Source organism: Brucella sp. JSBI001, from assembly GCF_026014005.1.
Classification (GTDB): domain Bacteria; phylum Pseudomonadota; class Alphaproteobacteria; order Rhizobiales; family Rhizobiaceae; genus Brucella; species Brucella anthropi.
The window spans coordinates 4,155,118-4,208,879 of the sequence record NZ_CP110339.1 but is presented as its reverse complement, the minus strand read 5'-3'; the positions used below and the strand labels follow the sequence as shown (position 1 = coordinate 4,208,879).

The following is a 53,762-nucleotide window of genomic DNA, read 5'->3' as shown; positions in this document are numbered from 1 at the left end:
ACTGCTCCAATGCCGACCTATCCGGCGGAATGGGCCTCTCCGGTCAATGATCCGCAACGTCCGTTCGAGCACATCGCCTTCACCGTTGCGATGAACATGTCGGAACAACCCGCGATCTCGATCAATTGCGGTTACACGTCGACAGGACTACCCATCGGCCTGCAGATTTTCGGCCAGCGCTTCGACGATCTCGGCGTGCTGCGGTTGGCAAAGGCTTATGAAGAGATGCGGCCCGTGCAGAAGCCATGGCCAGTCCTCTAGATTCCGCCTCTGGCTACCTGCAAATGGTGTCGCTCTACGCTTCCGGTGCTCATGTACGTTAAGTACACTCCGCTCCGGTTCTCGAGTGCCACCATTTTCGGCTACCCATAGACGGAATCAGTCGCGCCGTAACAAAAAGGCCGTATCTGCGGCCTTTTTATTTCTTCGGGCGAAGCGGAGCACGTTCCTTGTAACGGTCCACGGCGGTCAGCTTCTGGATCAGCGGTTCGGCATCGCGCCAGTTGTAAATCTCGGTGCGCAGATATTCGAGCTCGGCTCCGAGTTCCTCTTCTCCGATTTCCGTCCACCATGATTTCGGACGTCCATCCGTGCCATCCGACCAGCGATAGCCGCGCGCCTTCAGGTGGTCTTTCATTTCGAACGGGCTGTTTTCTGCATAGATGCGCATCCGCGCGCGCTGGCTTGCTTTCAGCAATTCGGCAAAGGGCGTGGTGTCGCCAGACTGTTCTTTCAGTACCGCGAGCAGGGCCTGACAGTCATCTTCGGCTCGGTGTCCGTTGTGGAAATAGCCGCTCTGGCCGATCAGGTAGCCAAGCTTGGTGCCTTCAAAACCGCGTGCGGTCCAGTCGATCTCCTTGACCGAGCAGGCCCAAGGCTTGTTGGCGAAAGCGATTGAGAAACGCTCGAGAAACGGACGGTCAAAACCGGCATTATGCGCGATGATGATATCGGCTTCGGCGATGAGCGCATCCAGCTTCTCACGCGGGATCGTCTGGCCTTTCACCATATCGTCGGTAATGCCGGTGATACGGGTAATGTCAGCGGGTATTGGCTTGGATGGCTGCTGCAGCGCGCCGAACGTGACGCAGACATCACCAATGGAGCCGTCATCCGCATAGCGGAAAGCAACTGCACCGATCTCGATGATTTCTTCCTGCGCGGGATTGAGGCCGGTCGTTTCCGTGTCGACAACGACGCCCAGTCGCGGAAAGGCGATCCGGTCGGCATCCGGTACCGTCGGTGGCGGATCAAGCCGCTGCAGGATGCGGTAACGCCCGCTGTCTTTCAGGCGCTGCACCATTTCCGCTTCATCGATGCCGGTCGTCTTGCCGGGCTTGGCGCGGGCAGGGCGCAGTTCTGCCCGTTCCTCTCCTTCCGCTGGGGAAAGAGCAAAAAGGTCGAACTGATGGCGCATGGAACTTCTCCGCATGGGGGAACGGGTTTGGCAAAGAATGCCATTTTGCGGTGCTGCAACCAAGGCCGCAATCGTATAAGTAACAGGTAATCATCCTGTCGAGCGGTAGCAAGGCAGGGCGCTTGCGCCGGGAAAGGGTATGAGGAGGGGACTTCGTGGCAGATTATGATTATTGCGTTATCGGCGGCGGCATTGTCGGGCTTGCGACAGCAAAAGCCATGCAGGAAGCGGAGCCGGGCGCAAGGATCATCCTGCTGGAGAAGGAAAGCGATTTCGCGCGCCACCAGACAGGACACAATAGTGGCGTCATCCATGCCGGTATCTATTACCAGCCAGGTTCGTTGAAGGCGCAATTGTGCCGGGCGGGTGCGGAAGCCACGAAAGCCTTTTGCAGGCAATATTCCATTCCTTTTGAAACATGCGGCAAGCTTCTGGTCGCAACCTCTTCGCAAGAAGTCGAACGCATGGAGTCGCTCGCCAAGCGCGCGGTCCAGAACGACATCACCTTCCAGCATGTGGACCAGCAGGCTCTGCGCAAGGTCGAGCCTGCGGTTGCAGGCCTCGGGGCACTGCTCGTTCCGGCGACGGGCATTGTTGATTATGCGAAAATATCGCGGGCGATGGCTGCGGAAATCATTGAGCGCGGCGGTATCGTGCGGCTCAAGGCGCCGGTTACGGCAATCCGGGAGGATGGCAAAGGCGTTGCGGTAACGGCAAATGGCGAGACCTTGCGTGCTTCCAAGCTGGTCGCTTGCGCCGGGTTGCAGTCAGACCGCATTGCGCGGCTTGCCGGATTGGATATCAGCCATCGCATCGTGCCGTTTCGCGGTGAATACTACACCTTGCCGAAATCGAAGGCGAATATCGTCAAGCATTTGATCTATCCGATCCCTGATCCCGACCTGCCATTTCTCGGCATTCACCTGACGCGTACGATTGACGGCGGTGTCACGGTCGGCCCGAACGCAGTTCTGGGTTTTTCGCGAGAAGGCTACGACAAAGGCAGTTTCCGTGCAGGTGATGTCGCAGATATGTCGACGTTTCCCGGCTTCTGGAAGATGGCGATGAAGAACTGGCGCTCGGCTTTAGCCGAGTTCAGCAATTCCGCGTCTCGCACACGCTATCTGAAAGAGTGCCGCAAATATTGCCCGACGCTGGAGCTTGCCGATCTTGGCGCGCCGGGCGCCGGAATACGGGCGCAAGCCGTTCTTGATGACGGCACGCTGGTGCATGATTTTCTCTTCAAGGAAACGGAGAGAATGCTGCATGTGTGTAATGCGCCGTCACCGGCCGCGACGTCTTCCATACCCATCGGCCGCATGATCGCCGAAAAGCTTCTGGGGATAAATCTGAAGGTAAAAACTGCGTGAAAAGAGTTTTTCGCTGAATGATGTTGTTTTCAATTTATTTTAGCAATCGCTTATTCTCAGTGTTGCTCTTTTAGGTTTTAGTGTTCATCAATATTGCAAGCTTACAACTTGACTTTGATGCTGGTTTGTAATTGCACATTGGGTTCAATTTGAAATAGCGTTTTAGCATTCTCATTTTCAACCGATTTAGGGCCTGTTCGTGAAGTTTGTGCCGCCGCTGGTAGTATTGCTGTTTGCTGCGACGATGTTAGGCATTTGGATGCTCGACACGAAGCGCAGGCATCTTTTGCTTTTCGGCCTGAGCTTCGCCAGTTTTGCTTTCGGGCTTCTGGTTCCTATCTCGCTGATCTCGAACAACTTGACCCTGACCTCGCCGGTTGCCACGACTTTCCATTTTCTGGGCGGTTGGCTGCTTTGCGAGGGTGTCATGATACGCATGGGCGGACGTTATTCCCGCCTTGCATCGGGACTGATCGGGCTCGGTCTTCTTGGAGCCATGGCCTATTTCATTGCGAATGATACGAGCTATTCGCGAATTGCGCCTACTGTCCAACTGACTCTGGGCAGTCTGGTGGCCGTGCTTTGCATTCAGGCGCGCAATCTTGCACGCCGAAGCTGGATTGAGCGCGTGCTGTTTGGTGCATTGCTGTTGTTGATGGTGCATTTCTTTGTACAGGCTGGAATGGCGCTTGGGCTCCCCGCCGACATCACGCGGCCGTCGGAACTCATTCATTCGCGCTATTGGCAGGGCATCATGATATTCGGTGCCTTTGCGGGTGTCTTTGCCGGTCTGGTTCTTCTGGTGGTGACAACTTCGGATGTGGTCAAGGAATTGCAGGCAGAGCGTGACTCCGATCCGCTGACCGGTGTTCTCAATCGTCGCGGCCTTGAGCGTCATGCGACTATGCGTTTGGCCGAGGCCCAGCGTGGTGATCATGGGGTCATTATCGCGGATATAGATCACTTCAAGTCGATCAATGACGAGCTGGGTCATGCAACCGGCGATCAGGTGCTGGTTGAGTTTGCCTGCATTCTGCAAACAGTGGCAGCAAATACAACGATTGTCGGTCGCGTCGGTGGCGAAGAATTTGTTCTTCTGGTCCGGGGGGATGCCGAAACATGTGAGCGACTGGGCGATAGGCTTTGCGGGCGCGTGGCCCGACACAGTTTTCCCATGTTGCCTGCAGACCGCCGCATGACATGCAGTTTCGGCATCGCCATGGTGCGCGGCGCTGAAACATTATGGGAAACGGCCGCACGTGCCGATCTTGCCCTGATGCGGGTAAAGCACCGTGGACGCAATCGCGTTGCGGTGGAGGGGCTGGAATTCCCGAGCGCCAAACAGGGCGCCTATCTGCTGACCGCTTGAGTTGGTTTCCGAAGCCAGCTGAACCGGATTTTTTCATTCCGTAAAGGATTTGGTTACCATAATTGACGATGCTGGAGATGACCTTCCAGTCACCGCTTTGCCATGTCTTGTTCGTCTTTTTGCCGAACTGACATGCAAAGCGGTGCCGCGAAAGTTGATTTCCATTCGGATTTTGTATCATGGCGTGTGTAACAGAAGTGTATGGCTACGCAGCTCCGCGCAGCAACGGCATCAGACTTCCGCTCGGTTTCAAAGGTTTTACGCGCGTTGCGATTTTCGCCGCGACGGGACTTGTGGCCGGAAGCTGGATGATGACTGCGCTCGGCACGCTGGAAACGGTCGTGCCGGCCTTTGCGCCTGTTGCCCCGATCATGCGCCGTGTTTCCCTGACCGCGCCGCAGGCACTTGCCGTCGTTGATCACAAGATCGCGCCATCGCGGCGGATCAGGCAGAGCTTCATCAATGCCTACACTGCTGATGCGGCCTATTCCAACCTCGACTGGCACCGGGCCAAAAACGTAAACGATCAGCCGATCATTGCTGATATCGGTCCCGATTCCGTGATCGAGGACAAGCCAGTCGATACGGCATCCCTCATCGAATTGCGCGCTGATCGCGTCAGGCGCGACGAGCCTGTTGTGGCGAGTGTCGAGCAAAAGCAACCTGCCGCGACGGCTGGCGTGACTGTGGCTGCCTATGCGCCAGTGCCGACCGCACCGAACGCAGCGGCGGCCTTCAACAAGATTGATCCGCTTTCGCAAGCTGAAGAAATGGACGCCGTTGAAAGGCGGGCACATCTTCCTACCGGCAATGCCGTTCCTGTTCCGCAGCTTGCTCCGGATCAGAAAACCGACATGGCCGCAGAGGATGAAGCCAGCCGGGATGCATTCCTGCCCGATGATGTGCCGCTGCCGGGCGCCAAGCCTTCGCTGCGCCGCTCCCGCATGCATGAGAAGACCGAGCTCGCTTATGCGCCGGAAAGCGGTGCAACCGAAGAACCGCGTCCCGGCCTGTTCAGCCCGCTTCTCAATCAGGCTGCACGCAGCAAGGTTGCCATCTACGATATTTCTGCAGCCACTGTTTACCTGCCGAGCGGTGAGCGCCTTGAAGCCCATTCCGGCCTCGGTCCGATGCGCGACAATCCGCGTTATGTGAACCAGAAAAACCGCGGGCCAACGCCGCCACATACCTATGATCTGCGCATGCGCGAGGCCTTGTTCCATGGCGTCGAGGCGATCCGCCTCACGCCTGTCGACGGCAACAACCGCTATAATCGCGATGGCCTTCTGGCGCATACTTTCATGCTGGGGCGCCGTGGCGATTCCAATGGTTGTGTCGTGTTCAAGGACTATCCGCGCTTCCTGCGCGCCTTCAAGCGCGGCGAGTTCAACAAGATGGTTGTGGTGACACGAATGCAGTCTTCGAAGCCTGCGCGGATCGCATCGCTTTTCTGATAAATTGCTCGTCAAAACAAACCGCTAGAGCGCCGATCTGATTCAGTCTGATCGAAAAACGCTCCAATGCAATTACACAAGGAATTGTGATCCCCAATTCCTTGCGGGGCGCACCAGAATTGATAGAGGTCTTTCATCGAAACTGATGGGAGATTTTTATGAAGCTTTACTACAAGGTCGGCGCTTGTTCGCTCGCACCCCACATCATTCTGAGCGAGGCGGGCCTGCCTTATGAGCTGGAGGCCGTGGATCTCAAGGCCAAGAAGACAGCGGACGGTGGCGATTATTTCGCAGTCAATCCGCGCGGTGCGGTCCCGGCGCTGGAAGTGAAGCCCGGCACTGTCATCACGCAGAATGCGGCAATTCTCCAATATATCGGTGATCATTCCGATGTTGCAGCATTCAAGCCCGCCTATGGTTCAATCGAACGCGCACGCCTGCAGGAAGCGTTGGGCTTCTGTTCGGATTTGCATGCGGCCTTTAGCGGCCTGTTCGCGCCCAACCTGAGCGAGGAAGCGAGGGCTGGCGTCATCGCCAACATCAATCGTCGTCTGGGTCAGCTCGAAGCCATGCTGTCGGACAAGAACGCCTACTGGCTTGGCGATGACTTCACTCAACCAGATGCCTATGCGTCGGTGATCATCGGTTGGGGCGTTGGTCAAAAGCTCGATTTGAGCGCCTATCCCAAGGCGCTGAAACTGCGCGAACGTGTGCTGGCCCGCCCGAACGTGCAGAAGGCATTCAAGGAAGAAGGCCTGAACTAAAAATCACAGCCGGAGGTCCAAACCTCCGGCTGTTTTATTGCCTGAGTTGCGGATGCCGTAACCGGTTTACCGTCTTGAAAGAGGTAACTCGCGTCTGTTGTGGGGAAAATAAAATGGCGGGCCGAGAACGACGAAACGGAGAACTACGTCTACGCTATAGCCCTCTGAGCAAGTGGCATCGGCCCATTTTCGCAAGCCTGCCTCCAGGGCCTTATCTGCAAAGACCGCTTTGGCGCTGCTCGCTCGGATGCGCTACAGGTAGCTCGTCACTTGTGGCGGATGCTCGTAGTCGTCTTCCGCCCCATTCTGATATGTGACCGGCAACGCCGCCAATTGCTCCGGCGACATTCCTAAGGTCGGGACGCTCACCGCAACCAGCGCACCGCCGTCCATCGACACATCGCCGTGTAGCTTCTCCCCGCAGCGCATGCAGTAATGGTGCTTGATCGTCCGGCGTCCGAACTCGTAAGTCCCCAACGCGTCCGCGCCGCTGTCGAGTGTGAAAGCTTCGGCGGGGACTAACGCCTTCCAGAAACGGGTGGGTTGGCAGATCGAACAGTTGCAGCGGCTAGTCTCGATAGCCTCGTCGAATCGCACGGTGAAGGTCACCGCGCCACAGTGACATTTGCCGTTGAAGGTCTCAGCCATTGCGGACCTCCAGATAATCGCCGAGCCGCGCCAGGCATTCCTCCCAACCGCTCTGCTCGTTGTCTCGATCCTCTTTCGACGCATAAGGGGTGTTGCTGAATGTCAGCATTGTTCCCGCGCCGTCGGGCATCAGTTTCACCGTGATCGTCCGCTCCTGGTCGTCTTCGCCGTCCTCCCAATTGAAGGTGAACTGAAGCCGCCGGTCCGGTTCGATGTTCAAATACCTTCCTGACTGACCGAGCGACTCGCCGTCGTTGGTTATCACCGCTTGCCAAACGCCGCCTTCGCGCACGTCGGCTTCGTAGATCGTGGCCGTGAAATCCTTCGGGCCCCACCAACGCCGGGTTTCGTCAGGGTTGCTCCACGCGGCGAAGACCTCGCTCGGCGAGGCGTCGTAGCTCTTGGTCACGGATACTGACAGGGCGGTCATATCGGCTCCTAGTTTGCTCCACTTAACACCTTGCCCAGCGACCGCGTTCCCCGCCGGCGATTAATCGCTGGCCATCGAAGATCGCATCCTCGCCCGCCGCAGGTTGAATGCGCGGATCGGATGTCGCCTTTTGCAAGCCGGCGTCGCGGGTCTTGCGGTCCGACCACCAGACCTAGGACACGATCACTGTCTCGTCCGCCGCCGCGTTCGCAGCCTTGCGGAAGTCCGGCAGGACGACGTTCTCATAATCCGGCCGCGCACCCTCGGCATGGAAGTCCGTCGCGTCGTCCTGGTCGGCCGCCTGCCAGCAATCCACGACACGCAGAGCGCCGTGCTCGCAATAGACGGCTGCGACCTTTGCCGAGAAGGCGATATAGGCTGCCTTGCGTTCGGTCTTGACCGGCGTGATGGTGATCCGTGAATGGCATGTCGTTCGATTTCCTCAGAAACCCTGCTCCCTGAACAGCGCTTCGATGTTGTTACCGTCCGGATCAAGTATGAAGGCGGCATAATAGCCGGGCGGGTTGCCTTCGGAGGTCGGCCGGATACCCGGCGCGCCGTTATCGGTCCCGCCCGCCGCCAGCGCGGCCGTGTGAAAGGCGTCGACTTCCGCCCGGCTGCCGGCGCGGAAGGCAGTGTGGTTCCGCTGGCCGTGCGGATGGGCGATGTCAATCCAGAAGACCGGAAATACAGAGCCATAGCCGATCCCGCCAAGGGCCTCGCCCGGCGCTGCGAACGCGCCCTCCGGCGACACCTGCATGAGGCGTCGCATTCCGAGCGCGCCGAGCGCGGCGTCGTAGAAGCGCGCAGAGCGATTGAGATCGGCGACGCCGATCCCGGTGTGGTCGATGCCGAAACCTTCGCCGCTCACGGCGTCAGGTCCGTCGCGGCGCGGCCGCTTCCGTCCATCATCAGCGGGAAGGAGGGGTGTTCGTGGACGATGCGCCAGCCGTCGTCCGTCCGGCCCAGAACGGTGGTGATGCGCGACCACTGGTCGAGCGGCCCTTCGCCCTTCTTTTCGCCGCGCATGTTCTCGAAACCGTAGACGACCGCGAGATCGCCTTCGATGACCATTGTTTCGTGATGAAGCCGCACCTCCACCGGCCCGTCCCATGTGTCGAACCAGGCGCGGAGGCCCGCCGCGTCGTGCGCCTCGGTGCCCCGATAGGCGAGCGGCGGCGGGAAGTCGTAGAGGACGACGTCCTCCGCAAGCGCCGCGAGCGCGGCTACCGCATCCCCACGCAGGACCGCTTCCTCACGGGCCTTGAGAAGGGTAAGGACCGCCTGCCTATCGTCTGTGGTCATCGTCCGTCCTCCTCAATCTCCACGTCCCGCGCATAGATAGAGTCTTTCAGCTGGTTGTTGCAGCGGTGAAAACCGCCAACTGAGCGTCGAAGGCACGTTTGTAGGCGGGCCGCCCTGCTGCGCGAGCGATGTAAGCGGAGAGATTGGGATACTCATCGACAATGCCCGTTCCATCCAGCCGGCGCAGTACCAACACCATCAGCAGGTCGGCTGCGCTAAATTCACCATCAAGCCAGTCGGCATCACCAAGGCGGTTGGAGAGCTGGCGCAGCCGCTCACGGACGCGATCTTCGATCATTGCAAGATGCTCTTCGTACCAGATCTTGTCCCTCTCCGTGTATGCTGCCTGTTCCCGCTCGACGATTATCGGCTCCACGGTGTTGAGCGCGGCAAACATCCAGGTGATCGCGCGCGCCCGTGCATTCGCTTCGTCCGGCACCAGGCCCGCATGGCGCTCAGCGATATGGAATATGATCGCGCCGGACTCGAAGAGCGCGAGATCGCCTTCTTCATAAGTCGGAATCTGCCCGAAAGGATGAAGCGCCAAGTGAGCGGGCTCCTTCATCTCCTCGAACGAAAGCAGACGAACGTCATAGGGCTGTCTCACCTCTTCAAGCGCCCAGCGCACCCGCATGTCCCGCGCGAGCCCCCGGCCCTTGTCGGGCGACTGTTCGAAGGCGGTGATCACAGGGGTCATGGGACGGCTCCGATGGTGGTGCATGGGCGCGTTGCAGGTCTCAATCGTCGAGCCTAGGATACCAGTCGGTGCCGCGCCCTTCCGGCGTGGTGTCAAGCAGCACCCAGAGCGGGTTCATGTCAGGCGCGCTGTGCGGGTCCTGGCCCGCATCGGCGATCTCCATGCCGCCTTCACCCGAATAGAAATGGCGCACCGTGCCGTCCGATCCCTTGCGGAAGACGATGTAAGCCGGTTCGTCGGCATCGCGGTCGCTGTTGTAGTCAGCCCAAAAATCGCCGGACGGATCGCTGTAGAATTTCATACCCGTCCAGCCGCGATCGCGCGCATAGTCGAGAATGCGCGCGATCGGCGAGCGGGCGACAACCGCGAGGGCAACGCGCTTCTCGATATGGCGAGCCTCGCCATCCCAAGCATCGAGCATAGCCGAGCACATCGGACAGCCGGCCCCGCGCCCGGGTCCGTACATCATGCCGTAAACGATCAGCGTGTCGTGGTCGCCGAACATCTGCGACAGCGTCACCGGCCCGTCCGCGCCATCGAAGCGATAATCCTGCGGAACCTCGCCGCCCGGCGGCAAGGCACGGCGCTGGGCGGCGACGCGCTGGATGTGCCGGCGAAGCTCGATCTCCTCGGCCAGGAGTGCGGTACGCGCCTTGCGGTATTCGGCGCTCTCGTTCGGCCAAGCCGCTGGCTTCAGCGCGGCCAGGTCATGAGCGGGTTTTAGGTTTTCGATCATCATCCAATCCTCTCGTCATCGTTTGCATGTCAACCCTGTGCCTCACGATACCATTGGCGACGACAGCCAGCAGATCAGCGGGTGACGTCCGGTCCGACAAGAACCTCGTCGGTGGTTGGCATCGAATGATGCTCATGGACGATGATCCAGCGACCGCCCATCCGCTCGAAGCACGTCGTGAGGCGGAAATCGAGAGGGCCAGCGGTTGTCCCGTCGCAATGGATCTCGCAGCTCGCAAAGGCGGCCTCGGTTCCTGCGGTCACCCGGATTTCGCCCGGCCGAAACGTGACCGCCCCGCGGCGAGAGGCATCGAAAAAGTCCCAGGTTCTTCCATAGGCTTCGATGCCCTTTACCGTGTTCGGGAAGTCGAACATCAGCAGGTCCTCGGCATGGTCGGCCAAGATGCCGGCGCGGTCTCCCTTGGCGACAGCCTCCGTCCAGGCAAGATGACATCCCTGATCGCATCCGTATCGTTCATCCGTTCGACCTCATTGCGATAATTGCGCCGGGGACGAGTTAGCCAGCGGCTGGCGAGTCGATCACCCATGTGACGCCGAAGCGGTCCGTCGTCATGCCGAAGCCTTGCGACCACGGCTGCGGCGCGAAGGGCATGAGCACCTCACCACCTTCGGATAACGCCTCGAAGATGCGGCGGGCGTCCTCGACAGAGTCGGCGGAAACGGTGACGCTGTAGCCCTTGCGTCCGGAAAAATCCTGCATGTCCTGGCACATCAGCGCCTGGTCGCCGATATCGATCCAGGCATGGACGATGCGGTCGAGGCGGTCTTCGGGGACGCCTTCGGAAGCCTCGGGCATGTCGCGATGGCTGATCATGCCGCGGATCTCGCCACCCAGAATGCTGGCATAGGCGGTGAACGCGTCGCGGCAATCGCCGTCGAAATCGATGTTGGCAACGACTTTCATGAAAACCTCCATACGCACGCTGTGCAACGGTTGTAGAGGGGAGTTATTCGAGAATGTGACCGGTGATATCTCCCATGTCGGACTCACATTTCGTGGCCGCGACCGCACCGGCCATCACGCCTGCATGGCTTTCGGCGGCTCGGCCAGCGTCAGGCGGTTGCCGTCAGGATCGTCGATCTGCGCGATAATCCCGAAATCGCCCTGGATGTCCTCGCCAAGCGTGAGGCCCGCATCCGCCAGCGCCCTTCGCGCCGCCGCCATGTCCGGCGTCACGAGGGTGACCTCGCTCGATCCGGCCTTGCCGGCATCGTGCGCGACCTGGAGGCCAGCGCCGGCAAGATTACGCCATTCGATGAGGCCATCCATCGGCCGGTCGTCGGGAGCGCGGCCGATCAGCGCGGTGTAGAAAGCTTCGGATGCGTCCATGTCGGCCGTCGAAACGACGGCGAAGAGTCCCTGGATGTTCATGACGCCATGTCTTTCCTGGTTTCGTCGCCTTTGGCGAAATGGGCGATCTGGTCATTACGGGCTTTTTCGAAGGCGGGGCGAGCGCAGACGCGCTCCACATAGGCCGCCGTTGCCGGGCGGTCGCCAAGCTTGCGCAGCTCGGGCAGACGCAAGACGTCCGCCATCAGGATGTCGTCGACCGTGAAGCGCGATGCGGCTAGCCATTCGCGGTCCGCCAGAACCGTTTCGATCTGATCGAGCCGCTTGGAAGCCCAGTCCTTGAGGCCGTTCTCGGGGTCGCCCGAAACCGAAAGGAACCACCATGGGACCGTGACGATCTCGATCGAGTTGAGCCCGGCGATTACCCATTCGAGCGTCTCCGCCCCACCCTGCGCATCGCGTGGCATCAGCGCCTCGCTCTTGCGCGCAAGGTGCAGGAGGCACGCGCCGCTTTCGAAGATGGTGACACCGTCGTCTTCGAGGAACGGCACCTGCGCAAAGGGTTGTCGGGCGATGTGATCGGGCCCGCGCTCTTCGAAGGAGACGCTCCTGACAGCGTAGTCGAGCCCGGCCTCTTCGAGCGCCCAGCGCAGCCTGAGGTCGCGCACATAGCCGCGTGGGCCGTCCTCGCCGCCGGGCACCCAGTCATAGGTCCAGACGATCATCGGCGTTTGCTCGCGATGCTCGCTCGTCGGCATGGCTGGCCTCCGTATTGCTTGGTTAATACTTTCTGACCGGTAGGGTTGCCGGCCTTTGACTATGCTCCCTCCAACAGTCCCACCTTATTGCCCTCCGGGTCCTCAAACTGCGAAAAGCGAAGGGATTCGAAGCCTTCGACGTAAACCGGGTCGGACACGTCTATTCCCTCCCGCCGCAGTCGCGCGATATGTGCATCGAGATCAGTGATATGCAGCGTTACCGTAGCCGCTCCCGATTCTTCGGCGTTGTCGAGCACTTGAAAGAGGGCGCTATCGGTCAAATCCCATTCGTGGCAGCTCGTCATCGGTTCGCGGTCCCATTTTCGCTCGAGCAGGGTGCTCCACCATTGGGACTGAGCTGAGAAATCTCTTGCATTGACGCTTATGAATACAGTCTCGATCTTCATGAGGGCCCGTCTCCTCCACAAGGCTTGAACATTACAGTTGATATCAACACATAACCCTTCATGCCGACTTCGGTTCCCTCCAAAAACGCCGCTCCCCACGAGACCACGCTGTTCGTGCGCGATCATTGCCTGTGTCTGCACACGCAGCGCGCCGCCCGCGCCCTCGCGCGACGGTTCGACGAGGCTCTACGCCCGCTGGGGCTGAAAAGCGGCCAGTTCTCGCTGCTGATCTCGCTCAACCGGCCCGAGCCGCCGACGCTGGGATCGGTGGCGCGGCTTCTGGCGATGGACCGCACGACGCTGACCGCGAACCTCAAACCCTTGGAACGCGACGGGCTGTTGCAGGTCCGCCCTGACGAAAAGGACAGGCGCGCGCGCCGTCTGGTGCTGACAGATAAAGGCCGCGAGCTTCTGGTGCTCGCCGTGCCGGTCTGGGATGAAACCCACCGGGACATCGAAGCCGCGATTGGCGGCGTGGACGCCGACCGCCTGCGCGGCGATCTGAACAGGATCGTATGGGAAAGGTAAAGGTGACGGATCGTGCAGCCCCCGATGGCAATGGTCCTCGAAAGTGCGGGCGCGATGGGCGAAATCGAGGCCACGCTTGCAAGCGTCGAAAACAATGGCAGCAGGTGCGTCGTGCAGCCTTGGGAGTTGACGGGCTATGGGCGAATGGCGTTTTTCACCAACCCGGACGGCAACCGCATCGAGAACAAGGCGGCGATGATCATCAGGAAGCCAAGGCCGACGAGGATGATGCGCATAGCGCCTGCTCCGATCAGGATGTCGACGCTGTGGCGTCGAACGGCAGATCAACGCGCGGATGCCGCCTCTGGTTGTTCATTTCCTGACAGGCATATGCCTGCAAGCGATGAACCGCGTCCTTCGGCGCCTCAACCTTATGGCGTGGACAGACCCGAGAAGAACGCTCGGATGTCCTTCGCCAGAGCTTCCGGCGCCTCGAGCGCCAGGAAATGCCCGCCGCGTTCGAACTCGGTCCAGTGGACGATGTTGTTTTCGTGCTCGGCCCATTTGCGGATGGTGACGTCCTGCGTGCTGGACAGGGCCACGCCGGTCGGAACCGGATTCTTCTCCTTGTCCGTGCCGGCCGGGTCGTGCTTGGTCTCATAGTAGAGATTGGCCGAAGACCCCGCCGTGCCGGTGAACCAGTAGAGGCTGGCATTGGTCAGCAACAGGTCGCGGTCGATCGCGTCCTCGGGCGACTCGGCGGAAGGATCGGACCATTCCTTGAACTTCTCGATGATCCAGGCGAGTTGGCCGACCGGCGAGTCCGTCAGGCCAAAGGCGAGGGTCTTGGGTCGGGTGCCCTGGATGTGGTCATAGCCGCGCATCTCGTCGTTGAAATGCTTGAAGCGGTCGAGCCGCTCGCGTTCGTCCGACGACAGAGTAACGAGCCCGACGCCGATCTGAACCATGGACGGAATCTGCACCATCGCGTTGGCGTGAACGCCGATAACGTTGTCGGGCGCGACCCGGCCGATTTCCGGCCCGACGAACGCCCCGACATCGCCGCCCTGGACGCCGTATCGATCGTAGCCGAGCCGGCGCATCAACTCGACACAGGTTTGGGCGATCCGGCGATAGGTCCAGCCTTCCCCGACCAAAGGGTGCGAGAATCCGAAGCCCGGCAGCGATGGGATGACCAGATCGAAGGCGGGCGCGCCAGCCGCGCCATGACCCGCCGGATCGACCAGCGGGCCGATCAGATCGATGAACTCGACAAACGATCCCGGCCAGCCGTGCACCAGCATCAGGGGCGTCGCTGTTTCGTCCCCAGATTTCACATGTAGAAAGTGCACGGTCTGACCGTCGATTTGTGTGATGAACTGCGGAAAGACGTTCAGCCGGGCTTCCTGCGCGCGCCAGTCGAAACCCTCCCGCCAGTATGCGCTGAGCGCCTTGAGATAATCGATCGGGACGCCCCGGCTCCATCCCTCGCCAGGCGCCTCCTCCGGCCAGCGCGTCCGGTCGAGCCGCTCATGAAAGTCGTCGATTGCAGTTTGCGCGATATCGATCCTGAACGGGGCGATCGTCATGAAGCGGCCTCCTGAAGTCACTACCTTGGCAAAGAAACGGAATATATCGTTCCGTTTTGATGACGCCATTCAATGTCGGTTTGATGACCGCCCTGTATGAGAACGTCATCGGATGCTTGTGGCCCCCGCGGTCGCCCCAAGAGGTGCAGATGAGTGAACGGTCGCCTCCGTCGGGCGGAACGCGAAGACAAAGGAACGACGCCCGCATTCTGGAGGCTGCGAGGAGGGTCTTCGCGCGCGATCCCAGGGCGCCCATGGCGGCCGTCGCCGATGAGGCTGGCATGGGGATGAGCGCGCTCTACCGCCGATATGAAAGCAAGGACCGTCTGCTAGAGGCCCTGTGTCGCGGCGGGCTTGAACGCTATGTCGCGGAGGCGAGGCAGGCCTTGGCCGATGAGGGTGATCCCTGGGACGCCCTGGCCGGGTTCATGAGGCGGGTGATAGAGGCCGAAACGCACACGCTCGTTCTTCTCCTGGCCGGCGCGTTCCCGCCCAGCCCGGACTTGTTCGATCTCGCCGCCGAGGCGCAGGCGCTGAACGAGCGCATCTTCTTGCGCGCGAGAAACGCGGGCCGGTTGCGCCCGGACGCCGACGTCAACGACCTCAACGTCATCGGCGAACTCGTGGCGACGGTGTCGATCGGTGATGGACCGCGCAACAAGCTTCTCAGGCAGCGTTATCTAAGCATTCTCCTCGATGGCCTGAGCCAAAAGGAGACAGATCCATTGCCTGAACCAGGGCCAAGCTGGGACGAAATGCAATCGCGCTGGCGATAAGTCGACAATGATCCGATCACGTTTCGATGGGCTGAGCCAGCGCCTCTCGCCCTCGGAACGGCACAATGCCTTACTTGTCACAGTGTCGACAAGCGCACGCGCATCGGGCGATCCTGATGAAACCGGTATGCTTAAGCAACCGTCGCTTCCATTCGCCGTTCTATTTGCAACCGATCGATTCTATCGCAAGAAGAGAGATCGATGAAATGAACCGTCGTGAAACATCGTCTCGATCGCCTCTGGTTGTTGCCGTCGCAGCCTGCATGCTTATGCTGGGATGCGCCCCCACCGAGGCGACGGTGAAGCACGTCGGCCAAGACGGCACCGTGAGTGTGGAGCAAGGAACGCTGCAAGGCCGACGCCAGGGCGATGCCTGGCTGTTCCAGGGCGTCCCCTATGCCGCGCCGCCGGTTGAGGACAATCGCTTCGCTCCGCCACGTCCGCTCGAGCCCTGGCAGGGGGTGCGCGCCGCCACCGAACCCGGCCCTTCATGCCCACAAGGCGAGGCGCCCGACGAAAACTGCCTTCATCTCGATGTCACGGCGCCCGTAACCGACTCCGGTGCGCCGCGCCCCGTGATGGTCTGGCTGCATGGCGGCGGCCTGCATGTCGGCTCGCCCAACGAATACGACGCGACGCGCCTGGTGACGACCGGCGACGTGATCGTGGTCAAGGTTGCCTCGCGCCTCAACGTCTTCGGTTATCTCGCCCTGCCCGGCCTGGAAGGCGGGGGGCAGTTCGGCCTTCTGGACGAGCAGGCGGCCTTGCGTTGGGTGCGCGACAATATCGCTGCCTTTGGTGGCGATCCCGGCAATGTCACCCTGTTCGGGGAGTCAGGCGGCGCCGTGCGGACCTGCGCGCACATGGTCTCACCGGGATCTGCCGGCCTGTTCCACAAGGCGATCCTCCAGAGCGGCGGCTGCAATATGCGCTGGCCGACGAATGTCACGCCGCTGGGCTCGTTCTGGATCGACCGGACCGAGGCGGAACGGCTCGGCGTCGAGATCGCAAACGCCGTGGGCTGTGACCGCGCCGATGACGACGAACGGCTGCAATGCCTGCGCGCCGTTCCCGCCGCGAAGCTGGTCGAGGCCGGCGGCGCAAGCGGCCAGGCCGCCTTCGGCACCCCGACGCTGCCGCTGGAGCCAGGTGTCGCTATGGCGCAGGGCCGGTTCAACCCCGTGCCGGTCCTGATCGGCACCAACCGCGACGAGGGCCGCGCCATGGTGGGACTGTCGCGACTGATGGGGACGCCGATCACCGAGCCCGGCTATGCCGAATTGTTGGTCGAGGGCTATGGCGAGGATGCCGCGGCGATTGCGGAGCGTTATCCGGTGTCGCGTTTCGCTGGCGAGGCGGAAGCGCCGGCCCTGACCTGGGCCGAGACCATCACCTCGCGCATGTTCGCCTGTCCGGCCGATCAGGACCGGCGCGCCATTGCCGGCCTCGCGCCTGTCTATGGCTACCTGTTCGACGACCAAAACGCGGTCGGCCTGGTGCCGATCGCCGCAGATTTTCCGCCCGGCGCGTCGCATTCGGGCGAACTCCCGCTGCTCTTCGACCTGACCAGCGGCATGCCGGTGGTGGTGGAAACGGGCGAGAAGCGTCCGATCAGCGACCAGCAGCGGGCGCTCGGCGCCGCCATGATCCGCTACTGGACCGCCTTTGCGCGAAACGGCGATCCTCATGTCGAGGGATTGCCCGCCTGGCCCCGTTATGATCCGCAACGGCCCGCCTCGCTGCTCCGTCTTGTTCCCGGCATGGACCGGGCCGAACTCGCCGATGCACGAACGATTCATGAGTGCGATTTCTGGGATGGCATCGACCGCCGATAACGAGCTGGGCTGCTGTGGTGACGGTCGACGATCGCGCGACACGCGGCCCGCAAGTCTGGCGCCAGGGTTTTGTTCAGTCGTGGGCTACGGCCTCCGAAACGATAAATCGTTAGAAACAGGTCATTCGGAGAGGAAGCGTTTTTATGCCCGGCCTCCGCTTCGCTCTGGCCGGGCGAGGTGCTTAGGGCTCCGCCCTCCGCGCACTTCGGAGTGGCTTCCGCCCAGCTTCCTCCGCGCTTCGCGCTCCGTGCAGCCGGTTCCCCGCGAAGCCACTCGCTCCGTTTGCACACCCGGTCTCGCCGACGGGCAGGGTTTCAGCGCGGCGCTTCCGCTGCGCTGGAACCCAAGCCCATAGGAGAAAGACCATGACCACGAATGCGAGCACCGCCACCGCCATCGAGAATGGCGCAACGGTTTTCATCCCGCTCAACAAGCTCAAGAAGCATCCGAAGAACGCCCGGAAGACCCCGCACAGCGAGGCGTCCATCCAGGGGAAGGCCGCGAGCATCGCCGCCAAGGGCATCCTGCAAAACCTCGTGGTGGAGCCGGAGCTTGATGGCGAAGGCGAGCCGACCGGCTTCTATCTGGTCAGCATCGGCGAGGGCCGCAGGCTGGCGCAGCTTCTGCGCGTGAAGCGCAAGGAGATCAAGAAGACCGAGCCGATCCGCTGTGTCATCGACACGGCGAACGATCCCGCCGAGATCAGCCTTGACGAGAACGTCAACCGTGAGAACCTGCACCCCGCCGACGAGTTCGAGCGCTTCCGCGAACTTTCGGACAATCGCGGATGGGGCGCGGAGGAAATCGCGGCCCGGTTCGGCGTCACCGCGCATGTGGTGAAGCAGCGGCTTCGCCTTGGAGCCGTCAGCCCCAAGCTGATCGAGGTTTATCGCGACGGCGGCCTGACCATGGACCAGTTGCAGGCGTTCGCCATCACCGACGACCACGCCCGGCAGGAACAGGTTTACGAGAACCTGTCCTACACAAGGAGCCGTGGATCATCCGCCGCGACCTGACCGCCAGCAACGTGGCGGCTTCGGATCGGCGCGCGTGTTCGTCGGGCCGAAAGCCTATGCCGAGGCGGGAGGGCACATTATCCGCGACCTGTTCACCGAGGATCGCGGCGGCTTCTACGAGGACGCCGCGCTGCTGGACCGGCTTGCCATCGACAAGCTGGAAAGGCTCGCCGCAGAGACGCGGGAGGCCGAGGGGTGGAAATGGGCTTCGGCTCATATCGACTATCCCCACGCCCACGGCATGCGCCGCACCTATCCGCGTCCGGTGGAGCTTTCGGAGGAAGACGCCGCAGCCTACGACGCCGCGCAGGACGAGCTTGAGCGCCTGTCGGCGCAATGGCAGGACGCTGACAAAGACCTGCCGCCCGAAGTGGATCAGCGGTTCGCGGAGCTTGAAGCGGAGATCGAGCGCATCGACGGGCTGCGCCATGCCTACGATGCCGACGACATCGCGCGCGGCGGCGCTTTCGTGGTGCTGAACCATGAGGGCACGGCCCGCATCGAACGCGGGTTCATCCGCGCCGAGGACGAGGCCCCGGAGCCGGAAGAAGCCGAGGACAGCGAAACCGTCATCGACGGCGTGCGCGTCAACGGCGATGGGGAGGTCTTGGACGATGGCGACCATGACGAGCACGGCAACCATGTTTCCGCGCTCGAGGCCGAGGACGAGGAAGCGGAGGAAGACGGCAAGCCGCTGTCGGACTCGCTCATCCGCGACCTGACCGCCCATCGCACCCTTGCCCTGCGTCTCGCCCTTGGCGAGCAGCCGGACATGGCCTTGATCGCCGTCACCCATACGCTGGCCGCGCAGACCTTCTATCGTGCCACGGAGGCCCATTGCCTCGAAATCCGTCCGACGAGCAGCTACCTTGCCAGCGATGCGGACGGCATCGAGGACACGGCGGCGGCGAAGGCGCTGGCGGATCGTCATGCCGGATGGGCGGCGGACATGCCGCGCGACGTGTCGGAGCTTTGGGGCTTCGTCGCCGGGCTGGACCATGCGAGCGTCATGGCGCTGCTGGCGCATTGCGCCGCGCAGACCGTCAATGCGGTCAAGATGCCGTGGGAACGCAAGCCGCTCGCCCACCAGACGGCGGACAGGCTGGCGACGGCGGTCGCCCTCGACATGACGGCGCACTGGACGCCCACGGTTCGGGCCTATCTCGGGCGCGTGACCAAGGCGCATATCCTCGCCGCCGTGCGCGATGCGCTTGGCGAGGAGGCCGCCGAGCGGATCGCGGACAAGAAGAAGCAGGAGATGGCCGAAGCCGCCGAGCAGCTTCTTGCCGGAACCGGCTGGCTTCCGCCCGTGCTGCGCACCGAGCGGGCCGCATGGCTGGTCGACGAACAGTCGGAGGCCACCGTCACGGAACCCGACAGCGCCGAGGCCGTGGAGGCCGAGCCCTTCGCCGTCGCGGCGGAATGAAGGAGGGGCCGGGATCGCGCGAGCGGTCCCGGCCTTCCGCCCGGAAAATTCCGGCCGCGCGGCTTCCCCGCGCGGCCGGATGACCTCGACAGATCAACAATGGTCAGGCCCACCAGGCTCGACAGGACAGGCAAGCATTGGCACCATGCCGACAATGCAGCCGTCAGACGGATGACGGCACGAAAGGCGGTGCGGCAAGTAGAGGTGAAGGGTCATGGTCGCGGTGATGTTCATGAGCGTTGCGTTGATCGCGCTTCTCTGCGTTCTCGCCTACACGCTTGCCATATATGCGCTGCCCTTCATGCTCGGGCTGACCGCAGCGCAGTTCGCCTATCAGACCGGCTCGGGCCTGATCGGCGCAGGACTGGTCGGCCTGTTCTCCGCCGGCGTCGCCTTCGGCGTCCTGGCCGGCCTGTTCGAGATGATCCGCTCGCCCGTCATCCGCCTGATCGTGGCGCTGGTCTTCGCCGTGCCCGCCGCCGTGGCGGGCTATGCGCTGGTCTCGGGCATCACCAAGGAGGCCGTGCCGTCCGAAATTTGGCGGCAAATCTTCTGCATCGTCGGCGGCGCGTTCGTCGGCGTCTCTGCATGGATGCGGCTGGCGCAGGGTGTCGGCCAACCCGCCAGATAGATGCCGGTGGGGAGCGAAGCGACATGCTGTTCAAGAAGGCGGTTCTCGACGGGATAAAGGCCGGGCGGGTAACGGTCGCATTCCGGTGCTGGACCAAGCCCACGGTGCGAGCCGGAGGCGCGTTGCGGACGCCTGTCGGCGTTCTCGCTATCGAGCAGGTCGAGCCCGTCGAGCCGGACGACATCTTGGAAGAGGATGCCGGGCGCGCGGGGTTCGACAGCCGCGAAGCGCTGCTTGTCGAACTCCGAAAAGGGCGCGCCGGGACATTGTATCGGATCGGCTTCCATCTGGCGGGACCGGACCCGCGCGAGGCCCTGCGTCGGAACGACCGTCTCGACGCCGACGATTTCGCCGCGCTGCGCGAGCGGCTGGCCGCGCTCGATACGAGCAGCCGCTCAGGGCCTTGGACCGCCGACACGCTCCGGCGGATCGGCGAGCGTGACGGCAGGACCGCCGGGGAGATCGCCGATAGCCTCGGGATCGACAAGCCGACCGTGAAGCGCAAAATCCGCCTGCTCAAGGAGCTTGGCCTGACGGAGAGCCTGCCGAGCGGCTATCGGCTTTCCGAGCGCGGGCGCGTGGTCCATGAAAGACTGTCGCGAAAATCCTAGAACGCGCACCAGACAAAGGCCCCGCCTTGCATTTTGATGGCAGTTTCTATATGTTGATGGCATTGCTATCAATTAACTGGGTATGCTGTCAGATGCCCGCCGTCACGATCCGCAATCTGTCCGATGAGACACATCGTGCCCTCAAGGTGCGCGCGGCCCATCATGGCCGCAGCACCGAGGCCGAGATGCGCGATATTCTGGAAGCAGCGGTTCGCCCCACGGACCGCCTTCGGATCGGCTCGGCCCTGTCGGCATTGAGCCGCGAAGCCGGGCTCACCAACGCCGATGTCGAGGCGTTGGAAAAGGGCCGCGACCGGACACCCGCCACGCCCATGAGCTTTGAATGATCCTTCTGGACACGAATGTCGTCTCGGAGGCGATGAAGCCGGAACAAGCTCCGGCCGTGCGCGACTGGCTGGACGAACAGGCGGCCGAAACGCTCTACCTTTCCAGTGTGACCGTGGCGGAACTCCTGTTCGGCATCGGCGCGATGCCTGACGGGCGGCGCAAGCAGCGTCTCGCGACCACGCTCGACGGGCTTCTGCCGCTGTTCGAGGGCAGAATCCTTCCTTTCGACACGAACGCCGCCCGCCACTATGCCGACTTGGCCGTCGCGGCTCGCAAGGCCGGCAAGGGATTCCCCACACCTGACGGATATATCGCCGCCATCGCCGCCGATCAGGGCTTTGCGGTCGCCACGCGTGACGCCAGCGCCTTCAACGCCGCCGGTGTTCCGGTCATCGACCCCTGGACAGCCGGACACTGAGCTGCGGGTTCACGCCCGATTCCGAAATAGGGTTCTGGATCGCGTTGCCCTTAGGGCCGGGCTTTCGGCTGCGCCGGAACCGCGCCCAGAGCGCGTTTCCGCCATTCGGCTTCAATCCCATAACGCAAGGAGCGACAGCGGCCATTTCGCGACAAGCCCCGCTTGGCCGAGCGAGGCCGTCTCGGGGGCAGGCCACGGTCGCCACGGCAGGACCATGAGGTTAGGTATTTCGTTCGCTTCAACCGGCAAGCGGATCAGCCTCGGCAGGCTCGCAATCGTCCGCTTGGCCATGGCATGACGCCACGCCCGCGCGCGATCTTCCTTCCACACCGGATAAGGCGGCGCCCGCGAAGGTCAGACGAAGGCGCGCCCGCTGCCCCGCTGGCGAAATCTGAACGGCCTTGGCGGTCGGGACAGGGAAAACCGCAGTGAGGGGCGCACCGCGTTTTCCGATCCCGGTGCGGCGTGGGATAGCCGCCATTGCCGTATTCACCCTGATTCCTGTTTGGGGCGCTCCATCCGCGTCCTCGATTGGCAAGGTCTGACCGAAGACCGCCGCCGCCAAGGCGGCGTCTCGCTCGTCTTCCCGCAACGTCCGTCATCAGCTTTTTTCCGCCGCCTTCGGCTTTGCATCGCGAGGCAAAAAAGCTGCCACCGGCCGCCTTCCACGATGTTCCAGCCCTGACGGGTGCGGGGCCGATCGTCCCCGGTCGAATGACCGCCATCGAGGTCGCACTGGAGCGGCCCGACAGGAAAAGGAACACGACAATGGCGACCATCGGCACCTTCACCAAGAACGAGAACGGCGCGGGCTTCACCGGCGCGGTCAAGACCCTGACCCTCAACGTCAAGGCCAAGTTCACCGCCACCGAGGGCGACAGCGAGCGCGGCCCCGACTTCCGCATCTTCGTCGGAGCCACCGAGTTCGGCGCGGCCTGGAAGAAGACCGCCCGCGAGACGCAGCGCGAATATCTCAGCGTCAAGCTGGACGATCCGAGCTTCCCGGCCCCGATCTACGCCAGCCTGATCGAAGTCGAGGACGGCAGCGGTCACAACCTCATCTGGTCCCGCCGCAACGGCGACTGAGGCCGGCCCCCGAGAGCGCCCCGCTCGAAAGAGCGGGGCTTTGTCCATGCTCATGGCCGCTACCCGTCAAACAATATGGAGATCGGGAGAAGCGGCCTTCTGCTGTCTGGTTTGCACCCGATCAGATCTTCTCCCCGTCCTCCGCTCCGCTCTGGCCGGGCGGCGTGCTTAGGGCCAGCCCTCGGCGCACTTCGGAGTGGCTTCCGCCCAGCTTCCTGCGCGCGTTCCGCGCTCCGTGCAGCCGGTTCCCCGCGAAGCCACCCACTCCGTTTGCACACCCGGTCTCGGCGACGGCCAGGGTTGCAGCGCAGCGCTGCGCTCCAACCCAAGCCAATAGGAGACAGGATCATGTATCATCAGCTTGCCACCCGGTTCGGCCGCAACGCCCATCAGATCAGCGGGCGCGAAGCCCTCGACAACGAGGCGCTTTACCGGCACGTCCCGTCCATCTTCGCCCGCGAGGCGCATGACAGCCGTTCGGAACGCTACGTCTATGTCCCCACCATCGACATCGTGGAGGGGCTGCGCCGGGAAGGATGGTTCCCGTTCTTCGCCGTCCAGTCCGTTCCGCGCGACGGCAGCCGTCACGGCCACGCCAAGCACATGCTGCGCTTGCGCCGGGAGGGCGGCATCGGCCAGCGCGAAGCCGCCGAAGTCATCATCGTGAACAGCCATGACGGGACCAGCGCCTATCAGATGTTCGCGGGGATGCTCCGTTTCGTCTGCACCAACAGCATGATTGCGGGCGAGCGGTTCGAGGAAGTCCGCGTGCCGCACAAGGGCAATATCCAGCATGACATCATCGAAGGCGTTTACACTGTCGCCGAGGACTTCCCCCGGTTGATCGACGCCAGCGAGAGCATGAAGGAGGTTCAGCTTTCCGAGGACGAGCGCCGCGTGCTGGCCGAGGCGAGCCTTGTCGCCCGCTATGGCGAGGACGAAAGCCCCATCCGGCCTGACCAGATCATCGAGCCGCGTCGGCGCGAGGATGCAGGGCGAAGCCTCTGGACCACGTTCAACGTCATTCAGGAGAACGTCGTTCGCGGCGGACTGCATGGCCGCAAGCGCAACGCCGAAGGCCGCATCCGGCGCAGCCAGACCCGCGCCATCAACGGCATCGACCAGAACGTGACGCTCAATCGCGCGCTCTGGACGCTGGCCGAGGGGATGCAGCGCTTGAAGGGATAGCGATGGCGCGTGAAATGGGGCCGCCACCACCGGGCGGCCCCACACGTTTCGCCCGGTTTTCGGCACATGATTTTTTCGCCGATCCGCGATGGCGGATCGGCGGCGCGGCCACGCGCAATTCCATGGCCGCCGCTCGCCGGGCTACGCCCGGCTCGCAAAATCAAAACCGCAATGTTAAGAAATAATCAACTATAAACGATCGCGTTCGACGCTCAACGTTTCTCGGTTCAGCGACTTCTATTACTTATAGTTGCACCGAAATCTCTCTAGCCGGGCTTTGCTCTTGAACCCGGCTTAGAGAGGTGACGCCATGCTTAGCATCGACTGGCGATCACCGGCGGCATACAGACACGCCAAGAAGATCGTGGCCGCCGGCTTTGCCTGGGAATATCTTCGTCGTTACGACGAGTATCGCCATGACTTCCAGACCATCGCCCGCGCCCGGCGGCCCGCAGCCGACCGGCTGGAAGCCTTCGCGCAGCGCTGGGGCTTACGATTTCCCGTGCGATCCCGATGCGCCGCCTGACGGCCAGCCGCTGTTCTGGTCGCCACGACTCCAGCCGCACGCCGTCATCCTGTCGCCGGTCGAGAACGAGACGGACGAAACCGAACCCGTCCTCACGCTCGCCCATCTCCATGGCCTCGATCTGCGCCGCGCCGCCGATGGCTGGCACGGCATCTGGCAGGTCGACGGCGTGGCGCATCAATTCTGGCTGCCCGAGGCCGTGCCCGATGCCGCCACCTTCTACGTCGCGCGCGTGCCGTTCGATTCCTTCATGGAGCTTCGCTCCCATGCCGCGCGCCGCCTCTGGCGTTCGACACGGCAGCGTCCGCCTGGACCGCCCTTCGGCGCGCTGCCCGCCCAACTCCGGCAATGGCATATCCTGTCCCTGCGCGCTCTCGACGCCAGACTGCGCGGCGAGAGCTACCGCGCCATTGCCGATGTCCTGCTTGGCTTTCGCGGCACGAAAGAGGACTTCGAGAGCGATCCGCGCAAGAGCAAGGCCCGCCGCCTGGTTGCCCATGGCCTCATGATGATGCGCGGCGGCTATCGGCTGCTGCTCAGTTATCCGCTCAAGCCGGGCAAGCTTTAATTCGGTTGCGTCTCGATCCGCAGGTAACGCCGCTAATGAAGAGAGAGCCGCTTGCAGTTACTCGCTGGCCGCCTCGAACTTCGCCTTGTAGGCGGCCGCCTGCGTGATCGACTCGATGCCGAACGCGACTGCGCCGACCGCAGCGCGACCATCGACCGCGCGGGATACGACCGCGCCGGCATCGAGACCGAAGCCGCCGCATAGCTCGATGAGTTCCGCTCCGTCCTCGACAAGCTCGGACGCGACCGTCGCGGCGGCCTCGACTGTTGGGACAAAGGCGATCGTCAGTTTCTCCTGAGCCGTTTCCCTGACGGTCCGATCTGTTTTCGGATCGGCATCTTCCCACAGAATAATCGTTGCCCAGACATTCATGGCTTAAACCTCTCACCTCGCAAGGTTTGAGCGTATGCCAAGTTCATGACGATCCCGCAGACATCGGTGTCGTTACCTTTCGTTCGCGCCCGATTGCACCAAGATCTTCCGATAGCCCTCGCGCGACAGCCATTGCGCGCGTTCGAGATGGCTTTGCCAGCATCGATAGGTCATGGCTTCCTCGGCGGCCGGATCGCGATGGAGGACGATCCGCGCGACTTCCTTCCAGTCCGCGCCTTCCGCCCTGGCGTCGAGCAGCCGCAGATAGGTCACGAAATGCCGCTCGTCATAGAGGGTGATGTCGGTGCCGAAAGGTGCGATGTCGTCAACGTCGGGATCGAGTTCGACTGGCACGCGCATAACCGTTCCCCGTGTTCGAGAAGGTTTGTCTGCGGTGCGCCCCCGCAAACGATTCTCTCTGACTCTTGGTGATCGGGGAGTTCGAAACCGTGGTTAGACGGCCCTGTGGCCTTTAGCTCGGAGAACCTGTTGTATACGCCACAGGCTCCCCGACCATAAGGTCAAGGAGTGGTGGTGCCGTCACGGCCGGCACCAACCGCTAACCAGGGGTTTCGACGCCCCGGAGCAGTGCGTCTGCTCCGTCTCTAAGTCTAGCCCACGCGCGAAGAAATGTCTCCGCCTATTCGGCCCGTTAGTGACCTGCCGGACCCCAAACGCGATCCTATCGCCGGTTCTCGCTGCCTTCGTGAGCCGTTCGCGGTTCTAAAGGGGGTGCCGCCAGCGCATAGGCGCGAATGCGGCACGCTACGCGCCGCCGATGCCTCGCCATGGTTCGCCGCAGTCCGCTGTCGCCACCGACAGCCGCCTTCACGACGAACCGGAGGTATCTATGTCAAACCCGCTGGCGGGCCTGCCGCCACGCCTGTTGCGCACCAAGGAGGCCGCGCGCTTCCTCGGCATTTCGCTGCGCACCCTTGAGAAGCATCGCACCTACGGGACCGGCCCGACCTATCGCAAGATCGGCGGCCGCGTCCTCTATGCTGTCGACGACCTGCAAGCCTGGAGCGAGATCGGCGCGCGCCGATCGACGCGCGAAGAGACAGCCGGCCGCGTGTTTCCGGCCCGGCCGCTGACGCCGGACGAGCGAGGCGAGCGATGAGCCGCCGTGCGCCCCGCGCACACGGCCGGCCGCTGCCGGACGGACCCGCGCCCTTCACCACGCTTGTCGAGCTGACGTTCCAGAAGCAGCAGGTCGAGCACTGGATACGCTTCGGCCGCAAGAGCTACGAACAGATCATCGACCGTCGCCGCAGCGTCGTCGGCTTCGCGCCGAACAGCATCTTCGCCTTCGTCCGATGGGCGAAGGGCGAGCACGGCACGGTCATGTCGCGCATCGACATCGTGCGCGCCATCGGCCGCGGCGAGCCGTTCCAGACGTTGCCCTTCGTGCGGCCCGGCGGCGACATCCTGCTGCGCCTCGAAAGCTGGCCGAAGGTGGAGCGCGCGCTTGCCGCCATCGACGCCGTGGACGCGCTCGGCCTCGATCCCGCCGACATATCGCCGGAGCATTGGCGGAACGTCCATAACCGTCTGACCGCCGGCCTGAAGCCCCGCGCCTACACGCCCGATCGCCACGCCGCCTGGCTCGGCCGCCAGAGGATCGACCCGTGACGCGCCGCCGCATCCTCACGGTGACGGCGCTGGCGGTGCTCGGCATCGCCGCCGCCAGCGCGGTCGGGACTCCGACGAAACTCATCTGGAACGCGACCGCGAGCACGCCCATCGGCTTCTACACCGTCGAGCCGGCCGACCGGATCGACGTGCCCGAGTTGGTCGCCGTCCTGCCGCCCGAACCGCTCGCCGCCTTCATGATCGAGCGCGGCTATGTCGCGCGCGGAGTGCCGCTGCTCAAGCGCGTCCTGGGCCGGCCTGGACAGCGCGTTTGCCGAACCGGCCGCACGATCACGGTGAACGGGATCGACATGGGCGAGGCGCTGGAGCGCGACAGCCTCGGCCGCGATCTGCCCGTCTGGCAGGGCTGCCGCATTATCGGCGACGGCGAACTCTTCCTCATGAACTGGCAAGTCCGCGACAGCCTCGACGGCCGTTACTTCGGACCCATCCCCGCAAGCTCCGTCATCGGCCGGGCGGTCCCGCTCTGGACCGATGAGGACGGCGCGGGCCGCTACGAATGGCGCGCCCGGACTCAATGACAGTCGCACTGACTTCGCTTCCCAACCCCAACCACAGGAGACTTTCCATGCCTCAGATCGGTCAATTCAAACGCGAGGAATCCGGCTTCGTCGGCCGTGTCCAAACGCTGACCCTGTTCCGCGAAATCACCATCGTTCCGGCCGAAGGTTCGGGCGCGGAGAACGCGCCGGATTACCGCGTCCACCACGGCGCGGAGGACGGGCCGGAAGTCGGCGCGGCGTGGAAACGCACCGGCGAGAAGGCCGGCGAATACCTTTCCGTGCTGCTCGACGATCCCGCCTTGCCGCAGCCGATCCGCGCCAACCTGTTCCGCGACGACGAGGCCGGCGCGTCATGGTCGCTGCACTGGAGCCGCCCCAAACCGCGCGACGAGCGGGACTGAGGCCATGCGGTATCGCGTCAGCCTCGCGCTCAAAGGTCTCATCCCTTTGTTCGCGGAGAAGCCGGCTCATCCCTTCGTCCCGCTCGACCGCAGGATGGCCGGCGCGCGCAGCGAAGGTCAAGGGCGGCGTTTCGCCGGCGCTTGCGCCTTGCCCTTGACCGCAGCGAGCACGCAGGCAGGCTGGCGTCGCGGCGGAGACAGGGCGGCATGGCGTTGCGTCGTTCTCGCAGCGATCGGCGCGCTCTTGCTCGGCGGCGGATCGGTGTCGGCGGTCGCGCAGCCGATGCCGATCGTGCGCCCCGCCGCCGTCGATCTTCATGCCGCCCACATCGCCGAGGCGTCGCGACGGTTCGGCATTCCCGAGCACTGGATTCGCGCCGTGCTGCGCGCCGAGAGCGCGGGCGACGTGCGCGCGATCTCGTCGGCCGGTGCGATGGGATTGATGCAGGTCATGCCCGATACATGGGCGGAGCTGCGCGCCCGCCATGGCCTCGGCCGCGATCCCTATCACCCGCGCGACAATATCATGGCGGGCACGGCCTATCTGCGCGAGATGTTCGACCGCTACGGCAATGTCGCGGCGATGCTGGCCGCCTACAATGCCGGCCCCGGCCGCTACGACGAGTATCTTGCGACCCGCCGCAGATTGCCCGCCGAGACCCGCGCCTATGTCGCCGCTCTCGTGCCGTTGCTCGGCGGCGCGGCTGCATCCGAAGCGCCGATCGCGGCGCCGCCACCCCCGCCCGATTGGCGTGCGGCGCCGTTGTTCGTCATGCGCTCGACCGACACGGGCGCTGCCGCAGCGTCGCCGTCCGACGTGCAATCCGGCGACGGCCGCGCAGCCGTTCCGGTGCGCCATGCCGTCGATGCGGAGCCGCAGGAGGGCGGCATCTTCATCGCCCGCGCCAATGATGGAGGAACGCCGTGAGGAACGCGTTCCCACGCTCGGCAGCGGTCATTGCGGTGTCCAGTCAGGCAGGTTCGCGCCTGGCTGGATTCTTGGCAGGAGAAGCGGAAAGGGCAGGAAAAGCGGAGGGCAAGATAAAGGAAACCGGCACTAAGTCTGCCGGATTTCTAAAATTATTGTTGTCTGCACACTGGTTAGATGAGCCGCGAGCGGCACCATGGGTTTTGATCCGGCGTGCCGCGATCTTGCGCAAAGCCTTGGCTTTGCTGGGTTTCGACCGGCACCATGGCCGCCGAATGCCCGATTTCCTTGAGTTTTGGCCGGAGGCGCATCCTTGAGCGCCGACGACGAAAACCGCTTCCGGCCGAAGCCCGGCTGCATTCGATCCGACACGCGGCCCGGCAAGACCAAGAGCTTTTTTAGCCAGGCTAAGACGATCGCCCGGCAGCACAGCGCCAGCCCGTCCAGATCATCACCCCGCCCAGGCAAAAGCCTGACCGGCAAGGGCGGCAAAGCCGCGCGTTCGACCAACGGGCCGGGCCTGCAACGCGGGCGCGGGGCGGCCTTCGTTCGCGCGCGCACCTTAGCGGGCGGCTGGCGGCACAGTGCGCCCGGAATGCGCCGCGTCATCGTCAAGACCCGCTACGTTCAGAACGCCGGCAGGAACGGCAAGTCCGCCGCCCATCTGCGCTATATCCAGCGTGACGGCACATCGCGCGATGGCGAGCGCGGTCAGCTCTATTCCGCGACCGAGGACCGCGCCGATGGTAACGCCTTCGTTGAACGCGGCAACGATGATGAGCGCCAGTTCCGATTCATCATCTCGCCGGAGGACGGCGCGGACCTGACCGACCTGACCGCGCACACTCGCGACCTCATGAAGCAGATCGAGGCCGACCTTGGCACGAAACTCGATTGGGTCGCGGTCAACCACTACAACACCGGCCATCCGCATGTGCATGTCATTGTCCGGGGCAAGGACGACCTGGGCGAGAATCTTGTCATCAACGGCGACTATCTCGCCAACGGAATCCGCGAGCGCGCCAGCGAGCTAACCACGCTGGAGCTTGGACCCGTGACCGAGATCGAGCAGAGCCGCAAGCTGTCGGCCGAGATCGACCAGGACCGTTTCACTCGCATCGACCGGGCAATGACGGAGGAAGCCAACGAACGGTTCATCGACCTTCGCTATGAGCCGGCCGAGCGGAGATGGCAATTTAATCGCACGCTACGCCTGCGCCGTCTCGCCAAGCTGGAGAAGATGGGCTTGGCGACCGAGCACGCGCCGGGCGTATGGGAGTTGAGCGAGCGGATGGAGCCGACCTTGCGGGAGCTGGGCGAGCACGGCGACATCGTCCGCAACATGCACAAGGCGCTAAAGGCCGATGGCCTGGAACGCGACCCGCTGACCTTCCAAATCCATGACGGGCCGCCCGAAAAGCCCATCGTCGGCCGCGTCGTCGATAAGTATCTGTCCGACGAGTTGGGCGAGAACCTGACCGTTGTGGTGGACGGGATCGACGGTCGGACGCACCATGTCGCCGGCATCGACCCGGCCCGCGTCGAGGATGCGCGGATCGGCAGCGTCGTCGAGATCGGCCCGGCCGACGCCGCGCAGCGGCCATCCGACCGGACCATTGCTGCCGTTGCCGAAGACGGCATCTATCGGCCGACCCGCCATCTGGAACGGGCCAAGTTCGAGGGCCGCGTTCCAGGCGGCGATTACGAAGGCTATGTCGATGCTCATGTGCGCCGGCTGGAGGCATTGCGCCGCGCCGGCATAGTCAAGCGGATCGACGCCGACCAATGGCGCATCCCCGAAGATTTCGAGAGCAAGACGGCCGCCTACGATGCCGGCCGCAACCGGCAGGCCAGCGTTCGCGTCCTTTCGGTGCTCGACCTTGAAAAGCAGATCGGCGCGGATGGTGCGACGTGGCTCGACCGGCGATTGGTCATGCCCGACGCATCCGACCTTGCGCCGGCCGGGTTCGGCCAGCAGGTGCGCGAGGCGATGGACCAGCGCCGCGAGCATCACATCGAACAGGGCGACGCCACGCGCCGGCAGGACGGTCGAACCTTCTACCGGCGCAATCTTCTCGCCACGCTGCGCGAGCGCGAGATTGCCAGCTTCGGCGCGGAGATGGCGGCGAACAAGTCGCTCCCGTTCCGCACGGTCGCCGATGGTGAAACCGTCAGCGGCAAGTTCACCGGCACCGTGCAGCTAACCAGCGGAAAGTTCGCCATCTTGGAGAAGAGCCACGAGTTCACTCTTGTCCCTTGGCGACCCGTCATCAACCGCCAACTCGGCCGCGATGTGGCGGGCGTCGTGCAGGGCGGTTCGGTATCGTGGCAAGTGGGGCGTCAGAGGGGACTAGGGCTATAAGCCCACTAGCCTGCCTCGCACGCGCCGATCGATCTGGTGGATTGGCCGCTGCGATTCGTTTCGTGCGGCCTTGCAGCAGTATCATCGCAACTGTTCACATAGTCGCAACCCGACCTATTCGCCGCCGATAGTATCCGGTAGCCCTCCCGCATCCTCTTTCCTGTTGCCTGTCCCGATTTTGCCTACTCTCTGATCGGCTCCGTCTCTTTTGCCAATTGGAGCCCGTATGCGCGGAAGCCGAATCCTATGGGGTCAGATCGCCGTCGTCTTCACCATCATTCTGGTGATGACCTGGGCGGCGACGCAATGGACGGCTTGGCGCCTCGGCTTTCAGGCGCAGCTTGGCAACCCGTGGTTCGAGCTGGCCGGCTCACCGATCTACTATCCGCCCGCTCTGTTCTGGTGGTGGTATGCGTTCGACGCCTACGCGCCCTCGATCTTCTTCGAAGGCGGCATTATCGCCGCGTCCGGCGGCCTTATGGCCATCGCCGCCGCCATCATGATGTCCATCATTCGCGCGCGGGAGGCGCGCAACGTCGCGACATACGGCTCGGCGCGATGGGCGGAGGACAAGGAAATCCGCGCCGCCGGACTGCTCGGCCCCGATGGCGTCGTGCTCGGCCGCTACGACCGAGAGTACCTGCGCCACGACGGGCCGGAGCACGTCCTATGTTTCGCGCCCACGCGGTCGGGCAAAGGTGTCGGCCTCGTGGTGCCCACGCTGCTGACCTGGCCGGGAAGCTGCATCGTCCACGATATCAAAGGCGAGAACTGGACCCTGACGGCGGGCTTCCGGGCGAAGCATGGCCGCGTCCTGCTGTTCGATCCGACCAACGCGAAGTCGTCGGCTTACAATCCACTACTGGAAGTGCGGCAGGGCGAATGGGAAGTCCGCGACGTGCAGAATATCGCGGATATTCTGGTCGATCCCGAAGGCAGCCTCGACAAACGCAATCACTGGGAAAAGACCAGCCATTCGCTGCTTGTAGGCGCGATCCTGCATGTTCTCTACGCCGAAAAGAACAAGACGCTGGCCGGCGTCGCCAACTTCCTCTCCGATCCACGCCGACCGGTTGAGGCGACCTTGCGCGCGATGATGGGCACGCCGCACCTGGGCGAAGTCGGCGTTCATCCCGTTGTCGCCTCGTCGGCCCGCGAGCTGCTGAACAAGAGTGAGAACGAACGTAGCGGCGTGCTCAGCACCGCCATGTCGTTCCTGGGCCTCTATCGCGATCCCGTAGTGGCGCGTGTGACGGCGCTTTGCGACTGGCGCATTGCTGATCTTGTCGGAAGCAAGGAGCCCGTGAGCCTCTACCTCGTTGTGCCGCCGTCCGACATCAACCGGACGAAACCCTTGATCCGGCTAATTCTCAATCAGATTGGGCGCAGGCTGACCGAGGAATTGAACACATCGGGGAAACACCATCGCCTGCTGTTGATGCTCGACGAGTTTCCGGCGCTCGGCCGTCTTGACTTCTTCGAGAGCGCCCTAGCGTTCATGGCGGGTTACGGCCTCAAATCCTTCCTGATCGCGCAATCGCTCAACCAGATCGAGCGCGCCTATGGGCCGAACAACGCGATTCTGGATAATTGCCACGTTCGCGTGGCGTTCGCCACGAACGACGAGAGGACGGCGAAACGCATCAGCGACGCGCTCGGCACCGCGACCGAGATGCGCGACTCCACCAACTATGCCGGCCATCGCCTCGCGCCGTGGCTGGGGCATCTCATGGTGTCACGGCAGGAGACCGCGCGGCCTTTGCTCACGCCGGGCGAGATCATGCAGCTTCCGCCGACCGAGGAAATCGTCATGGTCGCCGGCACGCCTCCGATCCGGGCCGCAAAGGCTCGCTATTATGAGGACGGGCGTTTTCAGGAACGCATATTGCCGCCGCCCGATCTGGCATCCGTTCCGTCCGCGCCGAACCCATCATCCGACGACTGGTTGAGCCGCGTAGTGACGGAAGCAAAGGCCACGCCCACGACGGCGACCAGCGGAAGCGAGGGCGATCATGACAATGCCGGCATCCGCCGAGAGCCGGAATTGCCCGAGCATGAGGAAATCGTCACGCCGCCGCGTCCGCCCGAACAGGAGTTCGATATGCTGGACGACGAGCCGGACGTTGACGCCGCCAAGGCCCGCGCCCTGCGCCAGCGCATGCGGGTGGTCGCGCGGCAAGCGTCGCTGGACCCCGGCGACGGCATCGAGCTTTGAGGACGCGCCGATGACCAGCCGAACCCGCATGAACGTCTATTTCGACCCAGATTTGCTCGCCCAGGTCGAGGCGCTGGCCCTGCGTCGGCAAGTGTCGAAATCCGCCGTCGTCGAGGCGGCGGTCGCGTCTTTCCTATCCGGCGACACGTCGGATCGACTGGAAGCGGCCATGTCGCGCCGCCTGGACAAGCTCGGTCGCCAGATCGACACGCTCGACGAAGATCTCGCCGTGCTCGGCGAGACTGTCTCGCTGTTCATCCGCTTCTGGCTGACCGTCACGCCGCCGCTGCCGGAGAATGCGCAGGCTGCCGCCCGCGCGAAGGGGGCCGAACGGTTCGAGGGCTTCATGCAGTCGCTCGGCCGGCGCCTGGCGACCGGAGACAAGTTTCTCAAGGAGCTGTCGCGTGATGTCGATCCTGCACGGTCAGAAGGCGCACCCGAGGACAGATGAGGAATCGGCGTGAGTGAAGGGCAGGAGTTGCCTATAGTATGTTGCAATCATGGCTACGCTTCATCTCATCTGCGGATTACCCGGATCAGGAAAGACCACTCTCGCGCACCAACTTGAAAAGGATGGCGAGGGCGTAAGGCTGTCTCCTGACGAATGGATGACTGCACTTGGTTTTCGCCTCTATGATGAGGTAGCCCGCACTCGTGTTGAACAACTCCAATGGAAGTTGGCGCAGCGTTTGCTCGCGAACCAGACGAGTGTGATCCTGGAAAATGGCTTCTGGTCAAGGCAGGAGCGTGATGCCTATCGATCGGTCGCCATTTCCCTCCGCGCTAAGACCCGTCTGCACTATCTCTCCGTGCCAATTGAGGAACTGCGGCGAAGAATCATTGCTCGCAATCAAGATAGTCCCCCTGAAGCGACGGTGAACCCGGACGACCTTCTAAGTTGGGGGAATCTGTTTGAGCCGCCTACGAAGGAAGAACTCGCCACATGGGCGTCAATCAAATGACTACTTTTCTGGGCAGCGCTCGGAACTGAGAACTATACCCGTCCTATTCGCCGCCGATCGCCGCCGATGCCCGCACGCGCTTAGATACTTGTTGAATCGGCCCGATTTCAGGCTCTTTTAATCGACCCCGTTGCGGGGACCATCTGTCGAGCCCCGTCAGGAAACGGGGCCGAGATGACCGCCACTCACCACAAACCGGAAGCGATCCAGCGCGGTGCGCGGATGCTGCGCACCGCGCTCGGCGCGGCCATTGCGCGGTATCTCGAAGACCCCGCCGTGGTCGAGGTCATGCTGAATCCCGATGGCCGGATTTGGGTGGACTGGCTGTCCGAAGGGTTGGCTGACACGGGTGAAATCATGTCGCCCGCCGATGGCGAACGCATCGTGCGCCTGGTCGCCCACCATGTCGGCGCGGAGGTTCATGCCAGCGCACCGCGCGTCTCGGCCGAGTTGCCCGAGAGCGGCGAGCGGTTCGAGGGGCTATTGCCGCCCGTGGTCGCCGCCCCGACCTTCGCTATCCGCAAGCCCGCCGTCGCGGTGTTCACGCTCGACGACTATGTGGCCGCCGGCACTATGACCGCCAACCAGGCGGATACGCTGCGCGCGGCCGTCGCATCCCGTGCCAACATCCTCGTGGCTGGGGGCACTTCGACCGGCAAGACCACGCTGACCAACGCGCTGCTCGCTGAGGTGGCGAAGGGCACGGATCGCGTCGTCATCATCGAGGACACGCGCGAACTGCAATGCCGCGCGCAAAATCTCGTTTCCATGCGGACGAAAGACGGCGTGGCGACGCTATCCGACCTTGTGCGGTCTTCGCTGCGCCTGCGTCCCGACCGCATCCCCATTGGCGAGGTGCGCGGCGCGGAAGCCCTCGACCTGCTCAAAGCCTGGGGCACCGGCCATCCGGGCGGGCTTGGCACCATTCACGCCGGCTCCGGCATCGGTGCGCTCCGTCGCCTTGAACAGCTCATTCAAGAGGCTGTCGTCACCGTTCCGCGCGCCCTGATCGCTGAGACCATCGACCTTGTTGCTGTCCTTTCCGGGCGCGGTTCCGCGCGCCGGCTGGCCGAACTCGCCTGCGTCGAAGGACTCGGCCCGGACGGCGACTACCGCATCACCCCCGCAACCCCCACCAGCACAGGAGAACCAACATGATCCGCACGCTTTCGCGCGGCTATCGCTTCATTGCGACCGCCGCTACCACGCTCGCGATCAGCGCCATGCTCGCACCGGCCGCCCACGCTTCAGGCTCGTCCATGCCGTGGGAAGCGCCGCTGCAATCCATCCTCGAATCCATCGAGGGGCCAGTTGCCAAGATCATCGCCGTGATCGTCATTATCGCCACCGGCCTTGCGCTGGCCTTCGGCGATACCTCGGGCGGCTTTCGCCGCCTGATCCAGATCGTTTTCGGCCTGTCGATCGCCTTCGCCGCGTCGAGCTTCTTTCTGTCGTTCTTCTCGTTCGGCGGCGGGGCGCTCGTTTGATGGCGGCCGTCCTCGAACAACTCGACGCGGTGCCGGGCTTCACTGTCCCGGTTCACCGGGCGCTGACCGAGCATATTTTGCTCGGCGGCGCTCCGCGCTCCATCGCCATCATGAACGGGACGCTCGCCGGGGCCGTGGGCCTCGGCCTGCGCCTCTGGCTGGTTGGCCTCGCCATATGGGCCATCGGCCATTTCGCGGCCGTATGGGCGGCGAAGCGCGACCCGCTCTTTGTCGAGGTCGGGCGGCGGCACCTGCGCATCCCCGGTCATCTGGCGGTGTGAGGGCGCTGCCATGATGAATCTTGCCGAATATCGCCGCACCGCCAGCCGGCTTGCCGACTATCTGCCCTGGGTGGCGCTCGTCGCCGAAGGCGTCGTTCTCAACAAGGACGGCAGCTTTCAGCGCAGCGCACGCTTTCGCGGTCCCGATCTGGATTCAGCCGTCGCGGCCGAACTGGTCGCTGTCGCCAGCCGCATCAACAACGCCTTCCGTCGCCTCGGATCGGGCTGGAGCATCTTCGTCGAGGCACAGCGCAGCGAAGCCGCGACCTATCCCGACAGCAGCTTTCCCGATCCGGCGTCGGCCGTGCTCGACGCCGAGCGCAAGGCGGGTTTCGAGGAAGCCGGCACGCATTTCGTGTCGGGCTACTTCCTCACCTTCCTCTACCTGCCGCCGGCCGAGGACGCCGCACGCGCCGAGACATGGCTTTACGAGGGCCGCGAGCAATCCGGCGTCGATCCGCATGAAGTGCTGCGCGCCTTCATCGACCGCACCGACCGCGTGCTGGCGCTGCTCGACGGTTTCATGCCGGAATGCCGCTGGCTCGATGACAGCGAGACGCTGACCTATCTGCATTCTACCGCCTCGACCAACCGGCATCGCGTCCGCGTTCCCGAGACGCCGATCTATCTCGACGCGCTGCTCGCCGACCAACCGCTGACCGGCGGGCTGGAGCCGCGCCTTGGCGACCAGCACCTCCGCGTCCTGACCATCATCGGCTTTCCGACCGCGACGACGCCCGGACTGCTCGACGACCTCAACAGGCTGGCCTTTCCGTATCGCTGGAGCACGCGTGCGATCCTGCTCGACAAGACCGACGCCACCAAGCTGCTCACCCGCATCCGCCGCCAATGGTTCGCGAAGCGGAAAAGCATCGCGGCGATCCTGAAAGAGGTGATGACGAACGAGGCGTCCGTTCTCGTGGACACGGACGCGGACAACAAGGCGGCCGACGCCGACATGGCCCTGCAGGAGCTTGGGGCCGATGTCGCCGGCATGGCCTATGTCACGGCGACCATCACCGTATGGGATGCCGACCCGCGCCTTGCCGACGAGAAATTGCGGTTGGCCGAGAAGGTCATCCAGGGCCGCGATTTCACGGCCATGGTGGAGACGGTGAATGCGGTTGACGCATGGCTCGGCAGCCTGCCCGGACACGCCTACGCGAACGTCCGGCAGCCGCCCATCAGCACTTTGAATCTCGCCCACATGATTCCGCTTTCGGCGGTGTGGGCGGGGCCGGAACGGGACGAGCATTTCGGTGCGCCCCCTTTGCTCTTTGGAAAGACCGAAGGCTCAACCCCGTTCCGGTTTTCTTTGCATGTCGGCGACGTGGGCCACACTCTCGTCGTCGGCCCGACCGGCGCGGGCAAATCCGTCCTGCTGGCGCTCATGGCCTTGCAGTTCCGGCGCTACGCCGGCAGCCAGGTCTTCGCCTTCGACTTCGGCGGCAGCATCCGCGCCGCGTCGCTCGCCATGGGCGGCGACTGGCACGACCTGGGCGGCGGCCTCACCGAAGGTTCGGACGCCTCCGTTTCGCTCCAGCCGCTCGCCCGCATCCACGACACCTATGAACGCGCCTGGGCCGCCGACTGGATCGCCGCCATCCTCATGCGCGAAGGCATCGCCATCACGCCCGAGGTGAAGGAGCACCTTTGGACCGCGCTGACCTCGCTCGCCTCCGCGCCCGCCGAGGAACGCACCATCACCGGCCTCGCGGTCCTGCTGCAATCCAACGATCTGAAACAGGCACTCCGGCCGTATTGCGTCGGCGGTCCCTATGGCCGGCTGCTCGACGCGGAGACCGAGCATCTTGGCAGTTCACGTTGCCAAGCGTTCGAGATCGAGGGCCTTGTCGGCACGGGCGCAGCGCCGGCCGTGCTCGCCTACCTGTTTCACCGCATCGGCGACAGGCTGGACGGCTCACCCACGCTGCTCATCATCGACGAGGGCTGGCTTGCGCTGGACGACGAGGGTTTTGCCAGCCAGCTCCGCGAATGGCTGAAAACGCTCCGCAAGAAGAACGCCAGCGTCATCTTCGCCACGCAAAGCCTGTCCGACATCGACGGCAGCAACATCGCGCCCGCGATCATCGAGAGCTGCCCGACGCGGCTTCTGCTCCCCAACGAGAGGGCCATCGAGCCGCAGATCACGGCGATCTATCGCCGCTTCGGCCTCAATGACCGGCAGATCGAAATCCTCGCGCGGGCGACACCGAAACGGGACTACTACTGCCAGAGCCGCAGGGGAAACCGCCTGTTCGAGCTGGGCTTGTCCGAAGTCGGCCTCGCGCTCTGCGCCGCATCCGCCAAATCCGACCAGACCTTGATTGCGCAGATCGTCGCCGATCACGGCCGCGACGGCTTCCTCGCCGCTTGGCTCACAGCCCGCGATGTCGGCTGGGCCGTCGATCTTCTCCCGGGCTTCCCGACCCTCATTCCCCACATCGAAAAGGAGTCCCAACCATGACCATTCGTCGTTTCCGCCCGCGCGCCGTTCTCCTGGTCGCGACCGTGCTCGCCGTGCCGGTCGCGGTGTCGCCCATGTTCATCACGCCCGCGTCGGCACAATGGGTCGTGTTCGATCCGAGGAACTACGTCGAAAACGTCCTGTCGGCGGCGCGATCCCTGGAGCAGATCAACAACCAGATCACCTCGCTCCAGAACGAGGCGACCATGTTGATGAATCAGGCCCGCAATCTGGCGAGCCTGCCGTTCTCGTCGCTCCAGCAGCTCCAGCAATCCGTTCAGCGCACACAGCAGCTTTTGAGCCAGGCGCAAAACATCGCCTTCGATGTGCAGCGCATCGACCAGGCGTTCCAGCAGCAATATGGCAACGTGTCGATGTCGGCGACGGACCAGCAGCTCGTCGCCAACGCCCGCACGCGCTGGCAGAACACCGTAGGCGGCTTGCAGGACGCGATGCGCGTCCAGGCCGGCGTCGTCGGCAATATCGACACCAACCGCACGCAGATGTCGGAGCTTGTCGGCCAGAGCCAGGGGGCGTCGGGCGCGTTACAGGCGGCGCAGGCGGGCAACCAGCTTCTCGCCCTGCAATCGCAGCAGCTTTCTGACTTGATCGCGTTGCTCGCCGCCAACGGCCGGGCTGGTGCTCTGACCGAGGCCGAACGCGCCGCCGCCGCCGAACAGGGACGCGAACAACGCCGCCGCTTCCTGACGCCCGGCTCGGGCTACCAGCCCGGCAACGCACAGATGTTCAACAACGGCAACTGAGGACGCGGCCATGGACGGCAAGATGCTGGCCCGGCTGGGCGCTATCGTATTCGTCGCAGTCGCCATTACCGCGACGGCTGTCGAGATGACCCGCAAAGAAGACGCACCGGCAGAGACGCCGGCGCGGCTTCTCCAGCCCGAACGCGATCCGCTACGCGAGGGGCAGCGGCGGTGCCAGCAGCTTGGAGAGCAGGCCGCGAACGACGCCGAATGCCTGCGCGTCTGGGCCGAAACCCGTGACCGTTTTCTCGGCCGGACGCCTGCGCCCGCATCGCCATCCTCCAGCGAACGGCGGTGACGCATGGGCGGCGCGGGCGTCATCGACAACTTTCTCGGCACCTTCACCCGCTACATCGACAGCGGGTTCGGGCTTCTCGGCGGCGAGGTGGCGTTCATCGCCACCACGCTCATTGTCATCGACGTGACGCTTGCCGCCCTGTTCTGGAGCTGGAGCGCGGATGACGACATCATTGCGAGGTTGGTGAAGAAGACGCTGTTCGTCGGTGTCTTCGCCTACCTGATCGGCAATTGGAACAGCCTCGCGAAGATCGTCTTCGACAGCTTCGCGGGGCTCGGCCTCAAAGCCTCCGGCACAGGCTTCACCGCGCAGGATTTGATGCGGCCGGGAAAGGTGGCGCAGACCGGATTGGACGCCGCCCGGCCGCTGCTCGATTCCATTTCCGACCTCATGGGCTGGATCGCGTTCTTCGAGAACTTCATCCAGATCGCATGTCTGCTGTTCGCCTGGGCACTGGTCATCCTCGCCTTCTTCATTTTGGCCGTGCAGCTTTTTGTGACGCTGATCGAGTTCAAGCTGTCCACGCTCGCCGGCTTTGTCTTGATCCCGTTCGGCCTGTTCGGGAAGACCGCCTTCATGGCCGAGCGCGTGCTTGGCAACGTCATCTCGTCGGGCATCAAAGTGTTGGTGCTCGCTGTCATTGTCGGCATCGGCTCAACGCTGTTCTCGCAATTCACGCAAGGCTTCGGCAGCCAGACCCCGAGCATCGACGACGCCATGGCCATCGTGCTCGCGGCGCTGTCGCTCGTCGGTCTCGGCATATTCGGTCCCGGCATCGCGTCCGGGCTTGTCAGCGGCGGTCCCCAACTCGGCGCGGGCGCAGCGGCCGGCACGGGCCTCGCCGTTGGCGGCGCTGCCCTGGCCGCAGGCGGCGCGGCCGGACTCGCCGTGAAGGGAGGCGCTGCCGCGTTGTCGGGCGGAGCCGCCGCCGTGCGTGGTGGCGCGACGGCGGCCGGCGCAGCTTCCGCCGCTTACAGCCTCGGCTCGCTCGGACAGTCCGGCGCGGCTGGCGTCGCTTCCGGCGTGGGCGGTGTGGCGCGTGCAGCAGGCTCCGCCGCTATCTCGCCGCTCAAGCGCGCCGTCGCGCGGGCCTCCGAAAGCGTCAAATCCAGCTTCTCCGATGGCGTGAAGGCCGGCTTCGGCGCGACTGGCGGAACGTCCTCCATGGAATCGGCCGGCGACGCGGCCGAAGCCGCGTCCGCGCCATCGCAGACTTCCGGCACGCCGCCCGCCTGGGCGCAGCGAATGCGCCGTGGCGGGCACATGGGCCATGCCGTCCAGACCGCCGCGCACGCCGTCCGCTCGGGCGACAGCCACGCCTCCGGTTCTTCCGTCAACCTCTCTGAAAGCGACCGCTCATGAGCATTTTCAAGCGACCAGCCGTGCATTTCGGCAAGACCCCGCAACCCGAAACACCATACCAGCGCGCCGCGCAGGTTTGGGACGAGCGGATCGGCTCGGCCCGCGTGCAGGCGAAGAACTGGCGCTACATGGCCTTCGGATCGCTGATCCTTTCGGCCGGCTTCGCCTCCGCGCTTGTCTGGCAGTCTGCGCGCGGGACCGTCGTGCCCTGGGTCGTGCAGGTTGATCGGCTCGGCCAGGCGCAAGCCGTCGCGCCGGCCACGGCCGACTATCGCCCGACCGACCCACAGGTGGCATGGCATCTCGGCCGCTTCATCGAGCAGGTCAGGAGCATCCCTGCCGATCCCATCATAGTCCGGCAGAATTGGCTTCGCGCTTACGAATGGACGACGGATAGGGGCGCGGCAGCGCTCAATGACTATGCCCGCGCCAACGACCCGTTCACCAAGGTCGGCAAGGAGCAAATCGCCGTCGAGGTATCGAGTGTCATCCGCGCCTCGCCGGATTCCTTCCGCGTGGCCTGGACCGAACGCCGCTACGAGAACGGCCAGCTCTCCACCACGGAGCGATGGACCGCGATCCTGACCATCGTGATCCAGCCGCCGCGCGACGCCGAACGGCTGCGCGCCAATCCGCTCGGCATCTACGTCAACGCCATCAACTGGTCGCGGGAGATGAGCCAATGAGCACGGCTTTCTATAAACCCGCGATTGCGGCAGTCCTGCTTTCCGCGACCACGCTTGCGGGCTGCGCGACCTACAAGCCGCCGCAGATCGGCTATGATGCCGACGTGCCGCCATTGCCGGCGGTCCCCGCGGCTGTTGCGGATGATCGGCCGCGGCCGTTGCATGTCCCGCCAGCATGGACGGTCGCACGGGGCGGCACGGCTGCCGGCACGCCGACCGCGCGCGTCGAGAACGCCAACGCCGCCGCCCGCGTGCAGCCGCGACGCGAGGGCTACTACAACGCCATCCAGATTTATCCGTGGAGCGAAGGCGCGCTCTATCAGGTCTACGCCGCCGTTGGGCAGATCACCGACATCGCTCTGGAGCCCGGTGAGAGCCTGACCGGCGCGGGACCGATAGCGGCAGGCGACACCGCCCGCTGGATCATCGGCGACACGGAATCCGGTTCGGGCGTTACGCGCCGCGTCCATATCCTTGTCAAGCCGACCCGCGCCGACATCGTGACCAACCTCGTCGTCACGACCGACCGCCGCGTTTACATGCTCGAGCTGCGTTCCGGCGAGAATCCCTATATGCCCGCCGTCGCCTGGGCCTATCCGCAGCCGCCAGCCGGCCAGCGCCAGAGCGTGCCCGCCACGCCGGTCATCCCGGCCGTGGCCGCGCGCAATTACCGCTATGGCCTGACCGGCGACAATCCGCCGTGGAAGCCGGTCGCCGTCTATGACGACGGCAGGCGCGTCTATGTCGAGTTCCCGCGCGGCATCGTGCAGGGCGAGATGCCGCCCATCTTCGTTCTCGGCGCGGACGGCGAGGCGCAGATCGTCAACAGCCGCATCCACCAACATATCCTGATCGTGGATCGCCTGTTCGGCGCGGCCGAGCTGCGCCTTGGCAGCGGCGACCGCCAGCAGACCGTCAGGATTGTCCGCACGGACGGGAGGCCATCGTCATGACCGATACCGAAGCCAATGCCGCGCCGATGCGGCTTCGCGCCGAGCCGCCGCGCGTCACCCGGCTTTCGCGCAAAGTGCTTGCCAGCGTGGCGGCCGTCGCTTTGGTTGGCATAGGCGGTGCGCTCATCTATGCGCTCCAGACCCGCGACGGCGGCACGGGCGGCGAAGAACTCTACTCGACCAGCAACCGGCAAACCGCTGATGGTCTTGCGGGCCTGCCGCGCGACTATACCGGCCCGGTGCTCGGCCCACCGCTGCCCGGCGACCTCGGCCGCCCTATCTTGGGCGCGCAGAATCGAGGCCAGCCCGTCGCGCCGACGATGACGACGCCCACGGTGGACGCTGCGGAGCAGCGCCGCTTGGCGGAAGAGGAAGCCGCGCGCGTCAGCCGCGTGTTCTTCCAGATCGAGGCGCGCACCGGCAGCCCGGCCGGAGCGCCGGGAGGCTCGACCATGCCCGGCCTCGACCTTGCGGGCCTGACAGGGCAACCCGGCCAGCAGACCGCGCAGGATCGGCAAGCCGCCTTTCTCAACGCGCCCGTGGATCGGCGCACCACGGCGTCGGATCGCGTCATGCCGCCAGCCTCGCCCTATGTGCTCCAAGCCGGAGCCGTCATCCCGGCCGCGCTCATCACCGGCATCCGCTCCGATCTTCCGGGGCAGATCACGGCGCAGGTAACGGAAAGCATCTATGACAGCCCGACCGGCAGCTTGCTCCTGATCCCGCAGGGCACGCGCATCATCGGCCAGTATGACAACAACGTGCAGTTCGGCCAGCGCCGCGTCCTGCTCGTCTGGAATCGCCTCATTCTGCCGAATGGGGGTTCCATCGTTCTGGAGCGGCAGCCTGGCGCGGATGCCGCCGGCTATGCGGGCCTTGAGGATGGCGTCGATTATCATTGGTGGGATTTGGCGAAGGCCGCCGGCCTCTCGACGCTGCTCTCGATAGGGGCCGAACTTGCCGTCGATGACGATGACCGGCTGTTGAGCGCCATCCGCAACGGCGGCCAGGACACCATCAACGACGCCGGCCAGCAGATCATCCGCCGCCAGCTCAATGTCTCGCCGACGCTGACCATCCGGCCGGGTTTCCCGGTCAGGATTGTGGTTACACGCGATCTTGTCCTCGAACCCTACGGAGGTTGACCATGGCAAAGCTGAAACTCGGCCCAATCCCCGACGACAAGCCCGTCAAGGTCTCGCTGGAGCTACCCGCGTCGCTTCACCGCGATCTTGCCGCTTATGCCGAGGCACTGGCTCAAGAGACCGGCCAGCCTATCACCGATCCAGTGAAGCTGATCGTGCCGATGTTGGAGCGCTTCATCGCCACCGATCGGGGGTTTGCAAAGACCCAGCGGCAGGGCGGAAGTGTTGAAAAATAGATGCTGGAAATGCGCAGCAAGCGGCCGCCCCAACGAGATGGAATGCGCTGAGGTTCAGCGCATTCCATTTCCACGATATGTTTTTTGTATCGTAGAGCCATTGATATTATATTTGAAGTATCGCCTTCGACTCTCCATCTTTATGGTGAGAAGGAGAGCGTTAGGTGCATTTCGAAAACAGAGTGCTGCTTGTCACTGGTGCCGGGCGTGGTCTGGGCTTTGCGTATGCGCGCACCCTTGCCGAACTTGGCGCAACAGTCGTCATTCATGATGTGGGAGCGGACACCAGCGGTTCAGGCGAAGACCCGCAAGTAGCGGAGGACGCAGCCGCTACACTGCGCACGCACGGCTACCACGCCGTAGCAACTAGCAATCCGCTGGGATCACGGAACGGCTGCCGCCAGCTTATCGACCAAATCATTGCAGCTCATGGACGCTTCGACGGATTCATTCACAACGCCGGTTGGGTCGCCTATCAGGCTGTCGAAGATATTGAAGAGAGGGCCTTCGATCACATGATGGCGATCGGCGCCAAGGCGCCGCTCTGGCTCGCGCAAGCCGCGTGGCCCGTGATGAAGGAAGCCGGCTACGGACGCATCGTGCTCACGACATCATGCCGGGCGATCTATCCGCAATATGTGCATAAGGGTCTGACCTCCTATGCCGCTGCAAAGATGGCGGCCGTGGGTATCGTCAATGTTCTGGCGATGGAGGGTGATTCCCATGGAATAGTCGTCAACGCCATCTCGCCTGTTGCGAAGACACGCATGTGGGGAGTCGAGGGTGAACCGGATGAGCTTCGGCCTTCGGAAGTCGCGCCGGGTGCGGCGTTCCTTGCTTCGGATGCCTGTACCGAAAGCGGCTGGATACTTCGGGCAGCGAACGGTCAATTCCACGCCACACGAGCCGTCGAGGCTGCCGATGTGGACTATCCGCGTGACCTTCGCGGGATCAGGGCGAAGACGGTAGACGACGTCGCGGCGCAATGGTCGCAGATCGCTGTCCCATCCTTGGAGCCGCGATCATGAGCGAAGCATCGGTTGTCCTCACTAGCCAAGCCATTCTCGGAGAATGCCCGCTTTGGAGCCGGTCGCGAGATAGGCTGCTGTGGGTGGATACGCTCGCGCCCACACTCAACCTGTTCGATCCTGTTACGGGTGAGAATGAAGCGATTGCCGCTACTGCGCCCTTGGGCTTCGTTGCCGAGCGCGATGGTGATCTATTTCTTGGCCTCGGTTGCGACGTTGCGAAACTCGATTCAAGCGGCGCAATGCGCACAATCACGTCCGCGCCCCATGCCGCACAAGGCTTTCGCCTCAATGATGCGCGCTTCGACGTTCGTGGCCGCCTTTGGATCGGTCTTATGGACGAGGCGCTCACCGAGGGCTCGGGCTGGCTTTTTCGGTTCGACCCTGATGGCTCGTGGCACGAATGCGATAGTGGTTTCACGCTGATCAACGGGCTGGACTGGTCGCCGGATAATCGCACGCTCTTTGTCACCGATTCTCGGCGCGGCACTATCTACGCATACGATTTCAACGCGGAGGCTGGAACAATCGCCAATCGGCGCGTGTGGTTTCAGATGGAAATTGCCGACGGCAAACCTGACGGCTTGTTCGTTGATCCGCTTGGCTACGTCCTGTCAGTCTTGTTCGATGGTGCAGCGATTCTTCGGCTTGCACCCGATGGCAGTCTCGCAGGACGCGCCGATCTTCCGGTCCCCCGTCCGACGAGTTGTGCCTTGTCCCTGGATGGCAGCCGCTTGTATGTGACCACCGCACGGCTGGGACTTTCCGCCGACGAGCTTGCGGCCGCGCCTTGGTCGGGCGCTCTGCTGGCCTTGCCTTATCCCGACGGGATCAGGGATGCGCGCGATGGTTGACCTGCGCCAACTACGCCAATTCATCGCAGTCGCAGAGGAACTTCATTTCCATCGTGCCGCCGCGCGACTCAGCATGTCACAGCCGCCTTTGACGACGGCAATCCGCAAGCTGGAAGAAGAAATCGGCGTCGAGCTGATCGAGCGCGGGAATCGAACCCTCGGGTTGACGGCGGCCGGCCGGGTATTCCTTGACGAAGCGCGACAAACGCTCCTGCAAGCAGAGCGCTCAGTCGCTGCCGCGCAAGAAACTGCTGCTGGCCGAACGGGCTTCGTGCGTCTCGGCTACGTCGGCAGCGCCCTCTATGGTCGCTTGCCGGATGCCATCCGAGCGTTTCGCGAAAGCCATCCCGAAGTCCGGCTCGAATTGCTGGAAGCCACCACGGCTCAACAAGTGGAACGCATCCGCGAAGGCGGAATGGACGCAGGCCTGCTCATTCCCTCGGTCCCCGATGCCGGTGATCTTTCCTTTCAGCCTTTCGACACCGACCGCTTATGCATCGCGTTGCCCCACTCACATGCGCTGGCGACCACTCGGAGCATATCGGTGGGCGATCTGGCCAACGAGAACTTCGTCTTATGGCCTGCGGCCGAAGGGCGTAGTTTCCACGTCAAGGTGATCCGCCTGTGCGCCGATGCCGGCTTCGTCCCGATGGTCGTTCAGGAAGCCCATGGCATGCATGCGGTCTTGTCCCTGGTCGCAGTCGAAGCTGGCATCTCGATAGTGCCACAGAGCATGATGGGATTCCGGAATGACCGGATCATCTATCGTCCCATCAAAGATGGCCACGCTGCCTTCGAGCTATCATTCTGCTTTCGCGACCCCGTCCCCAATCCCGCGCTCAAACAATTCCTGAAAACCACAGCGCAGCCGCTACGTCGTTCCAGATCAAGCGTAGAGCGAAGCGGCGGGAAGTGACGATGCGACGGAGGCTTCATTCGAAGAAAAACCTCGAACCGTCACGACTTCCGCTACTCGGGGCGCGCATCCCTATGGCATCATTGATCCAGACACTCGCCGTCGCTGAATATCTGAACTTCCGCCACGCGGCCAATGCCCTTGGTGTCAGCCTGTCGAGCGTCAGCTTCCGGGTGAAGACGCTGGAGCAAGACCTTGGCGTCCTCCTGTTCGAACGTCATGCGCGGGGCGTTCGACTGACAGAGGCCGGCCGCCTTTTTGTAAAGCAGGTATCGGCCGGCGTCGATCAGCTCGACCATGCCGTGAACACCGCTGGCATGGCGGCGTCAGGCGAATGTGGCCGCCTTCGCATTGGCGTCCATGCCCTGATCCCTCGCAGCTTTCTCGCCGATCTGATCCAAAAATATCGAGAGGACCATCCCCGCATCGAGATTGATGTGACGGAAAGCACGGCGCGCGAAGCGGTTATGCAGCTTCGCGCAGACCGGCTTGACATCGTGTTCGTGGCCGGCACGCCTGAGCCACCCGACTGCCATTCGCGACTTATATGGACCGAAGCGCTCATGGCCGCGCTGCCGGATCGGCATCGGTTGGCCGAGCAGCCCGCCGTCATCTGGGCCGACCTAACAGGGGAGACATTTCTTGTCCGGCATGGCGGCACTGGGCCGCAGGCTCACGAGCACATCATCCTGCGTCTTGCCGGACGCTGGCCCGCTTCTTCGATTCACCGCTTCGATGTTGGGCGCGGCACCTTGCTTTCCATGATTGGACAGGGCTTCGGCATCACCATCGTCGGATCGGCGACATCGCTGCTGCCGACGTCCGGCGTTACCTTCCTTCCTATCGCGGACGAGCCGGAGCCGGTTCCTTTCTCGGCAATATGGTCGCCGTCAAATCGCGGCACCGCGCTCCGAAACCTGCTCACTCTTGCAAGCGAAATGCGCCAATCCGCGCATCCCCGCAGTTGGCCAGTAAAGGTGTAACCGAGGACGATCCCATGACATTCAGCCAGTACCGCAGGCTTCTAATCTTTCTTGCAATGGGAATGACGTTGTTTGCACGGCCGGGAGCGGCAGAGGCGCTTAATACGACGGAAGACAGATCTAACGGGGAGCGTATGATTCAGCAGCTTCGCGTCTATGAAATTTTCGAGCGAAACAAGGCCGCTTTCCACGCCCGATTTCGTGACCACGCTGTTCGCATCATGGAGCGGCATGATTTTCATATCGTCGCAATGTGGGAGGCTAAGACTGATGGACGAACGGAGTTCGTCTATCTCCTGCAATGGCCCGATGAAGCCACGATGACTGACCGTTGGCAACGCTTCATGGCCGATCAGGAATGGGCGCGGATCAAAGAAGAGACAGCGGCTCAGCACGGACAGCTCGTTGGTGAAATACAGAGCCGCCTCCTGCGGCTTACTTCGTATTCTCCCCCCGCACAATAATCGCATATCCATCCGTTATGTGAGCACGTACTTGAGCCATTCAGATGGCTCGATGCTCTGGCAATGTTGCCTATGCCGCCACCACGTTCAACGCAACGGGGGTGCCGCGAGCGCACAGGTGCAAATGCGGCACGCTACAGGCCGCCGGCCCCCCTCCATGCTTCGCCTAATTCCGGGGCTTGCAGCCGCCCGGAATCCAACAGCGAACCACGGAGGATTCCATGCGCGCGAAGCGCCGTCGCATCCGAAAAGAACGCCCTCGACAGCCCATCCCGAAGACACTCCCCGATGACTTCTATGACTATGGCGACGATCCCGCGCCGCGCTTCGGTGCGCCGCGCGGAACCCCGCTCCATATCGTCGATGTCGAGAAGCTGCCCGTCATCGACGACTGGCCGGAGAAGGTGCCGATCACCGAGGAAGAGATCGACATCTTCGAGCGCTACTTCGGCGATGTGCTCGACCGGCTGTTCGGCCCAATCGACGGCCCTGAATTGGGCTTGAAATCGTTATCTCTATCTGATAACAAGAAGCCGTGAGCGAGGCGCGCGATCCGAGCCTCGACGCGCTTCTGGACCTCGACGGCCAGGTGCTCGTTGTCGATCCTGAGGGCGGTCATTGGGTGAAGTTCGTCGTCACCCGCGTTCCGGCTTCGCCGGAAAAGCCGCACGGCCTCGACTACTCGCTCACGCTTCACGGGCCTTCGGGCGAACGGCTGGTCGGCTTTGACAATGCCCATCCGGTCGGCCGGGGCAGGCGCGGCGAGCCGCTGGACCATCGGCACCGCCTCCAGACCGTGAAGCCATACGCCTACGAGGACGCGGCCACGCTGCTGGCCGACTTCTGGCAGGCGGTGGACGCGGTGTTGAAGGAGCGAGGCGTGCTATGACGGCGCTGAAAGTCGGGATTGCCGACTATGAAGAAATGAAAGCCCGCACCATGCGGATTGCCAAGGGCAAGGAAAAACCTGCGTCCGACGATCCGAAGGTGTGGTTCACGTCAACCGAATCCTTTGCCAAGGTTCTGTCGGCCGGCAATCGCGAATTGCTGCGCGTTATCGACGAACAGGCTCCGGGTTCGCTGGAGGAATTGTCACAGATCACCGGGCGGGCGAAATCCAATCTGTCACGGACGCTCAAGACCATGGTGAGCTACGGCCTTGTCCGCATGGAAAAGGGCCAAGGGCTGAAACTCATCCCCAAGGTCGCGCATGACCGCGTGGAACTGGTGCTGCCGTTGACCACGGGCAAAAGGCTCCGGAAGGCTGCGGGAGACCGGCGTTGAACATTCAAAGCCCTCATGTCGCCGTGCGTGCGGCGCTCTATCTCCGCGTCTCCACGCCCCGGCAGGCCGAGCACGCCGTGTCGATCCCCGACCAGCGCAAGCAGGGCGAAGCCTATTGCGAGCAACGCGGCTACCAGCTTGTCGAGACCTTCGTGGAGCCCGGCAACAGCGCCACGAACGACCGCAGGCCCGAGTTCCAGCGCATGATCGAGGCCGCCACAGCCAAGCCAGCGCCGTTCGATGTCGTCGTGGTGCATAGCTTCTCGCGCTTCTTCCGCGACGAGTTCGAGATGGAATTTTATTACCGGAAGCTGGCGAAGAACGGCGTGAAGCTCGTCTCCATCACGCAGGAGCTTGGCGACGATCCGATCCACGACATGATGCGGCGCATCATGTCGCTCTTCGACGAATACCAGTCGAAGGAGAACGCCAAGCACGTCCTGCGTGCCTTGAAGGAGAACGCCCGGCAAGGCTTCTGGAATGGCTCCCTGCCGCCCATCGGCTACCGCGTCGTTGATGCCGAACAGCGTGGCGCGAAGATCAAGAAGAAGCTGGAGATCGACCCGCTCCATGCCGACACCGTGCGGCTGATCTTTCGCCTCGCGTCAGAAGGCGATGGCACGTCCGGTCCTCTGGGCGTCAAGGCCATCGTCAACCACCTGAACAAGAACCGCATCATGACCCGCAACGGCGGGCGCTGGGGCATCGGCCAGCTTCACCGCGTACTGACCCGGCGCACCTATATCGGCGAGCATCAGTTCAACATGCGCTCCAAGCGCAAGGAGCTGAAACCCAAGGAGGAAGTCGTCACCGTCCAGGTGCCGCCGCTGATCGACCTTGAGATGTTCGAGGTTATCCAGCAGCGCTTGCAGGCTCGCAACCCGAAGGTGACTCCGCCGCGCGTCGTCAGCAGCCCGAACCTGCTTACCGGCATCTGCTACTGCGGCAACTGCGGCGGTGCCATGACGCTGCGCACCGGCAAGAACGGCCGCTACCGCTACTATGCCTGCTCCATCAAGGCGCGTCAGGGCGAAACCGGCTGTAAGGGCCGGGCGATCCCCATGGACAAGCTCGACCGCATGGTGGTGGCGCATCTTGAGGAACGGGTGCTCGATCCCGAGCGGATCGAAATCGTGCTCGCTTCGCTTCTGGATCGCCGGCAGGAAGGCGTTGAGCGGCGCAGCCAGCATATCGGGGAGTTGCGCCAGCGCGCGACCGAAGCCGATCATCGGCTCAACCGGCTCTACGACGCCATCGAGGCGGGTTCGCTCGACCCGGCCGAATCCGCTCTTAGCGAACGCATTGCCGGCCTAACCGCGATTCGGGATCAGGCGCGAGCCGATGCCGCCCGAGTCGAAGCGATGCTCCAAAGCTCGACGCACCATGCGCTGACAGGTGCGGCCGTGCGCGAACTTGCCACGGAAGCCCGGACCCGGCTTCGGCTCGGAGAGGGCGGCTATCGGCGGGATCACGTCCGGGCCTTCGCCCAGCGCGTCGAGGTCGCCGACGACGCAATCTACATCAAAGGGAGCAAAGGCACCCTGTTGAGGACGCTTGTGGCCGCTAAAGGAGGGAAGTCGGCGGGAATCGGCGTTCCCGGTTTTGTACCGAAATGGCGGAGAGAGAGGGATTCGAACCCTCGATACGGTTTCCCGTATACACGCGTTCCAGGCGTGCGCCTTCAACCACTCGGCCACCTCTCCGTCTGCCTTGCTGTCGGGAAACCGTGTCTCACGGTGAAAACTGACTGCAAACGTGACACCGCTTTTCGAAACAGGCGCTGGTTAATCGCCAACTAGCGGGTGCGGCGCGAATATAGCCAGAAAATGCATATGTTCAACAGCTATTTGCAAGTTTTTGCGTCTAAATCGCAGAGCCTGTGTAAAGAGTGATATCAACGATATAACTGTCTGAAATTATTATATTTTATTTTAATCGTGCAATAGTGTTCCAGCTTGGCTTTGAGCCTGACGGGTTCTGTGTGCTATGCTTTAGCAACATCAAAAAGACAAATCTTCGGGAGACCGGTCAGAAAACCGGCGTCGAAATCAAGGTAGGAAATCCGGGGCAGAGAATCGTGATCCGATTTGTATTGCGTAGTTTTGCGGTTGTTTTTCTGGCTTTGGCGGTGATTTTCGCGGTCCTTGACGGCGCGCGTTCCGTCGGCGCGTCGCAGTTCATAGCGAAGCCGCTTTTTTCCATGTGGTCGCGCAACGCACCCGAGACATTGGCCGATGTAGAAACGTTCGTGACACACTATATAGGGGCAGGAGCTTGGAATGCCGTCTGCATCCCTTTGCTTGAGCGACCGGGTTGGCTTCTTTTCGGCATTCTCGCCCTTTTATTCTATGCAATCGGTCATCGTCGGGAGCGCCCTCTGGGACGCTTCACCGCTCGATAATCAGGAGGTGGATACCATGAGTTTCTTGGACAGCTATCGCAAGAAGACGCTGATGCCTTCGACGGATGAAGCTTTGCCGGGACGCGCGCAACCGATCCCGACATCTGCGACCCACTTCGTCAATAGTCGCCCGCTGAAAGAACCATGGCCGGAAGGCTATAAGCAGGTTCTGTTCGGAATGGGCTGCTTCTGGGGTGCCGAGCGCCTGTTCTGGCAGGTGCCAGGCGTATATGTAACGGCTGTCGGTTATGCGGGCGGGGTCACGCCCAACCCCACCTATGAGGAAACCTGCACGGGGCTGACCGGCCATGCGGAAGTTGTGCTGGTTGTCTACGATCCGAAGGTCGTGAGCCTCGATGAGCTGCTGACCCTTTTCTGGGAGGAGCATGATCCGACGCAGGGCATGCGGCAGGGCAACGATATCGGTACGACCTATCGTTCAGTCATCTATACTTTCGACAAGGCAGATCGTGATGTGGCGGAAAAGAGCCGGGAAGCCTATTCGCAGGCGCTTGCCGGTCGTGGTCTCGGTCCGATCACCACGGAAATCGAGGATGCGCCGGAGCTCTATTATGCCGAGGACTATCACCAGCAATATCTGGCGAAGAACCCGAATGGTTATTGCGGATTGCGCGGCACTGGCGTGAGCTGCCCGATCCCGCTGGCACAATAAGCGGGCTGTAATCAACAGATCGCGCGGTCCTTACCGCGCGATTTTCTTTTTCATGATCAGCATCCCGGCATAGTCGCCTTCCAGATGCTCGAAATCGCTCCAGCCGATCTGGCGGTAAAGGTCGGGCTTGTCTGTGTAAAGATAAGCTTCCGCATAGCCGAGTTCCCGCGCGGCATCCTCGATGGCGCCAACCAAACCTTTGGCAATGCCTTTACTGCGATAGTCAGGCGCGACGAACACACTTGCCACCCATGGCTTCAGATGTGGATGTGTTTCCAGATCGTTGTGGATCAGAAGGGCAAGACCGGCGGGTTGTTCGTTCCAGAGGGCAACTCGCGCTATCTGCCCATCGTCTTCGCGGGAGATGTCGTTAAAAGCCTTGACGGTCTGTTCGAGGGTGGAGCCGCTAAATTCGCCCCATTCCGCATGGTTCCACGCGGCACAAATGGGCACGAGATCGGGGCGGTCGGCGAGGGAGGCAATCTGAAGCATGGTGTTACCAGTGCGGTGGTTTGGTGACCGGTACGTCCGGAGCAGTCTGTTCTTCCAGTTCCAGAAAGCGGTCGGTCAAGGCGCCGAGCTTCTTGGAAAGCCGGTCTATGGTTTTCCATTGTTCGGCCAGAACGGATGACAACTCGTCGATTGTCTTTTCCTGTTCGGCTACGCGAATTTCGAGCTCGGTCAGGCGCTGGTCCGGTGTCATGGCTGGCTTCCATTGGTATTTGGGCGTCGGTGGTCAGTGGGGTTTAGCCACTTTCGATCCATATCGGAAGTACGGTATCACATCATTGCGTCAGCACGAGTACGCCGTTTGAAACTTCATAGTGACGCAGACGTTTCAGAAAGCTCATGCCGAGAAGTGTGTCGGACAAGGCATCGTCACGCAGAACCATGGCCTCCACATCCTCTACTCGAATGCGTCCGATTTCGAT

Annotated in this window: 67 protein-coding genes, 1 tRNA gene and 3 pseudogenes (2 of these 71 only partly in view); 50 read left to right on the top strand and 21 right to left on the bottom strand. The window is 63.1% G+C overall.

Features of this window, described 5'->3' with window-relative positions; translation table 11 throughout:
• Nucleotides 1-261 carry the 3' end of an amidase gene (locus LJ361_RS20140; RefSeq protein ID WP_010659371.1) on the top strand. The gene continues 1,125 nt to the left of window position 1, outside the view, so only the last 261 of its 1,386 coding nucleotides appear in the window; the start codon falls outside the window, past its left edge; the stop codon is at nt 259-261.
• A gap of 157 nt (nt 262-418) precedes the next feature.
• On the opposite strand, the gene LJ361_RS20135 is transcribed toward LJ361_RS20140, so the two are convergent.
• A complete protein-coding gene (locus LJ361_RS20135; RefSeq protein ID WP_010659372.1) occupies nt 419-1,417 on the bottom strand; it encodes a 3'-5' exonuclease in 999 nt (332 codons plus the stop codon).
• Nucleotides 1,418-1,572: 155 nt separating this feature from the next.
• On the opposite strand from LJ361_RS20135, the gene lhgO reads away from it, so the two are divergent.
• The 4 genes from lhgO (at nt 1,573) to gst (ending at nt 6,374) form a co-directional block, all read left to right on the top strand.
• Nucleotides 1,573-2,787, top strand: a complete 1,215-nt coding sequence (gene lhgO / locus LJ361_RS20130) for an L-2-hydroxyglutarate oxidase (protein ID WP_010659373.1) — start codon at nt 1,573-1,575, stop codon at nt 2,785-2,787.
• Between the two features lie 199 nt (nt 2,788-2,986).
• Nucleotides 2,987-4,156 carry a GGDEF domain-containing protein gene (locus LJ361_RS20125; protein WP_029376031.1) on the top strand — a complete coding sequence of 390 codons (1,170 nt, stop codon included), beginning with the start codon at nt 2,987-2,989 and terminating at the stop codon, nt 4,154-4,156.
• Between the two features lie 179 nt (nt 4,157-4,335).
• Nucleotides 4,336-5,610 (top strand): DUF2778 domain-containing protein, encoded by a 1,275-nt coding sequence (locus LJ361_RS20120; RefSeq protein WP_029929381.1) that lies wholly within the window; start codon nt 4,336-4,338, stop codon nt 5,608-5,610.
• 158 nt (nt 5,611-5,768) lie between these two features.
• Entirely contained in the window at nt 5,769-6,374 is a 606-nt protein-coding gene (gene gst, locus LJ361_RS20115; RefSeq protein ID WP_010659377.1) for a glutathione transferase, read from the top strand.
• Nucleotides 6,375-6,626: 252 nt separating this feature from the next.
• Here the strand turns inward: gst and LJ361_RS20110 are convergent, their stop codons facing one another.
• From LJ361_RS20110 to LJ361_RS20055, 12 genes are all read right to left on the bottom strand, one after another.
• Nucleotides 6,627-7,022, bottom strand: a complete 396-nt coding sequence (locus LJ361_RS20110) for a GFA family protein (RefSeq protein ID WP_264812180.1) — start codon at nt 7,020-7,022, stop codon at nt 6,627-6,629.
• Entirely contained in the window at nt 7,015-7,452 is a 438-nt protein-coding gene (locus LJ361_RS20105; protein WP_264812179.1) for an SRPBCC family protein, read from the bottom strand. Before LJ361_RS20105 ends, LJ361_RS20110 begins: the two co-directional genes overlap by 8 nt.
• Before the next feature lie 172 nt (nt 7,453-7,624).
• Nucleotides 7,625-7,825, bottom strand: coding sequence for a DUF1428 family protein (locus tag LJ361_RS23665; protein WP_413775059.1), 201 nt, complete (start codon nt 7,823-7,825; stop codon nt 7,625-7,627).
• Between the two features lie 69 nt (nt 7,826-7,894).
• A complete protein-coding gene (locus tag LJ361_RS20095; protein WP_264812177.1) occupies nt 7,895-8,323 on the bottom strand; it encodes a VOC family protein in 429 nt (142 codons plus the stop codon).
• Nucleotides 8,320-8,757, bottom strand: coding sequence for a YybH family protein (locus LJ361_RS20090; RefSeq protein ID WP_264812175.1), 438 nt, complete (start codon nt 8,755-8,757; stop codon nt 8,320-8,322). Before LJ361_RS20090 ends, LJ361_RS20095 begins: the two co-directional genes overlap by 4 nt.
• A gap of 46 nt (nt 8,758-8,803) precedes the next feature.
• The gene (locus tag LJ361_RS20085) at nt 8,804-9,454 is read right to left on the bottom strand and encodes a glutathione S-transferase family protein (protein WP_264812174.1); all 651 of its coding nucleotides are present in this window, start codon (nt 9,452-9,454) and stop codon (nt 8,804-8,806) included.
• 40 nt (nt 9,455-9,494) lie between these two features.
• Complete coding sequence (locus LJ361_RS20080) at nt 9,495-10,193, bottom strand: DUF899 family protein (protein ID WP_264812173.1); 699 nt, start codon at nt 10,191-10,193, stop codon at nt 9,495-9,497.
• Nucleotides 10,194-10,264: 71 nt separating this feature from the next.
• Complete coding sequence (locus LJ361_RS20075) at nt 10,265-10,591, bottom strand: nuclear transport factor 2 family protein (protein ID WP_264812171.1); 327 nt, start codon at nt 10,589-10,591, stop codon at nt 10,265-10,267.
• Nucleotides 10,592-10,706: 115 nt separating this feature from the next.
• The gene (locus LJ361_RS20070) at nt 10,707-11,114 is read right to left on the bottom strand and encodes a VOC family protein (RefSeq protein WP_264812170.1); all 408 of its coding nucleotides are present in this window, start codon (nt 11,112-11,114) and stop codon (nt 10,707-10,709) included.
• A 114-nt stretch (nt 11,115-11,228) separates the two neighbouring features.
• Nucleotides 11,229-11,582 (bottom strand): VOC family protein, encoded by a 354-nt coding sequence (locus tag LJ361_RS20065; RefSeq protein ID WP_264812169.1) that lies wholly within the window; start codon nt 11,580-11,582, stop codon nt 11,229-11,231.
• On the bottom strand, nt 11,579-12,259 hold the full coding sequence (locus LJ361_RS20060) for a glutathione S-transferase family protein (protein WP_264812168.1): 681 nt from the start codon (nt 12,257-12,259) through the stop codon (nt 11,579-11,581). Before LJ361_RS20060 ends, LJ361_RS20065 begins: the two co-directional genes overlap by 4 nt.
• A 59-nt stretch (nt 12,260-12,318) precedes the next feature.
• A complete protein-coding gene (locus LJ361_RS20055) occupies nt 12,319-12,666 on the bottom strand; it encodes a VOC family protein (protein WP_264812167.1) in 348 nt (115 codons plus the stop codon).
• A gap of 60 nt (nt 12,667-12,726) precedes the next feature.
• On the opposite strand from LJ361_RS20055, the gene LJ361_RS20050 reads away from it, so the two are divergent.
• Complete coding sequence (locus tag LJ361_RS20050) at nt 12,727-13,194, top strand: MarR family winged helix-turn-helix transcriptional regulator (RefSeq protein ID WP_264812166.1); 468 nt, start codon at nt 12,727-12,729, stop codon at nt 13,192-13,194.
• A 371-nt stretch (nt 13,195-13,565) separates the two neighbouring features.
• Here the strand turns inward: LJ361_RS20050 and LJ361_RS20045 are convergent, their stop codons facing one another.
• Nucleotides 13,566-14,723 (bottom strand): epoxide hydrolase family protein, encoded by a 1,158-nt coding sequence (locus LJ361_RS20045; protein ID WP_264812165.1) that lies wholly within the window; start codon nt 14,721-14,723, stop codon nt 13,566-13,568.
• A gap of 254 nt (nt 14,724-14,977) precedes the next feature.
• On the opposite strand from LJ361_RS20045, the gene LJ361_RS20040 reads away from it, so the two are divergent.
• The 7 genes and pseudogenes from LJ361_RS20040 (at nt 14,978) to LJ361_RS20010 (ending at nt 21,784) form a co-directional block, all read left to right on the top strand.
• Complete coding sequence (locus LJ361_RS20040) at nt 14,978-15,499, top strand: TetR/AcrR family transcriptional regulator (protein ID WP_264812164.1); 522 nt, start codon at nt 14,978-14,980, stop codon at nt 15,497-15,499.
• A 116-nt stretch (nt 15,500-15,615) separates the two neighbouring features.
• Entirely contained in the window at nt 15,616-17,334 is a 1,719-nt protein-coding gene (locus LJ361_RS20035) for a carboxylesterase/lipase family protein (RefSeq protein ID WP_264812162.1), read from the top strand.
• Nucleotides 17,335-17,699: 365 nt separating this feature from the next.
• A pseudogene (locus LJ361_RS20030) lies at nt 17,700-19,776 on the top strand (ParB/RepB/Spo0J family partition protein).
• Nucleotides 19,777-19,990: 214 nt separating this feature from the next.
• The gene (locus LJ361_RS20025; protein ID WP_264812161.1) at nt 19,991-20,407 is read left to right on the top strand and encodes a hypothetical protein; all 417 of its coding nucleotides are present in this window, start codon (nt 19,991-19,993) and stop codon (nt 20,405-20,407) included.
• On the top strand, nt 20,314-21,018 hold the full coding sequence (locus LJ361_RS20020) for a helix-turn-helix domain-containing protein (protein WP_264812158.1): 705 nt from the start codon (nt 20,314-20,316) through the stop codon (nt 21,016-21,018). The genes LJ361_RS20025 and LJ361_RS20020 overlap by 94 nt, the downstream gene beginning before the upstream one ends.
• 92 nt (nt 21,019-21,110) lie before the next feature.
• Nucleotides 21,111-21,365: a FitA-like ribbon-helix-helix domain-containing protein gene (locus LJ361_RS20015; protein WP_264813611.1), complete on the top strand. Its 255-nt coding sequence runs from the start codon at nt 21,111-21,113 to the stop codon at nt 21,363-21,365.
• A complete protein-coding gene (locus LJ361_RS20010) occupies nt 21,362-21,784 on the top strand; it encodes a type II toxin-antitoxin system VapC family toxin (RefSeq protein WP_264812156.1) in 423 nt (140 codons plus the stop codon). The genes LJ361_RS20015 and LJ361_RS20010 overlap by 4 nt, the downstream gene beginning before the upstream one ends.
• Nucleotides 21,785-22,022: 238 nt before the next feature.
• Here LJ361_RS20010 and LJ361_RS20005 read toward each other — a convergent pair whose 3' ends face one another.
• Nucleotides 22,023-22,277, bottom strand: coding sequence for a hypothetical protein (locus tag LJ361_RS20005; RefSeq protein ID WP_264812155.1), 255 nt, complete (start codon nt 22,275-22,277; stop codon nt 22,023-22,025).
• A gap of 275 nt (nt 22,278-22,552) precedes the next feature.
• Between LJ361_RS20005 and LJ361_RS20000 the strand changes: the two genes are divergently transcribed.
• The 5 genes and pseudogenes from LJ361_RS20000 (at nt 22,553) to LJ361_RS19980 (ending at nt 25,152) form a co-directional block, all read left to right on the top strand.
• Nucleotides 22,553-22,870: a DUF736 domain-containing protein gene (locus tag LJ361_RS20000; protein WP_264812153.1), complete on the top strand. Its 318-nt coding sequence runs from the start codon at nt 22,553-22,555 to the stop codon at nt 22,868-22,870.
• Between the two features lie 348 nt (nt 22,871-23,218).
• Nucleotides 23,219-24,058 carry a DUF932 domain-containing protein gene (locus tag LJ361_RS19995; RefSeq protein ID WP_264812152.1) on the top strand — a complete coding sequence of 280 codons (840 nt, stop codon included), beginning with the start codon at nt 23,219-23,221 and terminating at the stop codon, nt 24,056-24,058.
• A gap of 2 nt (nt 24,059-24,060) precedes the next feature.
• Nucleotides 24,061-24,243 (top strand): hypothetical protein, encoded by a 183-nt coding sequence (locus LJ361_RS19990; protein WP_264812151.1) that lies wholly within the window; start codon nt 24,061-24,063, stop codon nt 24,241-24,243.
• 125 nt (nt 24,244-24,368) lie between these two features.
• Nucleotides 24,369-24,500 (top strand): annotated as a pseudogene (locus tag LJ361_RS23660) (transcriptional regulator domain-containing protein); the annotation flags it as partial.
• The gene (locus LJ361_RS19980; RefSeq protein WP_413775043.1) at nt 24,475-25,152 is read left to right on the top strand and encodes a DUF2285 domain-containing protein; all 678 of its coding nucleotides are present in this window, start codon (nt 24,475-24,477) and stop codon (nt 25,150-25,152) included. The pseudogene LJ361_RS23660 and the gene LJ361_RS19980, both read left to right, overlap by 26 nt.
• Before the next feature lie 57 nt (nt 25,153-25,209).
• Here LJ361_RS19980 and LJ361_RS19975 read toward each other — a convergent pair whose 3' ends face one another.
• Both LJ361_RS19975 and LJ361_RS19970 read right to left on the bottom strand, forming a co-directional pair.
• Nucleotides 25,210-25,524 (bottom strand): DUF6506 family protein, encoded by a 315-nt coding sequence (locus tag LJ361_RS19975; protein WP_264812148.1) that lies wholly within the window; start codon nt 25,522-25,524, stop codon nt 25,210-25,212.
• A gap of 72 nt (nt 25,525-25,596) precedes the next feature.
• On the bottom strand, nt 25,597-25,884 hold the full coding sequence (locus tag LJ361_RS19970; protein ID WP_264812147.1) for a DUF2285 domain-containing protein: 288 nt from the start codon (nt 25,882-25,884) through the stop codon (nt 25,597-25,599).
• Between the two features lie 490 nt (nt 25,885-26,374).
• On the opposite strand from LJ361_RS19970, the gene LJ361_RS19965 reads away from it, so the two are divergent.
• The 30 genes and pseudogenes from LJ361_RS19965 to LJ361_RS19820 form a co-directional block, all read left to right on the top strand.
• Entirely contained in the window at nt 26,375-26,644 is a 270-nt protein-coding gene (locus tag LJ361_RS19965) for a helix-turn-helix transcriptional regulator (RefSeq protein WP_264812146.1), read from the top strand.
• Nucleotides 26,641-27,156, top strand: coding sequence for a DUF2840 domain-containing protein (locus LJ361_RS19960; RefSeq protein ID WP_264812145.1), 516 nt, complete (start codon nt 26,641-26,643; stop codon nt 27,154-27,156). Before LJ361_RS19965 ends, LJ361_RS19960 begins: the two co-directional genes overlap by 4 nt.
• Entirely contained in the window at nt 27,153-27,698 is a 546-nt protein-coding gene (locus LJ361_RS19955; protein WP_264812144.1) for a S26 family signal peptidase, read from the top strand. The genes LJ361_RS19960 and LJ361_RS19955 overlap by 4 nt, the downstream gene beginning before the upstream one ends.
• 47 nt (nt 27,699-27,745) lie before the next feature.
• On the top strand, nt 27,746-28,081 hold the full coding sequence (locus tag LJ361_RS19950) for a DUF736 domain-containing protein (protein ID WP_264812143.1): 336 nt from the start codon (nt 27,746-27,748) through the stop codon (nt 28,079-28,081).
• Between the two features lie 4 nt (nt 28,082-28,085).
• On the top strand, nt 28,086-29,009 hold the full coding sequence (locus LJ361_RS19945) for a lytic transglycosylase domain-containing protein (RefSeq protein ID WP_264812142.1): 924 nt from the start codon (nt 28,086-28,088) through the stop codon (nt 29,007-29,009).
• Nucleotides 29,006-29,326, top strand: coding sequence for a hypothetical protein (locus tag LJ361_RS19940; RefSeq protein WP_264812140.1), 321 nt, complete (start codon nt 29,006-29,008; stop codon nt 29,324-29,326). Before LJ361_RS19945 ends, LJ361_RS19940 begins: the two co-directional genes overlap by 4 nt.
• Before the next feature lie 278 nt (nt 29,327-29,604).
• Entirely contained in the window at nt 29,605-31,371 is a 1,767-nt protein-coding gene (locus LJ361_RS23540; protein WP_320109282.1) for a relaxase/mobilization nuclease domain-containing protein, read from the top strand.
• Between the two features lie 226 nt (nt 31,372-31,597).
• Entirely contained in the window at nt 31,598-33,586 is a 1,989-nt protein-coding gene (locus tag LJ361_RS19930) for a conjugal transfer protein TraG (protein WP_264812139.1), read from the top strand.
• Nucleotides 33,587-33,596: 10 nt separating this feature from the next.
• A complete protein-coding gene (locus tag LJ361_RS19925; protein WP_264812137.1) occupies nt 33,597-34,037 on the top strand; it encodes a CopG family transcriptional regulator in 441 nt (146 codons plus the stop codon).
• 49 nt (nt 34,038-34,086) lie between these two features.
• Nucleotides 34,087-34,548 carry an AAA family ATPase gene (locus LJ361_RS19920; RefSeq protein WP_264812136.1) on the top strand — a complete coding sequence of 154 codons (462 nt, stop codon included), beginning with the start codon at nt 34,087-34,089 and terminating at the stop codon, nt 34,546-34,548.
• 174 nt (nt 34,549-34,722) lie between these two features.
• On the top strand, nt 34,723-35,706 hold the full coding sequence (trbB, locus tag LJ361_RS19915) for a P-type conjugative transfer ATPase TrbB (RefSeq protein WP_264812134.1): 984 nt from the start codon (nt 34,723-34,725) through the stop codon (nt 35,704-35,706).
• The gene (locus tag LJ361_RS19910; RefSeq protein WP_264812133.1) at nt 35,703-36,035 is read left to right on the top strand and encodes a TrbC/VirB2 family protein; all 333 of its coding nucleotides are present in this window, start codon (nt 35,703-35,705) and stop codon (nt 36,033-36,035) included. Before trbB ends, LJ361_RS19910 begins: the two co-directional genes overlap by 4 nt.
• Nucleotides 36,035-36,316, top strand: a complete 282-nt coding sequence (locus LJ361_RS19905) for a VirB3 family type IV secretion system protein (protein WP_264812132.1) — start codon at nt 36,035-36,037, stop codon at nt 36,314-36,316. The genes LJ361_RS19910 and LJ361_RS19905 overlap by 1 nt, the downstream gene beginning before the upstream one ends.
• Nucleotides 36,317-36,326: 10 nt before the next feature.
• The gene (gene trbE, locus LJ361_RS19900) at nt 36,327-38,783 is read left to right on the top strand and encodes a conjugal transfer protein TrbE (RefSeq protein ID WP_264812131.1); all 2,457 of its coding nucleotides are present in this window, start codon (nt 36,327-36,329) and stop codon (nt 38,781-38,783) included.
• Nucleotides 38,780-39,547 (top strand): P-type conjugative transfer protein TrbJ, encoded by a 768-nt coding sequence (gene trbJ / locus LJ361_RS19895; protein WP_264812130.1) that lies wholly within the window; start codon nt 38,780-38,782, stop codon nt 39,545-39,547. Before trbE ends, trbJ begins: the two co-directional genes overlap by 4 nt.
• 10 nt (nt 39,548-39,557) lie before the next feature.
• Nucleotides 39,558-39,845: a putative entry exclusion protein TrbK-alt gene (gene trbK-alt, locus LJ361_RS19890; protein ID WP_264812129.1), complete on the top strand. Its 288-nt coding sequence runs from the start codon at nt 39,558-39,560 to the stop codon at nt 39,843-39,845.
• A 3-nt stretch (nt 39,846-39,848) separates the two neighbouring features.
• Nucleotides 39,849-41,207 carry a P-type conjugative transfer protein TrbL gene (gene trbL / locus LJ361_RS19885; protein ID WP_264812128.1) on the top strand — a complete coding sequence of 453 codons (1,359 nt, stop codon included), beginning with the start codon at nt 39,849-39,851 and terminating at the stop codon, nt 41,205-41,207.
• On the top strand, nt 41,204-41,893 hold the full coding sequence (gene trbF / locus LJ361_RS19880; RefSeq protein ID WP_264812127.1) for a conjugal transfer protein TrbF: 690 nt from the start codon (nt 41,204-41,206) through the stop codon (nt 41,891-41,893). Before trbL ends, trbF begins: the two co-directional genes overlap by 4 nt.
• A complete protein-coding gene (gene trbG, locus LJ361_RS19875; RefSeq protein WP_264812126.1) occupies nt 41,890-42,846 on the top strand; it encodes a P-type conjugative transfer protein TrbG in 957 nt (318 codons plus the stop codon). Before trbF ends, trbG begins: the two co-directional genes overlap by 4 nt.
• On the top strand, nt 42,843-43,991 hold the full coding sequence (locus LJ361_RS19870; protein ID WP_264812125.1) for a TrbI/VirB10 family protein: 1,149 nt from the start codon (nt 42,843-42,845) through the stop codon (nt 43,989-43,991). Before trbG ends, LJ361_RS19870 begins: the two co-directional genes overlap by 4 nt.
• Nucleotides 43,992-43,993: 2 nt before the next feature.
• A complete protein-coding gene (locus LJ361_RS19865; RefSeq protein ID WP_264812124.1) occupies nt 43,994-44,227 on the top strand; it encodes a DUF2274 domain-containing protein in 234 nt (77 codons plus the stop codon).
• A 164-nt stretch (nt 44,228-44,391) separates the two neighbouring features.
• On the top strand, nt 44,392-45,255 hold the full coding sequence (locus tag LJ361_RS19860) for an SDR family NAD(P)-dependent oxidoreductase (protein ID WP_264812123.1): 864 nt from the start codon (nt 44,392-44,394) through the stop codon (nt 45,253-45,255).
• On the top strand, nt 45,252-46,109 hold the full coding sequence (locus LJ361_RS19855; protein WP_264812122.1) for an SMP-30/gluconolactonase/LRE family protein: 858 nt from the start codon (nt 45,252-45,254) through the stop codon (nt 46,107-46,109). Before LJ361_RS19860 ends, LJ361_RS19855 begins: the two co-directional genes overlap by 4 nt.
• Nucleotides 46,102-47,025 carry a LysR family transcriptional regulator gene (locus LJ361_RS19850; RefSeq protein WP_264812121.1) on the top strand — a complete coding sequence of 308 codons (924 nt, stop codon included), beginning with the start codon at nt 46,102-46,104 and terminating at the stop codon, nt 47,023-47,025. Before LJ361_RS19855 ends, LJ361_RS19850 begins: the two co-directional genes overlap by 8 nt.
• A gap of 74 nt (nt 47,026-47,099) precedes the next feature.
• Nucleotides 47,100-48,008: a LysR family transcriptional regulator gene (locus LJ361_RS19845; RefSeq protein WP_264812120.1), complete on the top strand. Its 909-nt coding sequence runs from the start codon at nt 47,100-47,102 to the stop codon at nt 48,006-48,008.
• A 14-nt stretch (nt 48,009-48,022) separates the two neighbouring features.
• On the top strand, nt 48,023-48,472 hold the full coding sequence (locus LJ361_RS19840) for an NIPSNAP family protein (protein WP_264812119.1): 450 nt from the start codon (nt 48,023-48,025) through the stop codon (nt 48,470-48,472).
• Between the two features lie 221 nt (nt 48,473-48,693).
• Complete coding sequence (locus LJ361_RS19835) at nt 48,694-49,011, top strand: hypothetical protein (RefSeq protein ID WP_264812118.1); 318 nt, start codon at nt 48,694-48,696, stop codon at nt 49,009-49,011.
• A complete protein-coding gene (locus LJ361_RS19830) occupies nt 49,008-49,361 on the top strand; it encodes a DUF6516 family protein (RefSeq protein WP_264812117.1) in 354 nt (117 codons plus the stop codon). The genes LJ361_RS19835 and LJ361_RS19830 overlap by 4 nt, the downstream gene beginning before the upstream one ends.
• Nucleotides 49,358-49,756, top strand: a complete 399-nt coding sequence (locus LJ361_RS19825; RefSeq protein ID WP_264812116.1) for a helix-turn-helix domain-containing protein — start codon at nt 49,358-49,360, stop codon at nt 49,754-49,756. Before LJ361_RS19830 ends, LJ361_RS19825 begins: the two co-directional genes overlap by 4 nt.
• Nucleotides 49,757-49,779: 23 nt before the next feature.
• Nucleotides 49,780-50,793 (top strand): annotated as a pseudogene (locus LJ361_RS19820) (recombinase family protein); the annotation flags it as partial.
• A gap of 576 nt (nt 50,794-51,369) precedes the next feature.
• Here the strand turns inward: LJ361_RS19820 and LJ361_RS19815 are convergent.
• Nucleotides 51,370-51,459, bottom strand: a tRNA-Ser gene (locus tag LJ361_RS19815).
• Between the two features lie 374 nt (nt 51,460-51,833).
• On the opposite strand from LJ361_RS19815, the gene LJ361_RS19810 reads away from it, so the two are divergent.
• Nucleotides 51,834-52,157: a hypothetical protein gene (locus LJ361_RS19810; RefSeq protein ID WP_010659378.1), complete on the top strand. Its 324-nt coding sequence runs from the start codon at nt 51,834-51,836 to the stop codon at nt 52,155-52,157.
• A 16-nt stretch (nt 52,158-52,173) separates the two neighbouring features.
• The gene (msrA, locus tag LJ361_RS19805; protein ID WP_010659379.1) at nt 52,174-52,830 is read left to right on the top strand and encodes a peptide-methionine (S)-S-oxide reductase MsrA; all 657 of its coding nucleotides are present in this window, start codon (nt 52,174-52,176) and stop codon (nt 52,828-52,830) included.
• 30 nt (nt 52,831-52,860) lie between these two features.
• Here the strand turns inward: msrA and LJ361_RS19800 are convergent, their stop codons facing one another.
• From LJ361_RS19800 to LJ361_RS19790, 3 genes are all read right to left on the bottom strand, one after another.
• Entirely contained in the window at nt 52,861-53,322 is a 462-nt protein-coding gene (locus LJ361_RS19800) for a GNAT family N-acetyltransferase (protein WP_010659380.1), read from the bottom strand.
• 4 nt (nt 53,323-53,326) lie between these two features.
• Nucleotides 53,327-53,533, bottom strand: coding sequence for a SlyX family protein (locus LJ361_RS19795; RefSeq protein ID WP_010659381.1), 207 nt, complete (start codon nt 53,531-53,533; stop codon nt 53,327-53,329).
• Between the two features lie 82 nt (nt 53,534-53,615).
• Nucleotides 53,616-53,762: the end of a TIGR02281 family clan AA aspartic protease gene (locus LJ361_RS19790; RefSeq protein WP_010659382.1), read on the bottom strand. 378 nt of this gene lie beyond the right edge of the window; the window shows 147 of its 525 coding nt (coding positions 379-525); its start codon lies beyond the right edge, outside the window; the stop codon is at nt 53,616-53,618.

Bases quoted from the DNA above. Each gene is read 5' to 3' on its own strand.
- LJ361_RS20025 (WP_264812161.1), top strand. From the start codon at position 19,991: ATGGTCGCGGTGATGTTCATGAGCGTTGCGTTGATCGCGCTTCTCTGC.
- LJ361_RS20105 (WP_264812179.1), bottom strand. From the start codon at position 7,452: ATGACCGCCCTGTCAGTATCCGTGACCAAGAGCTACGACGCCTCGCCG.
- LJ361_RS19865 (WP_264812124.1), top strand. From the start codon at position 43,994: ATGGCAAAGCTGAAACTCGGCCCAATCCCCGACGACAAGCCCGTCAAG.
- LJ361_RS20065 (WP_264812169.1), bottom strand. From the start codon at position 11,582: ATGAACATCCAGGGACTCTTCGCCGTCGTTTCGACGGCCGACATGGAC.
- LJ361_RS19910 (WP_264812133.1), top strand. From the start codon at position 35,703: ATGATCCGCACGCTTTCGCGCGGCTATCGCTTCATTGCGACCGCCGCT.
- LJ361_RS19975 (WP_264812148.1), bottom strand. From the start codon at position 25,524: ATGAATGTCTGGGCAACGATTATTCTGTGGGAAGATGCCGATCCGAAA.
- trbB (WP_264812134.1), top strand. From the start codon at position 34,723: ATGACCGCCACTCACCACAAACCGGAAGCGATCCAGCGCGGTGCGCGG.
- LJ361_RS19840 (WP_264812119.1), top strand. From the start codon at position 48,023: ATGACATTCAGCCAGTACCGCAGGCTTCTAATCTTTCTTGCAATGGGA.
- trbK-alt (WP_264812129.1), top strand. From the start codon at position 39,558: ATGGACGGCAAGATGCTGGCCCGGCTGGGCGCTATCGTATTCGTCGCA.
- LJ361_RS19980 (WP_413775043.1), top strand. From the start codon at position 24,475: ATGACTTCCAGACCATCGCCCGCGCCCGGCGGCCCGCAGCCGACCGGC.
- LJ361_RS19800 (WP_010659380.1), bottom strand. From the start codon at position 53,322: ATGCTTCAGATTGCCTCCCTCGCCGACCGCCCCGATCTCGTGCCCATT.
- LJ361_RS20085 (WP_264812174.1), bottom strand. From the start codon at position 9,454: ATGACCCCTGTGATCACCGCCTTCGAACAGTCGCCCGACAAGGGCCGG.
- LJ361_RS19850 (WP_264812121.1), top strand. From the start codon at position 46,102: ATGGTTGACCTGCGCCAACTACGCCAATTCATCGCAGTCGCAGAGGAA.
- gst (WP_010659377.1), top strand. From the start codon at position 5,769: ATGAAGCTTTACTACAAGGTCGGCGCTTGTTCGCTCGCACCCCACATC.
- LJ361_RS19870 (WP_264812125.1), top strand. From the start codon at position 42,843: ATGACCGATACCGAAGCCAATGCCGCGCCGATGCGGCTTCGCGCCGAG.
- LJ361_RS19835 (WP_264812118.1), top strand. From the start codon at position 48,694: ATGCGCGCGAAGCGCCGTCGCATCCGAAAAGAACGCCCTCGACAGCCC.
- LJ361_RS19905 (WP_264812132.1), top strand. From the start codon at position 36,035: ATGGCGGCCGTCCTCGAACAACTCGACGCGGTGCCGGGCTTCACTGTC.
- trbL (WP_264812128.1), top strand. From the start codon at position 39,849: ATGGGCGGCGCGGGCGTCATCGACAACTTTCTCGGCACCTTCACCCGC.
- LJ361_RS20060 (WP_264812168.1), bottom strand. From the start codon at position 12,259: ATGCCGACGAGCGAGCATCGCGAGCAAACGCCGATGATCGTCTGGACC.
- trbE (WP_264812131.1), top strand. From the start codon at position 36,327: ATGATGAATCTTGCCGAATATCGCCGCACCGCCAGCCGGCTTGCCGAC.
- trbJ (WP_264812130.1), top strand. From the start codon at position 38,780: ATGACCATTCGTCGTTTCCGCCCGCGCGCCGTTCTCCTGGTCGCGACC.
- LJ361_RS20110 (WP_264812180.1), bottom strand. From the start codon at position 7,022: ATGGCTGAGACCTTCAACGGCAAATGTCACTGTGGCGCGGTGACCTTC.
- LJ361_RS20120 (WP_029929381.1), top strand. From the start codon at position 4,336: ATGGCGTGTGTAACAGAAGTGTATGGCTACGCAGCTCCGCGCAGCAAC.
- LJ361_RS20010 (WP_264812156.1), top strand. From the start codon at position 21,362: ATGATCCTTCTGGACACGAATGTCGTCTCGGAGGCGATGAAGCCGGAA.
- LJ361_RS20045 (WP_264812165.1), bottom strand. From the start codon at position 14,723: ATGACGATCGCCCCGTTCAGGATCGATATCGCGCAAACTGCAATCGAC.
- LJ361_RS19995 (WP_264812152.1), top strand. From the start codon at position 23,219: ATGTATCATCAGCTTGCCACCCGGTTCGGCCGCAACGCCCATCAGATC.
- LJ361_RS23540 (WP_320109282.1), top strand. From the start codon at position 29,605: ATGCGCCGCGTCATCGTCAAGACCCGCTACGTTCAGAACGCCGGCAGG.
- LJ361_RS19825 (WP_264812116.1), top strand. From the start codon at position 49,358: ATGACGGCGCTGAAAGTCGGGATTGCCGACTATGAAGAAATGAAAGCC.
- msrA (WP_010659379.1), top strand. From the start codon at position 52,174: ATGAGTTTCTTGGACAGCTATCGCAAGAAGACGCTGATGCCTTCGACG.
- LJ361_RS20055 (WP_264812167.1), bottom strand. From the start codon at position 12,666: ATGAAGATCGAGACTGTATTCATAAGCGTCAATGCAAGAGATTTCTCA.
- LJ361_RS19925 (WP_264812137.1), top strand. From the start codon at position 33,597: ATGACCAGCCGAACCCGCATGAACGTCTATTTCGACCCAGATTTGCTC.
- LJ361_RS20035 (WP_264812162.1), top strand. From the start codon at position 15,616: ATGAAACCGGTATGCTTAAGCAACCGTCGCTTCCATTCGCCGTTCTAT.
- LJ361_RS20015 (WP_264813611.1), top strand. From the start codon at position 21,111: ATGCCCGCCGTCACGATCCGCAATCTGTCCGATGAGACACATCGTGCC.
- LJ361_RS19970 (WP_264812147.1), bottom strand. From the start codon at position 25,884: ATGCGCGTGCCAGTCGAACTCGATCCCGACGTTGACGACATCGCACCT.
- LJ361_RS19990 (WP_264812151.1), top strand. From the start codon at position 24,061: ATGGCGCGTGAAATGGGGCCGCCACCACCGGGCGGCCCCACACGTTTC.
- LJ361_RS20070 (WP_264812170.1), bottom strand. From the start codon at position 11,114: ATGAAAGTCGTTGCCAACATCGATTTCGACGGCGATTGCCGCGACGCG.
- LJ361_RS19965 (WP_264812146.1), top strand. From the start codon at position 26,375: ATGTCAAACCCGCTGGCGGGCCTGCCGCCACGCCTGTTGCGCACCAAG.
- trbG (WP_264812126.1), top strand. From the start codon at position 41,890: ATGAGCACGGCTTTCTATAAACCCGCGATTGCGGCAGTCCTGCTTTCC.
- LJ361_RS19945 (WP_264812142.1), top strand. From the start codon at position 28,086: ATGCGGTATCGCGTCAGCCTCGCGCTCAAAGGTCTCATCCCTTTGTTC.
- LJ361_RS20080 (WP_264812173.1), bottom strand. From the start codon at position 10,193: ATGATGATCGAAAACCTAAAACCCGCTCATGACCTGGCCGCGCTGAAG.
- LJ361_RS19855 (WP_264812122.1), top strand. From the start codon at position 45,252: ATGAGCGAAGCATCGGTTGTCCTCACTAGCCAAGCCATTCTCGGAGAA.
- LJ361_RS20050 (WP_264812166.1), top strand. From the start codon at position 12,727: ATGCCGACTTCGGTTCCCTCCAAAAACGCCGCTCCCCACGAGACCACG.
- LJ361_RS19950 (WP_264812143.1), top strand. From the start codon at position 27,746: ATGCCTCAGATCGGTCAATTCAAACGCGAGGAATCCGGCTTCGTCGGC.
- LJ361_RS20135 (WP_010659372.1), bottom strand. From the start codon at position 1,417: ATGCGCCATCAGTTCGACCTTTTTGCTCTTTCCCCAGCGGAAGGAGAG.
- LJ361_RS19960 (WP_264812145.1), top strand. From the start codon at position 26,641: ATGAGCCGCCGTGCGCCCCGCGCACACGGCCGGCCGCTGCCGGACGGA.
- LJ361_RS19795 (WP_010659381.1), bottom strand. From the start codon at position 53,533: ATGACACCGGACCAGCGCCTGACCGAGCTCGAAATTCGCGTAGCCGAA.
- LJ361_RS19845 (WP_264812120.1), top strand. From the start codon at position 47,100: ATGGCATCATTGATCCAGACACTCGCCGTCGCTGAATATCTGAACTTC.
- LJ361_RS19930 (WP_264812139.1), top strand. From the start codon at position 31,598: ATGCGCGGAAGCCGAATCCTATGGGGTCAGATCGCCGTCGTCTTCACC.
- LJ361_RS20000 (WP_264812153.1), top strand. From the start codon at position 22,553: ATGGCGACCATCGGCACCTTCACCAAGAACGAGAACGGCGCGGGCTTC.
- trbF (WP_264812127.1), top strand. From the start codon at position 41,204: ATGAGCATTTTCAAGCGACCAGCCGTGCATTTCGGCAAGACCCCGCAA.
- LJ361_RS20040 (WP_264812164.1), top strand. From the start codon at position 14,978: ATGGCGGCCGTCGCCGATGAGGCTGGCATGGGGATGAGCGCGCTCTAC.
- LJ361_RS20090 (WP_264812175.1), bottom strand. From the start codon at position 8,757: ATGACCACAGACGATAGGCAGGCGGTCCTTACCCTTCTCAAGGCCCGT.
- LJ361_RS19920 (WP_264812136.1), top strand. From the start codon at position 34,087: ATGGCTACGCTTCATCTCATCTGCGGATTACCCGGATCAGGAAAGACC.